This window comes from Luedemannella helvata (assembly GCF_039528415.1).
Classification (GTDB): Bacteria; Actinomycetota; Actinomycetes; order Mycobacteriales; family Micromonosporaceae; genus Luedemannella; species Luedemannella helvata.
This window is the reverse complement of sequence record NZ_BAAALS010000036.1, coordinates 1-46,113: the sequence shown is the minus strand read 5'-3', so window position 1 is coordinate 46,113 and position 46,113 is coordinate 1. Positions and strand designations below refer to the sequence as shown.

At 72.6% G+C, this 46,113-nt stretch carries 43 protein-coding genes; 13 read left to right on the top strand and 30 right to left on the bottom strand.

What is annotated here, in order from left to right; genetic code table 11:
• Positions 1 to 550: 550 nt before the first annotated feature.
• The gene (locus tag ABD191_RS25800; RefSeq protein WP_344087450.1) at positions 551 to 2,566 is read left to right on the top strand and encodes a cellulose binding domain-containing protein; all 2,016 of its coding nucleotides are present in this window, start codon (positions 551 to 553) and stop codon (positions 2,564 to 2,566) included.
• Between the two features lie 67 nt (positions 2,567 to 2,633).
• Here the strand turns inward: ABD191_RS25800 and ABD191_RS25795 are convergent, their stop codons facing one another.
• The 7 genes from ABD191_RS25795 to ABD191_RS25765 form a co-directional block, all read right to left on the bottom strand.
• Positions 2,634 to 3,599: an NAD(P)-dependent alcohol dehydrogenase gene (locus ABD191_RS25795; RefSeq protein ID WP_344087447.1), complete on the bottom strand. Its 966-nt coding sequence runs from the start codon at positions 3,597 to 3,599 to the stop codon at positions 2,634 to 2,636.
• Positions 3,600 to 3,666: 67 nt separating this feature from the next.
• Complete coding sequence (locus ABD191_RS25790) at positions 3,667 to 4,329, bottom strand: response regulator (protein ID WP_344087444.1); 663 nt, start codon at positions 4,327 to 4,329, stop codon at positions 3,667 to 3,669.
• On the bottom strand, positions 4,326 to 5,447 hold the full coding sequence (locus tag ABD191_RS25785) for a sensor histidine kinase (RefSeq protein WP_344087441.1): 1,122 nt from the start codon (positions 5,445 to 5,447) through the stop codon (positions 4,326 to 4,328). Before ABD191_RS25785 ends, ABD191_RS25790 begins: the two co-directional genes overlap by 4 nt.
• A gap of 34 nt (positions 5,448 to 5,481) precedes the next feature.
• Positions 5,482 to 6,138: a hypothetical protein gene (locus ABD191_RS25780; RefSeq protein WP_344087438.1), complete on the bottom strand. Its 657-nt coding sequence runs from the start codon at positions 6,136 to 6,138 to the stop codon at positions 5,482 to 5,484.
• Complete coding sequence (locus tag ABD191_RS25775) at positions 6,135 to 6,974, bottom strand: ATP-binding cassette domain-containing protein (RefSeq protein ID WP_344087435.1); 840 nt, start codon at positions 6,972 to 6,974, stop codon at positions 6,135 to 6,137. The genes ABD191_RS25780 and ABD191_RS25775 overlap by 4 nt, the downstream gene beginning before the upstream one ends.
• Before the next feature lie 120 nt (positions 6,975 to 7,094).
• Entirely contained in the window at positions 7,095 to 7,343 is a 249-nt protein-coding gene (locus tag ABD191_RS25770; RefSeq protein WP_344087432.1) for a hypothetical protein, read from the bottom strand.
• A gap of 155 nt (positions 7,344 to 7,498) precedes the next feature.
• Positions 7,499 to 8,245, bottom strand: coding sequence for a DUF1295 domain-containing protein (locus ABD191_RS25765; protein ID WP_344087429.1), 747 nt, complete (start codon positions 8,243 to 8,245; stop codon positions 7,499 to 7,501).
• Between the two features lie 61 nt (positions 8,246 to 8,306).
• On the opposite strand from ABD191_RS25765, the gene ABD191_RS25760 reads away from it, so the two are divergent.
• From ABD191_RS25760 to ABD191_RS25750, 3 genes are read left to right on the top strand one after another with little or no spacing between them, the layout of a single operon-like run.
• A complete protein-coding gene (locus ABD191_RS25760; protein WP_344087427.1) occupies positions 8,307 to 9,233 on the top strand; it encodes a 1-phosphofructokinase family hexose kinase in 927 nt (308 codons plus the stop codon).
• A gap of 9 nt (positions 9,234 to 9,242) precedes the next feature.
• Positions 9,243 to 10,052, top strand: coding sequence for a 5'/3'-nucleotidase SurE (gene surE / locus ABD191_RS25755; RefSeq protein ID WP_344087424.1), 810 nt, complete (start codon positions 9,243 to 9,245; stop codon positions 10,050 to 10,052).
• Between the two features lie 54 nt (positions 10,053 to 10,106).
• Positions 10,107 to 10,808, top strand: a complete 702-nt coding sequence (locus ABD191_RS25750; RefSeq protein WP_344087422.1) for a maleylpyruvate isomerase family mycothiol-dependent enzyme — start codon at positions 10,107 to 10,109, stop codon at positions 10,806 to 10,808.
• Positions 10,809 to 10,874: 66 nt separating this feature from the next.
• On the opposite strand, the gene ABD191_RS25745 is transcribed toward ABD191_RS25750, so the two are convergent.
• Positions 10,875 to 11,732, bottom strand: coding sequence for a hypothetical protein (locus ABD191_RS25745; RefSeq protein WP_344087419.1), 858 nt, complete (start codon positions 11,730 to 11,732; stop codon positions 10,875 to 10,877).
• Positions 11,729 to 12,580, bottom strand: coding sequence for a hypothetical protein (locus ABD191_RS25740; RefSeq protein ID WP_344087416.1), 852 nt, complete (start codon positions 12,578 to 12,580; stop codon positions 11,729 to 11,731). Before ABD191_RS25740 ends, ABD191_RS25745 begins: the two co-directional genes overlap by 4 nt.
• Before the next feature lie 181 nt (positions 12,581 to 12,761).
• Between ABD191_RS25740 and ABD191_RS25735 the strand changes: the two genes are divergently transcribed.
• Entirely contained in the window at positions 12,762 to 15,761 is a 3,000-nt protein-coding gene (locus ABD191_RS25735) for an AfsR/SARP family transcriptional regulator (RefSeq protein WP_344087414.1), read from the top strand.
• A gap of 32 nt (positions 15,762 to 15,793) precedes the next feature.
• Here the strand turns inward: ABD191_RS25735 and ABD191_RS25730 are convergent, their stop codons facing one another.
• The 8 genes from ABD191_RS25730 to ABD191_RS25690 form a co-directional block, all read right to left on the bottom strand.
• Positions 15,794 to 16,492: a HupE/UreJ family protein gene (locus ABD191_RS25730; protein WP_344087411.1), complete on the bottom strand. Its 699-nt coding sequence runs from the start codon at positions 16,490 to 16,492 to the stop codon at positions 15,794 to 15,796.
• 32 nt (positions 16,493 to 16,524) lie between these two features.
• Positions 16,525 to 20,037, bottom strand: coding sequence for an ExeM/NucH family extracellular endonuclease (locus tag ABD191_RS25725; protein ID WP_344087408.1), 3,513 nt, complete (start codon positions 20,035 to 20,037; stop codon positions 16,525 to 16,527).
• Positions 20,038 to 20,577: 540 nt separating this feature from the next.
• Positions 20,578 to 21,408: a tyrosine-protein phosphatase gene (locus ABD191_RS25720; protein ID WP_344087405.1), complete on the bottom strand. Its 831-nt coding sequence runs from the start codon at positions 21,406 to 21,408 to the stop codon at positions 20,578 to 20,580.
• Positions 21,409 to 21,478: 70 nt separating this feature from the next.
• Positions 21,479 to 23,605: a CotH kinase family protein gene (locus tag ABD191_RS25710; RefSeq protein ID WP_425560868.1), complete on the bottom strand. Its 2,127-nt coding sequence runs from the start codon at positions 23,603 to 23,605 to the stop codon at positions 21,479 to 21,481.
• A 26-nt stretch (positions 23,606 to 23,631) separates the two neighbouring features.
• Positions 23,632 to 24,435: a polyphosphate polymerase domain-containing protein gene (locus ABD191_RS25705; protein ID WP_344087402.1), complete on the bottom strand. Its 804-nt coding sequence runs from the start codon at positions 24,433 to 24,435 to the stop codon at positions 23,632 to 23,634.
• Positions 24,432 to 25,019, bottom strand: a complete 588-nt coding sequence (locus ABD191_RS25700) for a DUF4956 domain-containing protein (protein WP_344087399.1) — start codon at positions 25,017 to 25,019, stop codon at positions 24,432 to 24,434. Before ABD191_RS25700 ends, ABD191_RS25705 begins: the two co-directional genes overlap by 4 nt.
• Before the next feature lie 216 nt (positions 25,020 to 25,235).
• Positions 25,236 to 26,195: a L,D-transpeptidase gene (locus ABD191_RS25695; RefSeq protein ID WP_344087396.1), complete on the bottom strand. Its 960-nt coding sequence runs from the start codon at positions 26,193 to 26,195 to the stop codon at positions 25,236 to 25,238.
• 148 nt (positions 26,196 to 26,343) lie between these two features.
• Positions 26,344 to 28,005 carry a DUF11 domain-containing protein gene (locus tag ABD191_RS25690; RefSeq protein ID WP_344087393.1) on the bottom strand — a complete coding sequence of 554 codons (1,662 nt, stop codon included), beginning with the start codon at positions 28,003 to 28,005 and terminating at the stop codon, positions 26,344 to 26,346.
• A 120-nt stretch (positions 28,006 to 28,125) separates the two neighbouring features.
• Between ABD191_RS25690 and ABD191_RS25685 the strand changes: the two genes are divergently transcribed.
• Genes ABD191_RS25685 through ABD191_RS25675 form a run of 3 tightly spaced genes read left to right on the top strand, consistent with a single transcriptional unit; the run spans position 28,126 to position 29,911 of the window.
• Positions 28,126 to 28,566: a carboxymuconolactone decarboxylase family protein gene (locus tag ABD191_RS25685; protein WP_344087390.1), complete on the top strand. Its 441-nt coding sequence runs from the start codon at positions 28,126 to 28,128 to the stop codon at positions 28,564 to 28,566.
• The gene (gene sigJ, locus ABD191_RS25680) at positions 28,518 to 29,486 is read left to right on the top strand and encodes an RNA polymerase sigma factor SigJ (protein ID WP_344087387.1); all 969 of its coding nucleotides are present in this window, start codon (positions 28,518 to 28,520) and stop codon (positions 29,484 to 29,486) included. The genes ABD191_RS25685 and sigJ overlap by 49 nt, the downstream gene beginning before the upstream one ends.
• An 11-nt stretch (positions 29,487 to 29,497) precedes the next feature.
• Positions 29,498 to 29,911 (top strand): ATP-binding protein, encoded by a 414-nt coding sequence (locus ABD191_RS25675; RefSeq protein WP_344087384.1) that lies wholly within the window; start codon positions 29,498 to 29,500, stop codon positions 29,909 to 29,911.
• Between the two features lie 8 nt (positions 29,912 to 29,919).
• On the opposite strand, the gene ABD191_RS25670 is transcribed toward ABD191_RS25675, so the two are convergent.
• Positions 29,920 to 30,663, bottom strand: a complete 744-nt coding sequence (locus ABD191_RS25670; protein WP_344087381.1) for a FadR/GntR family transcriptional regulator — start codon at positions 30,661 to 30,663, stop codon at positions 29,920 to 29,922.
• An 11-nt stretch (positions 30,664 to 30,674) separates the two neighbouring features.
• Entirely contained in the window at positions 30,675 to 31,079 is a 405-nt protein-coding gene (locus ABD191_RS25665; protein WP_344087377.1) for a hypothetical protein, read from the bottom strand.
• Positions 31,080 to 31,131: 52 nt separating this feature from the next.
• On the opposite strand from ABD191_RS25665, the gene ABD191_RS25660 reads away from it, so the two are divergent.
• Together ABD191_RS25660 and ABD191_RS25655 are read left to right on the top strand one after the other, a co-directional pair.
• The gene (locus ABD191_RS25660; protein WP_344087374.1) at positions 31,132 to 32,055 is read left to right on the top strand and encodes a diacylglycerol/lipid kinase family protein; all 924 of its coding nucleotides are present in this window, start codon (positions 31,132 to 31,134) and stop codon (positions 32,053 to 32,055) included.
• A gap of 343 nt (positions 32,056 to 32,398) precedes the next feature.
• Positions 32,399 to 32,653, top strand: a complete 255-nt coding sequence (locus tag ABD191_RS25655) for a WhiB family transcriptional regulator (RefSeq protein ID WP_344087371.1) — start codon at positions 32,399 to 32,401, stop codon at positions 32,651 to 32,653.
• A gap of 135 nt (positions 32,654 to 32,788) precedes the next feature.
• Here ABD191_RS25655 and ABD191_RS25650 read toward each other — a convergent pair whose 3' ends face one another.
• The 3 genes from ABD191_RS25650 to ABD191_RS25640 form a co-directional block, all read right to left on the bottom strand.
• A complete protein-coding gene (locus tag ABD191_RS25650; RefSeq protein ID WP_425560866.1) occupies positions 32,789 to 33,616 on the bottom strand; it encodes a sirohydrochlorin chelatase in 828 nt (275 codons plus the stop codon).
• Positions 33,598 to 34,341, bottom strand: a complete 744-nt coding sequence (locus ABD191_RS25645; RefSeq protein ID WP_344087366.1) for a phosphoadenylyl-sulfate reductase — start codon at positions 34,339 to 34,341, stop codon at positions 33,598 to 33,600. The genes ABD191_RS25650 and ABD191_RS25645 overlap by 19 nt, the downstream gene beginning before the upstream one ends.
• 139 nt (positions 34,342 to 34,480) lie before the next feature.
• Positions 34,481 to 36,190, bottom strand: coding sequence for a nitrite/sulfite reductase (locus ABD191_RS25640; RefSeq protein WP_344087363.1), 1,710 nt, complete (start codon positions 36,188 to 36,190; stop codon positions 34,481 to 34,483).
• A gap of 486 nt (positions 36,191 to 36,676) precedes the next feature.
• Between ABD191_RS25640 and ABD191_RS25635 the strand changes: the two genes are divergently transcribed.
• Positions 36,677 to 38,299: a glycosyltransferase family 39 protein gene (locus ABD191_RS25635; RefSeq protein ID WP_344087360.1), complete on the top strand. Its 1,623-nt coding sequence runs from the start codon at positions 36,677 to 36,679 to the stop codon at positions 38,297 to 38,299.
• On the opposite strand, the gene ABD191_RS25630 is transcribed toward ABD191_RS25635, so the two are convergent.
• The 3 genes from ABD191_RS25630 to ABD191_RS25620 all read right to left on the bottom strand — a co-directional run bounded on the left by ABD191_RS25630 (position 38,283) and on the right by ABD191_RS25620 (position 41,322).
• Positions 38,283 to 39,773 carry a sensor histidine kinase gene (locus tag ABD191_RS25630; protein ID WP_344087357.1) on the bottom strand — a complete coding sequence of 497 codons (1,491 nt, stop codon included), beginning with the start codon at positions 39,771 to 39,773 and terminating at the stop codon, positions 38,283 to 38,285. The genes ABD191_RS25635 and ABD191_RS25630 overlap by 17 nt on opposite strands.
• A gap of 44 nt (positions 39,774 to 39,817) precedes the next feature.
• Positions 39,818 to 40,837: an SIS domain-containing protein gene (locus tag ABD191_RS25625; protein WP_344087459.1), complete on the bottom strand. Its 1,020-nt coding sequence runs from the start codon at positions 40,835 to 40,837 to the stop codon at positions 39,818 to 39,820.
• Positions 40,838 to 41,106: 269 nt separating this feature from the next.
• Entirely contained in the window at positions 41,107 to 41,322 is a 216-nt protein-coding gene (locus ABD191_RS25620) for a biotin/lipoyl-binding carrier protein (RefSeq protein ID WP_344087354.1), read from the bottom strand.
• 142 nt (positions 41,323 to 41,464) lie between these two features.
• On the opposite strand from ABD191_RS25620, the gene ABD191_RS29340 reads away from it, so the two are divergent.
• Positions 41,465 to 41,539, top strand: coding sequence for a 50S ribosomal protein bL37 (locus ABD191_RS29340; RefSeq protein WP_369814844.1), 75 nt, complete (start codon positions 41,465 to 41,467; stop codon positions 41,537 to 41,539).
• A gap of 64 nt (positions 41,540 to 41,603) precedes the next feature.
• Here ABD191_RS29340 and rsrA read toward each other — a convergent pair whose 3' ends face one another.
• From rsrA to ABD191_RS25595, 5 genes are all read right to left on the bottom strand, one after another.
• Complete coding sequence (gene rsrA / locus ABD191_RS25615) at positions 41,604 to 41,879, bottom strand: mycothiol system anti-sigma-R factor (protein ID WP_344087351.1); 276 nt, start codon at positions 41,877 to 41,879, stop codon at positions 41,604 to 41,606.
• 4 nt (positions 41,880 to 41,883) lie between these two features.
• On the bottom strand, positions 41,884 to 42,663 hold the full coding sequence (locus tag ABD191_RS25610; RefSeq protein ID WP_425560865.1) for a sigma-70 family RNA polymerase sigma factor: 780 nt from the start codon (positions 42,661 to 42,663) through the stop codon (positions 41,884 to 41,886).
• 222 nt (positions 42,664 to 42,885) lie between these two features.
• On the bottom strand, positions 42,886 to 43,479 hold the full coding sequence (locus tag ABD191_RS25605) for an alpha/beta hydrolase family protein (protein WP_425560863.1): 594 nt from the start codon (positions 43,477 to 43,479) through the stop codon (positions 42,886 to 42,888).
• 31 nt (positions 43,480 to 43,510) lie between these two features.
• Entirely contained in the window at positions 43,511 to 43,918 is a 408-nt protein-coding gene (locus ABD191_RS25600) for a WhiB family transcriptional regulator (protein ID WP_344087344.1), read from the bottom strand.
• Positions 43,919 to 44,161: 243 nt separating this feature from the next.
• Positions 44,162 to 44,866, bottom strand: a complete 705-nt coding sequence (locus ABD191_RS25595; protein WP_344087341.1) for an SOS response-associated peptidase — start codon at positions 44,864 to 44,866, stop codon at positions 44,162 to 44,164.
• Positions 44,867 to 45,008: 142 nt separating this feature from the next.
• Between ABD191_RS25595 and rsgA the strand changes: the two genes are divergently transcribed.
• Positions 45,009 to 45,938 carry a ribosome small subunit-dependent GTPase A gene (rsgA, locus tag ABD191_RS25590; protein WP_344087453.1) on the top strand — a complete coding sequence of 310 codons (930 nt, stop codon included), beginning with the start codon at positions 45,009 to 45,011 and terminating at the stop codon, positions 45,936 to 45,938.
• The last annotated feature ends 175 nt before the right edge of the window (positions 45,939 to 46,113 follow it).

Genomic DNA, 46,113 nt, shown 5'->3' with positions numbered 1-46,113 from the left:
GACGGCACTCACACCGGCGATCAGCATTCTGAGCCGGCGACGTTTGCCGCGAGGCGGGTGGACGGGGGCGTCGGTCATGGGTGCGCTTCCTCCTTGTGAAGCTGGCAGTGCGACAGGGCGGCGTCATGCGAGCCGGAGGGACGGCACGGTGACCAGGGGCCGGGCCACCGTGATGCCTTCGCATGACGCCGCGCGGACGTACCCGGGTCCATGTGACCCGGATCGTCAGGTTCGCACCTGTCGATGGAGAGAGCGTCGTTGCACGACGGCATGTTGTCAACGAGTTTCGTAAATGTTTCGACAGCATTTTTTCGACCAGCCGTCTACAGGCGTACGCATCGAGACAGTTCGACGGATCGCAACTATTCACAGTCCTTTCAGGACGCCTCAACGCGCAGGTCCGGCGTGACCACTGACGCCGCGGGCAGCCCGATACTTTCGGAATCTTTCGGGTCGCCGGCGATGCGCGCGGACCATTGACAGCACAGCGGTCGACGTCAATTCTGGGAGCGCTTCCATCCATGTCCTCCGATAGGAGCCTCGACCCCCCATGAGACCGACTGTTGTCGCGCTGGCCGCGCTCGCCCTCACCGCGAGTGCTCTCGCCACCCCCGCCTACGCCGCCGAGCCCGACGCCCGCGTCACTGTCAACGCGCGGGCCGGACTGGCCACGGTCAGCGACGCCGCCGTGGGCGTCAACCACGCCGTCTGGGACTCCCAGCTCGGCACCGACGCGGTCGCCGACCTGCTCAAGGATGCCGGCGTCCAGCTCATGCGCTACCCCGGCGGCTCGTACGCCGACATCTACCACTGGCGCGACAACACCGCCCCCGGCGGGTACGTCGCGCCGAACACCGACTTCGACCACTTCATGAGTGGCGTCAACCGGGCCGGCGCGCAGGCCATGATCATTGCCAACTACGGGGGTGGCACCCCGCAGGAGGCCGCCGACTGGGTGCGCTACGCCAACGTCGAGAAGAACTACGGCGTGAAGTACTGGGAGATCGGCAACGAGATCTACGGCAACGGCCACTACGGCAGCGCGTGGGAGAACGACGAGCACGCGGACAAGAGCCCGGCGGCGTACGCCACCAACGTCAAGGCGTACGCCGAGGCGATGAAGGCCGTCGACCCGACCATCAAGATCGGCCTGGTGCTCACCACGCCGGGCAACTGGCCCGACGGCATCGTGGCGGGCGGCGACGACGGCAGTTGGAACAAGGTGGTGCTGTCCATCGCCGGCCCGTCGGTCGACTTCGCCATCCTGCACTGGTACCCCGGCGGGTCCAACGGCCCCGACCTGTTCACCAAGACCGAACACATCACCGACATGGCGTGGCTGGTCCGCAAGCAGATCGACCAGTACGCGGGCGGGCGCAAGCTCGGCATCGCGATGACCGAACTCAACACCGACTTCGGGCGCAACACCCAGCCGGGCGCGCTCTTCGCCGCCGACGCGTACGCGAGCCTGATGGCGGCCGGCGTGTTCAGCATCGACTGGTGGAACGTGCACAACGGCATGGGGACCGTGTCCACGGTCGCCGGACACACCGACTACAACGACTTCGGCCTGCTGTCGAGCGCCAACTGCACCGAGGACAACTCCGTCTGCCAGCCGCCGCTCAACACCCCGTTCGCGCCGTACTTCGGGCTGTCGATGACGGCGAAGTTCGCCCGGCCCGGCGACCAGCTCATCCGGGCGGGCAGCACCGACCCGCTCGTCAAGGCGCACGCCGCCCGCCGGGCCAACGGCGACCTCGCGGTCATGCTCATCAACCAGGACCCGGCCGCCGCCCGGACCGTATCGCTCAGCTACGCCGGGTACTCCCCCGCATCGGCCGCGCAGGTGCTCACGTTCGGCAACGGTGACACGGCCATCGCCACGACCACGGGTACGGCCACGTCGGCGACCCTGCCGCCGTACTCCCTGACCACGCTGATCCTGCACCCGTCCGGGTCGGTCGCCGGGCCGGCCGCGCCCGGCCAGCCCACCGCCTCGGCCGTCACCGACCGGGCCGCCACAATCTCCTGGCCCGCGTCGTCGGGTGCCGTGAAGTACGAGCTGTACCGGCAGAACGGCACCACCAGCGAGCAGTGGGGCGAGACGACCGGCACGTCGTTCGCGGTCGGCAACCTCACGCCGGGCACCCGGTACACGGCCAATGTCGTCGCCCGCGACGGCGCCGGCCGCGTCTCCTGGGCCTCGCCGCCGATCACGTTCCAGACCGGCACGCCGGCCTCGTCGGACTGCGCGGTGACGCTCACCGACGCGAGCAACTGGGGCAACGGCTTCGTCGGCAGCGTCGACATCACCAACAACGACACCAACGCGATCGACAGCTGGACGCTGACCTTCAGCTGGCCCACGACCTGGCAGCAGCTCAGCAGCGGCTGGAACGGCACCTGGAGCCAGACCGGCCGGACGGTGAAGGTCAGCAACGTCGACTGGAACCAGAAGATCGCACCCGGCGCCACCATCAACGTCGGCTTCGTCGGCTCCTACTCGGGCCCGAACGTCGCCCCCACCCTCTTCACCCTCAACGGCAAACCCTGCACGACCCGCTGACTCCGCCACCGGATCGGCCTTACGTACCGGACTCCGCGCGGAGTCCGGTACGTAAGGCGCACCGGGGTCACACCGTGAGCACGACCTTGCCGGTCGCGTGTTCCGTCTCCAGGTAGCGGATCGCGGCCGCGGCGTCGGACAGCGGGTACGTGCGGTCGATCACCGGAGTGACCCGGCCCGACTCGATGAGCTCGCGCATCGTCGCGAGATGCGCCCGGCTCGGCTTGTAGTGCGGCAGCAGGATCCGGTGGCTCGCGAAGCGGGACGCCAGGGTGCCCCGCAGGATCAGGCCCATCGGCCCGAACATGCTGCCGCCCTTCGACACGCCGCCGCCGGACAGCACCAGCGTGCCCGCCGGGGCGAGCGCGCGCCGCAGGTCGCCCAGCGACCGGTTGCCCACCAGGTCGAGCACGAGGTCGTAGTGTGCGTCGCCGCGGGCGAAGTCCTCGCGGGCGTAGTCCACGACCCGGTCGGCGCCGAGGGCGAGCGCCTGGCGGGCGTTGCGGGCGCTGCACACGGCGGTCACGAACGCGCCCCGCGCCTTGGCGATCTGGATCGCGAACGTGCCCACGCCGCCGGACGCCCCGTTGATGAGGACGCGCTGTCCCCCGGCCACGTCCGGCAGGCAGTCCAGGGCCGTACCGGCGGCGAGCGGCACGGCGGCCGCCTGCTCGAACGTCAGGTTGGCCGGCTTGCGGTCGACCTCCTCGGGGCCCGCGCACACGTACTCGGCGAACGCGCCGTTCGTCTCGCCGTACACCTCGTCACCGGGGCGCAGCGAGGTCACGTTCGCACCGACCGCCTCGACCACGCCCGCGAAGTCCGTGCCCTGCACCGGCCACTTCGGACGCCTCAGCCCGATCGACAGCCGGGCCAGGTACGGGTCGCCGCGCATGACGTGCCAGTCGCGGGCGTTGAGCGAGGCCGCGCGCACCCGCACGAGCACGTCGTCCGCGCCGGGCACCGGAATGTCGATGTCGTCGAAGCGCAGCACGTCGGGTGCGCCGTACCTGTCCTGAACAATCGCCTTCATGTCATCGATGGTGGCCGCGCGGGCGGCGCGAAACCTCGGTCCGGGGACGGGAAATTCGGGCGTACTTTCAGCCACCCGGCCGCACGCGCTGCGTCTCGTACGCCCACATGGCGACCTCGACGCGGTTGCGGGCGCCGAGCTTGGCCATGAGGCTCGCGATGTGCGTCTTGACCGTGCTGAGGCTGATGAAGAAGTCGTGCGCGATCTCGCCGTTGGTCCGCCCGCGCGCGACCGCGTGCAGCACCTGCTCCTCGCGTTCGGTCAGTGGCTCGACCGGCTGGCGCGGCGCGGCGGCCGGCGCGGCGTCGGCGAAGGCGCTGAGCAGCCGGGTGGTGACGCTCGGCGCGATGAGCGCGTCGCCGTTCGCGGCCGCGTGCACGGCCTGCGCCAGCAGCGCGGGGCCGGCGTCCTTGAGCAGGAACCCGCGCGCTCCGGCGCGTAGCGCCGCGTAGACGTACTCGTCGAGGTCGAAGGTCGTGATGACGACCACCGCGAGCGGGTCCGCGACGGCCGGGCCCGCGAGACGGCGGGTCGCCTCGATGCCGTCCATCACGGGCATCCGCACGTCGAACAGGCAGACGTCCGGCCGCAGCCGCTCGGCCACCTCGACGGCCTGACGCCCGTCGGCGGCCTCGCCGATGACCTCGATGCCCGGCTGCGCGTCGAGGATCATCGACAACCCGGTGCGGACGATCTCCTGGTCGTCCGCGACAACGACCCGCACGCTCACGCGGTCGCTACCCGCGGCAGGATCGCCGTGACCGTCCAGCCGCGGTCCGGGTTCGGGCCCGCCTCGCAGGTGCCGCCCAGCAGGCCGGCGCGCTCCATCATGCCGACCAGGCCGTACCCGGGACTGGCCGGGCGGCCCAGGCCCGCGTCGCCGTCGTCGCTGACCCGCAGGCGCACCGCCCGGGCGTCGGCGGCCACCCGCACCTCGATGCGCGTGGCGTGCCGGGCGTGCCGGCGGGCGTTCGTGACGGACTCCTGGGCGAGGCGGTAGATCGCCGCGCCGACCGGCGGCGGCAGGTCGTCGAGGTCGCCGACGAGCTCCACGTCGACGAGCGGCCCGCCGGTCGGCGCCCCCGCGAGCTGGGCCAGGTCGTGCACACGCGGGCCGGGCGCGCGCTCGGCCGGGTCGGTGCCCCGCAAGGCGCGGACCATGCCGCGCATCTCGGCGAGCGTGCGCGACGCCTCGGCCTCGATGACGCGCAGCGCCTCGACGGCCGCCTCGGGCCGGGCCGGCGCCGTCGCGAGACCGGCTTGTGCCCGGATCGCGATGGCCGACACGTGATGGGCGACCGTGTCGTGCAGGTCGCGGGCGATGCGCTCCCGTTCGAGCAGCTTGACCTGGTCGAGTTCGCGTCCCCGGGCCCGGGCGCGGTAGCGCAGCGCGGCGGCCGACGCCCCCGCTGCCGTCAGTACGACCAGGCCGCCGATCGTGTCCGTCACCGTCAGTTGGCCGAGCGCGAAGGAGACCGTCAGCTTGGTGAGGACGGCGGCCGACCCGATGACAAGCTCGCGCCCCGAACCCCACCGGACCAGCGCGTACAACAGGATGAGCAGGAAGGCGAGCGCGTTGAGCTGCGGGTCGCCGCCGATGACGAGCCCGACCGCCTCGCACGCGCCGAAGGCGATCGCCGCCATGAGCAGCGGGCTGGTCCGCCGCCACAGCAGGGTCGGCGCGATCGCGACCGCCAGGCCCACGACGAGCGGCCGCCACGGCAGGTCGGGCCGCAGGGCCCCCTCGACCAGGGCGCCCGCCACGACGGCGGCGACGAGCACCCAGTCGCGCCACACCCGCGCCGGCGCGCCGGGCGCGCGGGGCTCCTCCCACAGTGAGCGCAGCATGGCGTCGATGGTACGGCGCACCGCCGCCGACCGGTCAGTCCTGACGCCGGGCGACCTGCTCCGCGATCAGCACGCTCGCGACCAGCATCGCCACGGCGAACGCGCCGAACGCGGCGATGGGCGCGAGCATGCGCCCGGCCGGCTCGGGGCCCGACAGCAGCGTCATGACCGGGCTCACCGGCGGCACCGGCGGGATCATCGTCAGCGCCCCGATGGCCGCGAGGCTCGCGAACACCGCGTACCCGGCCTTGGGAATGACGACGCGCGAGCAGAGCAGCCCCACCGCGACGCCGGCCACCCCGCACACCAGCTGCGCGAGCGCGCCGACCGCCAGGTCGGCGGCCGTGACCGTGTGCGTGCCCGAGAAGGCCGGGTAGGCGACGCCGATCGCGGTCAGCCCGCCGGCGACAACCGTGGCGGCGAGGGCGTTCGCCGCCAGGACGCGGCGCTGGCCGCCCGCCGCGACGACCGTCATCGACCGCTGCGCACGGTCCTCGGTGTTGACGATCGCGACCGTGAACCACAGTCCGCACACGAACTGGGTGAGCGCGCACGCCGAGTAGGTGCCCGTGATGGGGCCCAGGTCGTTGGTGGTCAGCACCACGATGGCCGTGCCGAACAGCACGAACGGCGCGATGTAGGCCTGGCCGCGCACCAGCATCGACAGCGAGTACCGGGTCAGCGCGATCATCGGCGCACCGCCGCGACGGACCAGCCGTTGCGGATCGCGTGGAAGAGCAGCTCATCGCAGTACGGGTCGAGCACGGCCAGGGCGACCGACCCTTCGCCGACGGCCACGTCGACCACGCCGGGCAGCGTGGGCCAGTGCGGCGCCTCGGCACCGGCGCCGGCCGGCGTCAGCTCGACGTGCGCCACCCGGGCGCCCGCGTCGCCGGGGCCGGGTCGCGCGTGCAGGCGCCCGTCCACGACGCGGTAGACCGCGGAGGCGTTCGCGGCGACGACGGCCTCCCGATGGTCGGTGAAGACGACCGCGCCGCCCGCCCGGGCGGTCTCCTTGATCAGCTCGGCGAGCGCCTGGTGCGCGGTCGCGTCAAGGCCCGACCACGGTTCGTCGAGCACCAGCAGGCCCGGCGCCACCAGGAGCGCCTGGGCCAGCGCGACCTTCTGTGCGTTGCCCTTCGACAGCCGGCGAAGGCCGGTGCCGGGTCCGCCCACCAGGTCGAGCCGGTCGAGCAGCTCGCCCGCCCGCCGCGCGGCGGCGGCCCGGCCCAGTCCCCGGATGCGGCCCATGTGGGTCAGGTAGGCCCGCGCCGAGATCCGGCCGTGCGCCGGGAAGCGCTCCGGCACGTACCCGACGACGTCCGGGCGACCGGCGACCGTCCCGCTGGTGGGCAGCGAGAGCCCCACAAGGATCTTCAGCAGGGTGGACTTGCCACAACCGTTGGCGCCCGCGATCCCGACGACCTCGCCGGGACGAACGGCGAGGCTGACGCCCGCCAGCACCGGGGCGGACGCGGCGTAGCGCTTCGTGACCTCCCGCAGTTCGGTGCCGCTGTCCTCCCCCATGGCGGGCATGGTAGCGGCGAAGCCGGGCGCGCATCACCCGCCGCAGCCGTGGCCGGCGAACGTTGAGCCTCGCGGGGAAGCGCGCCCGGCCGGGCGCGCTTCCTCATCGGTTAGGGATGACTACCGCCACCAGTAGCCGCCCCACGGGTACCAGTAGCCGTGTCCGTAGCCGTACCAGGGCCGCCAGTAGCCGCCCCAGCCCCAGCCCCATCCCCAGCCCCAGCCGTCGTGCGTGGTGACCGAGACGTTCTGGGTCTCCTGCACGGGCTGGGTCGCGCTGGGCGCGGCCGCTGCCGAGCCCGCGCCCAGACCGAGCGCGAACAGGGCACCAACAAGAACAGTGAAGAGTCGGATCCGAAGGCGTGACATGGTCCTCCCCCTTCGTGACGAACACCAGTCCTAATCGGATCAGTCGTGAATACCTGTCACATGTGAATGGCATCCGGGTGGGATGCCACCTCTAACGCTACGCAGTTTTTGAACTACGTTCAGCAGTACGCGCACATCGCGTGCCGAGCCGCTTCCTAGACGAGGAACGGGATGAGCGCCCGACGCTGCGGCGGATAGTCCGGGAACCGGTCGTGGTACCAGCGGTGGTTGGACACGGCGCGCGGCGCCAGGTTGGCGGTCGTGTAGAGCGCGAACGCGAGCCCGGCCGGCGACCAGGTGGCCAGCGCCCAGCCGAACCATTCCACGATCTCGCCGAGGTAGTTCGGGCACGACACCCAACGGTAGAGCCCACCGCGCGGGATCCGGTAGCCGCCGCCGGCCGCGCGCAGGCCGCGCAGCTTCCGGTCGGCCCACAGGTTGACCGACAGGCCGGCGAGGAACACCGGCGCGCCCAGCAGGAAGCGGGGGTCGGTGAGCCAGCCGACGGGATAGTCGCCGAGCGACGAGATCCACTTCGCGTTGAGGTACGCGTTGAGCACGTTGAACGCGATCGCCATGGCCATAATGCTCAACGGCATCCGTGCACCGCCGCGCAGCAGGAACGGGTACACGAAGCTGCGCTGCACGTAGTGCAGTTGCCACAGGCCCAACAGGATCAGCGGCACCAGCTCGGCCCGCCGCTCGCCGGCGAGGTAGACGCCGAGGAACAGCAGCGACGCCGGCGCCTCCATGACCAGCCACCCGACGCGCGCCGGGACGGTCGGGCCCCAGCCGACGCGGCCGTGGCGGCCGTACGGGGCGGTGATGAACAGCAGCCCGACCGCCGTGGCCACGGCCAGCCCGATCTCGACCAGCACCAGAAGGGCATACGAGCCGGACATAGCGGGAGTCTAGCGGCGCGGCGGGGCGCCGGAAACGGCGTGATCACCGGAAACTGGTCCCATGGGCGACCACGTCATGGTCTTCGCGCCGGCGCCGCTGCTCACGGTGACCATCGAGCAGCCGAGCGGCGACCCGGAGCTGCACGTGCATCCCGGCGGGCAGGGCGTCTGGCAGTCCCGCATGATCGCGGCCCTGGGCGGGTCCGTCGTGCTGTGCGCGGCCGTGGGCGGTGAGATCGGCAGCGTGCTGCACAACCTGTTGGCCGGCGAGAACGTGACCGTGCGGGCGGTCGTCCGCGAGGTCGGCAGCGGGTGGTACGTGCACGACCGCCGCGAGGGCGCCCGCACGACCCTGGCCGAGCACCCGGGCGCGCCGATGAGCCGGCACGATATGGACGAGCTCTACAGCGTCACGCTCGCCGAAGGGCTACGCGCGGGGGTGAGCGTGCTCAGCGGCCCGGCCGACCAGGCGGTCATCGACGCGGACGTCTACCGGCGCCTGGCGGCGGACCTCACCGCGAACAGCGCCCGCGTCGTCGCCGACCTGTCCGGCGACCTGCTGACCGCCGTCCTCGCCGGCGGCGTGACGTTCCTCAAGGTCAGCCACGAGGAGCTGCTGCGCGACGGGCGGTCCCGCGACGACTCCGCGGCGGCGCTCGGCGAGGCGGCCCGTCGCCTGCGCGCCGAGGGCGCCGGGTCCGTGCTCATCAGCCGGGCCGACCAGCCGGCGCTCGCGCTGCTCGACGACGAGCTGGTGGAAGTGACCACGCCGCCGTTGCAGGTGGTCGACCATCGGGGCGCCGGGGACTCGATGACCGCCGGGGTCGCCGCGGTGCTGGCCCGGGGCGGCGACCTGCGCGAGGCCGTACGTACGGGCGCGGCTGCCGGCGGGGTCAACGTCACCCGGCACGGGCTGGGCACCGGGCGGGCCGAGGCGGTGGCGGAGCTCGCGGGCCGGGTCACGCTGACGCCGGCCGGCGAGGGGTAGGGACCGGTGATGACCCGCGTACTCGTCACCAACGACGACGGCATCGCCGCGCCCGGCATCCGCTGGCTCGCGCAGGCCGTGGCAGACCAGGGCTTCGACGTGACCGTGGCGGCACCCCAGAGCGAGTCCAGCGGCACGAGCGCCGCCCTGACCGCCGTGACCGTCGAGGGCCGGGTGGCCGTCGAACGCACCACGCTGGGCGACGTACGGGCGCTCGCGGTGGCCGCCTCGCCCAGCTACATCACGCTGCTGGCCACCCTGGGGGCGTTCGGTCCGGTGCCCGACGTGGTGCTGTCGGGCGTCAACCGGGGCGCCAACGCCGGGCACGGCATCCTGCACTCCGGCACGGTCGGCGCCGCCCTGACGGCCGCCATGAACGGCATCCGGAGCATGGCCGTGTCGCTGGACGTCCTCTCCCCCGCCGCCGGCAGCGCGGCGAGCGGCGGGGCGGCCATCGCGGCGCTCGACACGGTCGACGACGAGACCCGGCACTGGGGCACGGCCGCCGACGTGGCGTGCCGCCTGCTGCCCTGGCTGCTGTCCGCGCCCGAGCGCACCGTGCTCAATGTCAACGTGCCCGACGTGCCGGCCGGCGAGCTGCCCGGGCTACGCCAGGCGACCCTCGCCCCGTTCGGGCAGGTGCAGATGGCGGTCGCGGAGTCCGGCCACGACTACGTGCGGGTGGCCATGGAGGAGTCGGGCGCCCGGCAGATCCCGGGCAGCGACCTGGCCTTGCTGGCGGAGGGGTACGCGGTGGTCACGCCCGTGCGGCTGCTGGGGGCACAGGCGGATGTCACCGTGGACACCGCCGTGACGTGACCGGCTCGGGACGGGTGCCGTGCGACCCCTATGATCCGTCCGGAGGTGGGGAGGATGGACACGCGGGACCACGAGGCCACGCTGCCCTGGATGCGCAAGGGAACCACGGTCTTCGAGGACGCGGTCGCCCGCCTCGACGATGCCGGGTTCGCCGCGCCCAGCCTGCTGCCGGGGTGGACGCGTGCCCACGTCATCGGGCATATCGCCCGCAACGCCGACGGGCTCGCGCGCCTGGCCGCCTGGGCGGAGACCGGCGTCGAGACACCCATGTACGCCAGCCCGGAGAGCCGCGACACGGAGATCGAGGCCTCGGCCGCCGTGGCGCCGGCCGCGCTGCGCGCCGACCTCGTCGCGTCCGGGGCCCGGCTGGACGCGGCGCTCGACGGGCTCGCCGGGGACGCCTGGGACGCGCCCGTGCGCACGCTCCGGGGCGAGCTGACCGCCGCGGAGATCCCGTGGCTGCGGGTGCGCGAGGTGTGGCTGCACGCGGTCGACCTGGCCACCGGCGTCGGCCTGGACGACCTGCCGGCGCCGCTGATCGACGCGCTGATCACGGACGTCGCCGACCGGCTGTCCGAGAGCCCGGACTGCCCGGCCGTGCTGCTCGTACCGCTCGATCGTGGTGAGACGGTCCGCTTCGGACCGGGTGCCACGGAGCCCGTCGAGGTCACGGCTACCGCCGCGGACCTGCTCGGCTGGGTTACGGGCCGCAAGCCCATCCCCGACCTGCCGGTAACGCTGCCCCGCTGGATCTGAGAAGGTTGTGGATTCAGGAGGTCGCGATGGCGGCCAACGAATCCACAACCCTCCCCGCGAGCGTGGTCAGGCCGCCACACAGACGGCGAACGCGTGCACCAACCAGCTACTACTGGTGCCCGTGTCGTCCTCGGTGGCGCGCACGGCGACGAACTCGCTGCCCTGGTAGGACCCGGGCCTCACGTGGTGGATCGACACCGCGCCGTAGTCCGGATACAGGCTCGCCCCGCCGCTCAGCACCCGCTTGCCCGCCGGGCAGGCGGTGGTGAGCTGCTTGTCGGCCGACGTGGACGTGGTCTGCTCCGAGACGATCTCATGGCCGGGCAACGGCTCGGCGCACACGGCGTACACCGTGAGGCTCCAGATGGTCGTGGTGCCCCAACGGTTCTCGTCGGCCGACGCGAGGATCGCGCCGGACGCCGGAATCACGGAGGTGAGCAGCACCTCGCCACCACCACCGCTGATCTCGGCGCCGCCGCCCAGCAGCTGCTTGCCGGCCGGGCACGCCGCCTCCTCGACGCGCCAACCGGTGCTCGACGCGTCGCCGCTGACGACGACCAGCTCCCACCCGGGCGGCGCAGTCGCGCAGACCGCTTCCGTCCGGACGTACCAGTCGCCCGTGAAGCCGGTCACCGCCTCGTACGCGACGACCCGGACCGAGTTGTCCGTGAGCCGCACCTCGGCCACGTGAACCTCGCCGCCGGGCACGCCGCCCAGCGACCAGCCGGACCCGATGACCTTCTTGCCCGACGGACAGATGACCGTCGCCCATTTCACCGCCGCCGACGACTCGCCGCTGTTCGCGCTCACCATCGTCAGGCCGGGAATGGCGGCCTGTGCGGGCGGGGCGCCGACGAGCACCGCGGCGAGGACGATGACCGCGGTCGCGGCGGCCATCCGCCGCGACCGGAACCAGGTCGTCATGTCGTCGCGCAGATCGCGTACGTGTCGATGCGCCAGAAGGCGGACCAGCCCAGGTCGTCCTCCTGGCCGGACGCCGTGACGAAGTTGCTGCCGGCGTAGATGGTCGGGGTCATCGCCTCGATCGACACCCTGCCGTCGTTCGGGACGACGACCGCGCCGCCGCCCAGCACGCTGGTGCCCGCCGGGCACGACGCCGTGTTGCTCTTGTTGGCCGACGTGGTGCTGCCGATGTCCGCCACGATCTGGTGCCCGGCCACCGGGTCGGCGCAGATGGCGTGGGCCCGCAGGTTCCAGATGTTCGTCGAGCCCCAGCCGTCCGTGTGCCCGGAGACCGCGACGAAGTTGGTCCCCGGCAGCACGCCGTCGAGCAGCACCTGCCCGCCGCCGCCGACGACCTCGCCCGCCGCGCCGAGCAGGTCCTTGCCCGCCGGGCAGACCGCCAGCATCACCCGGTCGGCGGCGGTGGTCGTCGACGTCGTCGTCGTCGAGACGATCTCCAGGCCCGGCAGCGGGTCGGCACAGACCGCCCTGGCCGCCACGTACCAGCTGCCGGCGAACCCGTCCTGATCCTCGTAGGCGACGACCTCCACGGTCGTGGCGGTCGGCCGCACCTCGGCCACGTGCACCCCGCCCGTCGCCACGTACCCGAGTGACCAGCCCGTACCGATCACACGCTTGCCCGCCGGGCACGTGGCGACCACGGACTTGATCGAGGAGCTGCTCGCCCCGCTCTGGCTGATGATGATCTCCAGTCCGGGGACGGCCGCCTGCGCGGGCGCGGCCGAGGCCAGCACCACCCCTGTCGTACTGATCATCACGACCGCGACCGCGCTGATCACTTTCTTCATCTCGTGTCCTCACTGCCGTCGCCCGGCGCCTGCCGCCGGGACGAGAGCCAGTCTCGGAACGGGCCTCACGGTGGTGTCACGGTCGGCTCATGGACGCGCCACTATCCGCTTCCCGTCGCCGCGTTGCCCGACGCCCGGCGACTGCCCATCGTGGACGGTGTCACCGGGCGGAAGGGGATCCGTGCGCACGCCACCCGAGTCGCTGGGCCGCTGGCGGTGCCTGCTGCTCGTCGCCGGGCCCGGGTACGGCAAGAGCACGGCGCTGCGATCCTGGCTGCCGGCGGGTACGGCGTACTGGCTGACGGGGTGGAGCCTGGCCGACGCGGTGCCGGCGGCGCCCCACCGCGGCGAGCAGGGCGGACCTCGCTGGCTGGTCCTCGACGACGTGCCGCAGCTGACCGATGAGCAGTCGGCGCGGCTGCTGAGCCGGGCGGGCGAACTGCCGGGCGCGGCCGGCCTGGCGATCGCGTCGCGCTGGCCGCTGGGCGGGGCGGTGTCGCGGCTGCGCGGGCGCGGGCTGCTCGGCCGGATCGGCCCCGACCGGCTGGCGATGAGCGCGGATGACGTGGCCGCCCTGCTGCGCGACGAGCACGACGTGTGGGACACCGCACTGGCGGAGCGGCTGCACGAGGCGACGGGCGGCTGGCCCGCCCTCGTCCGCCTGGCCGCGGAGAACGACGAGGACCTGGTGGAGGCGCTCGCCGAGCCGGGCAGCCCGGTGGCCGAATTCCTGATCGAGGAGGTGCTCGCGGCGCTGCCCGGGCCGGCCCTGGGCCTGCTGCGCGACGCGGCCGCGATCGGGCCGGTGAGCGCGGACCTGTGCCGGGCGCTCGGTCACCGGCGGGCCGAGCCCACCCTGCGGCTGCTCGCGGACACCGGGCTGGTGGTCCCGGCCGGTGGCGGGCGGCACCGGGTCGTGCCCGTCGTGGCGGCTGTGGCCCGTCGTGGCCGGACGCTGCCGCCCGCCCGCGCCGACGCGGCGGCCGCCTGGTTCACGGCGCATGGTCCGCCGTTGGCAGCCGCCCGCGCCCTGCTCGCGGCCGGCGACGAGGCCGCCTGCGCACGCATGCTGACCGGGCACGGCGAGCGGATCCTCGCCGAGGGCGGCGCGGCCGGGTACGTGGCGCTGGTGACCGCGCTGCCCGAGCGGCTGCGCGACGACCGGATCCGGCTGTTCTGGGGCGACGCGCTGCGCGCGACCGGCGACCCGGTCGGGGCGCTCGCGGTGTTCAGCAGCCTGACCACGGACGACACCTGGGACCCGGGGCTGGCGTGGCGGGTCGGGATGGTCCACTACCTGCGCGCCGAGCCGATCGCCGCGCTGGCTGCCTTCGAGCGCGGTGACCTCGACGCCGGCAGCCCGCTCGACCGGGCGCTGCTGCTCGCGTGGGCCGCGTCCGCCCACTGGATGCTCGGCCGGCCGGAGGCGGCCGACTACGCCGCCCGCGCGCACGAGCAGGCGCTCGCGGCCGGCGACGACCGGGCGCTCGCCGCCGCGCACGTGGCTCTGGCCCTGGCCAGCAAGCTGGCCGGCGACCCGGCCGCGGTGATCCACCATTACGACCTGGGGCTGCGGGCCGCCCGTCAGGCCGGCGACGAGGTCACCGCCGCCCGGATCCTGATCAACCAGACGCACGAGCAGCTCGCCCGGGCCCGCTACCCGCAGGCGCGCGACCTGGCCGCCCGCGCCGTGCGGGCCGCCGCGCGGGGCGGCGCGGCCGGCATGCGGGTCGTGTCACTGTGCAACGAGGCGGAGGCGCTGGCCCGGCTGGGTCGCTTCGACGAGGCCGTCGACCGGTACGAGCGGGTGGTGCCCATGTGCCGCCGGATGGGCTCCCGCCGGGGCGCCACCGCCCTGCTCGCGCTCGGCGACGTGCACCGGCGGCGTGGCTGGCGGGAGCAGGCCATCGCGGCGTACCAGGAGGCCGTGCGCGACGCCCGCGACGGCGGCGAGCGCCAGGCCCTCGTACCGGCGCTGGCCGGGCTGGCCCGAACGCTGGCCACTGTGGACGGTGCCGAGGCGGTCGCGCTGGCCGACGAGGCGGTGTCGCTGGCATCCGGCGCGGAGCTGATCGCGGCGCTCGTCGCGCGGGGCTGGGTGGCCCACCACGCCGGCGACCACGCCGAGGCGGTCCGCCTGGCCCACCGCGCGGCCCGCGATGCGCGCGGCCGGGGCGAGCGGGCGTGGCTGGCCGAGACGCTGGAGCTGCGGGCGGCGGGCGAGCCCCGGCCCGGCGACGCCCGCGACGCCCTGCGGGAGGCCGGCGACATCTGGCGCGCGGCCGGCGCGGTCATCGACGCCGACCGGGTCGCCGCGTCGCTGGCCGCCGTGCCCGGTGCCGGGCCGGAGGCGCGGATGGAGGGGGCGCGGGCCCGCGCCCGGCTGGCCGCCGCGGGCGTCGCCCCGACCGCGCACGCGCTGCCGCTGGCGTGCGCGCAGTGCCCCGGGCCGGCCGTGCGGGTGCGGGTGCTGGGCCGGTTCGAGGTGCACGTGGACGACCGGCCCGTACCGGCCTCGGCGTGGCAGTCGCGCAAGGCCCGGGATCTGGTGCGCGCCCTGGTCGCGCGGCGGGGCCGCAGCGTGTCCCGCGAGGAGCTGGTGGACCTACTGTGGCCGGGCGACGACCTGGAGCGCGCGGCGCACCGGCTGTCCGTGCTGCTGTCCATCGCCCGCACGGTGCTCGGCGAGCGGGCCCTGCTGGCCGGCGAGGGCGGCGTGGCGCTGGACCTCACCCAGGTCAGCGTGGACGTGGAGGAGTTCCTCACCGATGTCGGCCACGGCTGCCGGCTCTACGAACGCGGCGCGCCGGACGACGCCCGGGCGGTGCTGAGCGCGGCCGTGGCCGGGTACGCCGGTGACCCGTTCGACGACGAGCCGTACGCCGACTGGGCGGCGCCGCTGCGCGACCAGGCCCGCGAGGCGTACCTGCGGGCCCGGCGCACCCTGGCGAGGATCGGTCGTCGCACGGGCGCGGCCCTGGACCACCTGCTGGCGATCCTGGAACGCGACCCGTACGACGAGGGCGCGCACCGGGCGCTCGTCGACACGCTCGTGGCGGCCGGCCGGCACGGCGAGGCGCGCCGGGCGTTCGACCGCTACGCGTCGGCCATGCGGACGATCGGCGTGCCGGGCCCCGATCCGGCGCTGCTGGCATCCGTCACGCAGATGACCTACCGGTGACGGCGGCCCGGCACACCCACCACGCAGCGCTGTCAGACGGCGTTCGCCAACGCGTTCGTGACCGGTTCGGTCCACCGCTGCGCGACGAGCAGGCCGGCGAGCACGAGGCCGGCGAGCACCAGCCCCACGTTGCCGAGCCGGCGCGCCATCCGCCCGGGCACCTTGCCGGGAGCCACATAGGCGACCAACCTGCCGACCAGGACGCAGGCCGCGATCACGGCCAGCTGGCCGAGCTCGATGCCCACGTTGAAGGCCAGGATGCCGCTGACCGAGCTGACGTCGGCCTGCTGCAACCGGGTGGACAGGCCCAGCCCGTGGATGAGGCCGAACACGAGCACCGCCGCGCCGAACCACCGCCAGTGGGCCGGCGTGCGCGGCCGGGCGAACAGGCCCACGACGCCGACGAACGCCACGCTCAGCGCGATGATGATGTCGACGCGGCGCGGGCTCACGCTGACCTCGGCCAGGGTGGCCGCGATCAGCGTGACGCTGTGGCCCAGCGCGAACAACGAGATCAGGCCAGCCGCGCGGCGGACCTGCCCGGCCAGCAGCACCACGCCGAGGGCGAAGAGCAGATGGTCGAAGCCGAGCACCATGTGCTCGACCCCCATCCAGAGGAACTCCGGGATGCTGTCGCCGGTACCGGTGATGTCATGCGCGGCGGCCGGCGTCGCCGCGCCGAGCAGCAACGCGCCGATGACGAAGAAGAACGCGAGGAATCGGGCTGACACGCCTGATCCTTCCTGTGAAATGCGGGTCGGTGTCAGGACAGCGTGACCGTCGCCGTCACCCGCTGGGTCGGCGCACCCGGATAGGCCACGTCGACCGCGATCGTGACCGTGCCGGTCGGCTTCCTCGCCGTCTTCCACGGCACCAGGTACGCGCGCGAGATCGGATCGTACAGCGGAGTGACCGGGGGCAGGGCCTGCGCGCCGGAGGCGGAGACCTTGACCTGGGTGAGGCCCGCGAGCAGCGCCTCGGCGAACGGGAGCGGGTCGCCCGCGGCGTCGGTCAGCCGGACGGTGACCGGCACGACCGAGCCGGCCCGCACCGTCGCGCCGGCGGCCGGCGACGCGATCGTCACCGCGTACCGGACGAGCTGGTTGACGGACGCGGAGCTGGCCAGCAGTGCGGAGCTGCCCGAGTAGACGGCGCTCACCGTACGGTTGCCGGCGGTGAGCGCGCTCGTCTCCAGGGTGGCCACCCCGTCCCTGACCGCGACCGGGGCGGCGAGCGGTCGGCCGTCCACGCTGAACCGCACGGTGCCTGCCACCGGTACGCCGGCCGGACCGCGGACCGTGGCCGTGAACCGCACCGGCGCGCCCCGCACCGACGGGGTCCCCGAGGTGGTCAGCGTCGTGACCGTCGCCGCCCGGGTCACGGTCGGCTCGAAACCCACCACGACCGGATCGTGGTCGCTCGTGCGGAACCGGTCCGGGGCGTACAGGGAGACGATCTGGCCGGCGCTCTTGAAGTCGGTCAGGTAGTCGAGCACGGACGGCTCGTCGGCGTTGTGGTGCGCGTCGGCGGCGCCGGTCACCTGCGGCACGGCGGTCGCGGACGCCAGCGCGTAGTCCAGGTAACCCCACTGCCCGTCGAACACATACGAGTACGCGTCGCCGCCGTGGTACTTCCTGATCAGGTTCGTGTAGCCGGCGGCCTCCAGAGCGGCGATCGGGTCCTCGCCGGCGTAGGAGTTCAGGTCGCCCACGATGAACACGTCCGGGTCGCCCACGCCCGGCACCACGGTCTCGGCCAGCCAGCGGGCCAGCTCGGTGGCCTGTGCCGTGCGGCGGGCGTTCCAGCAGCTCTGCCCGTCGCCCTGGTCGGCGTCCGGGCCGCTGGACGGGCAGGAGCCCTTGGACTTGAAGTGGTTCGCCACGACCGTGAACCGGCCGCCGCCCGGCGTGGTGAAGCCCTGGGCCACCGGCCGGCGCTCGTACAACGGGTCCTGGTTGACGAAGGTCGCGTTCCCCAGCGGGGTCACCGCCGCCGTGCGGTAGATGAGGCCCGCCTTGATGGCGTCGGTGCCCGCCGCGTCGGCCACGCCGGTGGCCGCGTCCGGGTCGACGAACGCCCACGTGCCGGCACCGTCGGCCGCGTTGAGGGCGTCGACCAGTGCCCGGACCGCGCTCGTCGGGCCGTACCCGTTGTTCTGCATCTCCATGTAGCCGATGACGTCGGCGTCGAGGAAGCGCAGCGAGGCGACCTCCTTCGCGAGCTGGCGCTCGTACTCGGCGGTGTCGCTCGCGCCCCGGCAGTCGGTGACCTCGCCCTGCGTGCCCAGCCGGCAGCCGCTGAACTCGGTGAAAAAGTTGAGCAGGTTGGCGCTGGCCACGCGCACCGACCCGGCGCCCGTCGCCGGCGGGGCCGCCGGGCGGTCGTTGGCCGCGACGAACGTGGCCGTGCCGCCGAGCGCGCCGACCGGCCGCAGCCGGAACGCGTTGCCGCTGGCGGCGTTGCCGGCCCAGGTGTAGGTGAGCACGCCCACCGGACCGGTCACCGTGTCGCCGCCGCGCAGCGTGTTGGCCGCCGACAGCGGCTGCCCGCCGCGGCCGAAGGCGATCGGATCAGGGTTCTGCGCGTTGGTCGCGTCGTCGATGATGAGACGGTTGCGGTTGTTGGCGGCCTGCGCCGCCGCGACCGCCGCCGTGTCGCTGGCGCGGAGGTCGGCCGTGGGTTGGCGCAGCCGCCCGCCCGAGGAGACCACGACCTGACCGAACCGGCCCAGCTGGAAGTGCTCGGTGACCGTCAGGGTCTGGGGGACCCGCACGAGCATCCCCTCGTACGGTTCCAGGTCCGTGACGGGCAGCGTGATGTCGGTCGGGCTCACGGTCGCGGTGGTGCCGCACGCCGCCACCCCACCGGTCACCGGCGTGAGCTGGGTCTGGCCCTGGAACTCCGACACCGCTCCCGTCACCTGGACCACGTCGCCGACCGCCACCGTGTCGGCGTTGGCGTTGAAAACGAAGACGCCGTCGGAGGTCGTCGCGTCGCCGTCGCCGGAGTCCTGCAGGTAGAAGCCGCGCAGCGCGGGGCTCGCGCCCTCGTAGTCGCCGACGACGGTCCCCCGGACGGTGACCGTACTGCCGACCATCGGGCTGGCCGCCCCGCCGCCCTGCACCACGCCGACGGCGACCGCGGCGTCCGTGCACGGCACGGGCGGCTGCGAAGGGCTGGCGCTGACCGTCGGCCCGACGGAAGTCGGCGCGGCGGACGTCGTCGGCGTCTGCGTCGTCGGCTCGGACGTCGTGGGCGGCGTCGTTGCTGTCGTTGGTGTCGGGGCGAACGCGACGCCGCGCAGCGCGGTGTTCGCACCCGGCGTGGCCAGGACGGTCGTCGTGGCCGCGAGCGGTGCGTCGAAGGCGGCCGAATCCGCCACTCTGACCAGCTGGCCGCCGCTCGCCGTCGTCGTGGCGAACAGCGTCGCGCCCGACCCCGTCACCGCACCGGTGATGCCCCGCGCACCCGCGCCGGCCGGCCGCACCGCACCACGCGCCGTCCAGGTGGTGCCGTCGAACGAGAACTTGAGGATGCCGCCGGCCGTGCTGTCGTCGGCGACGTACAGGGTGTCCACACCCGCGACCGTCGGGTCGCGGTCGAGCGCCGTGAACGCGTACGGGCTGGGGGCGGCCGCCGCCAACGCGGGCGTCTGGCCGCCGGTCGTCGGCAGGCCGGCCCCCACCTGGTAGACGCCGGTCGGCGCGCTGCCGGTCGAGACGTACAGCTGCCCCGCCACGATGCCGGCGACCCGCAGGTTCGTCGGCGCCGCGCTGTTGATCTGCGTCGACGCGGTGGCCCCGAACGGCGCGACGCGCACGCCGCCGGCCGACCCGACCGTCCATAACCGGCTGCCGTCGTCGGTCACCGCGCCGCGAAGGTTGCCCCCGCTGTACGCGTCGGCGAGCGCGGTCGACGTGTCCACCGCGCCGGCTCCATCGACCCGCGCGACGACGCGCGCGACCGTGGCCGCGTTCGTGCCCGCCACGGCCGGGGTACCCGGCTCGGCGTCGTAGCCGCCGAGCGTCAGGTAACGCCCGTCCACCGAGCGCGCGAGCGCGCCCTCAGTGGTCGCCGACCCGCTCATCGTCAGCGGCCGGTTGTCGCCACTGACCGCCGTGGGCAACGGCACGGACCGCACGAGCGACCCGGCCGGCGTGTACTCGTCAAGGAACGCCTCCGTGGCCGCCGAGCTGAGCGCGGCGTCTCCCGCGCCGACGCGCACCACGACCAGGTTGACTTCGACAAATTGCGCCGACGCAGCGGAGGCATTCACAACGATGACAGCGGTGGGAAGGGCGAGCACTGCGGAGACTGCGCCCACGAACCGACGACGACCCCAACGACCCACGGCACGAACCTCCACAGTGGGAGTGCTATTCCGGCACCGCCAACGTACGTGCTTTATGACCGCCCCGGAACCCTTCCGATCAGGATTCGCTCAGTGTTCAGAGACCCGGGATCAGCAGGTGGTCTCTCGAAGCAGCGGCAACGGTGACGTGAGCACGTCTACGACATGGCACATGCTCTGCTGGTTCTGCGCCCGTGAGTCATTGACCGGAAGAAAGCGTTAGAGTTCGGCAGTACCAGGAGAATTATTATGACCAGAGAAGCACCGCCAATTGCCGGCGAGAGCAGCCCCAGAGCGATATCGACGACAACCGGATACGGGGGGCGGCGACGCCTGCGAGGAAACGCCGAATGACATAGCGACGCCAGGAACGGCCGCGCGCTCCGCGAGAACGCCGGATCCGGCGGACTCCTGAAGGACTACCGTCCCGAACTTCGGCCTGCGGCTTCGGCGAAGAACGCTGCGTCAGCGGTGAATGAACGCCTCGCGTAGGCCGGCGATCGTGTCGTCGGCCAGGCCGAGCCCGTCGGTGAAGTAGCCCTCGACCGTGCCGTACCGCTGGCTCATCTCCTCGCGCGCCGCGTGCAGGTACCGCTCGCGGACACCGAACACCGGCATGAGCAGCTCCGGGTCACCGCCGCGCGCCGCGAACGCGTCGAACTTCGGTTGCAGGGCCGGCAGGAGCTGGGCGTTCGTGAGCAGGTAGTCGGCCATCACCAGGTCGTCGGGCACGCCCAGCAGCCACAGGAGCGCGGCGGCCGCCCAGCCTGTGCGGTCCTTGCCGGTCAGGCAGTGCACGAGCGCGGGCCGGCGGGCCGGGTCGGCGAGGTCGAGATACAGCGCCCGGTACGCGGCCCGTGCGCTGTCGGACGAGACGATCTGGCGGTAGGCACCCTCGAACATGGTCACCGCGCGGCCGTTGCTGAGCAGCTTGGCGGCCAACTGCGGGTCGGCGAGCACGTCGGACAGGGTGGCGGGCGCCGAGCGGACCGCGTCGGCGAGCACGTCGAGCGACACGTACGCCGCGCCGTCCGGCAACCGGTCGGGCGCCTGCTTCCGCTCGGCGGTCGTCCGCAGGTCGTAGATGGTCCGGATGCCGAGCGCCGCGAACGCGGCAAGGTCGGCGTCGGCCAGCCTGCTCAGGTCGACGGAGCGGTAGAACAGGCCGGCGCGCACGCGACCGCCGTCAGCGGTGGGCCAGCCGCCCAGGTCACGCAGGTTGGGGACGGACGAGATACCGATGGGATAACCGGGCTCCCCCACGCCGGGCGCCCCGGCGGTCACGGCGTTCTCCATGGGCGCAGCCTAACGGCTCATATCCCGACGCCAGCCCCGCCCGGGATCGGGCGGGGCCAACGTCGAGTGCTCACAGCGCGGTACAGGTTACCGACGGTGCCGTGTTCGTGCCATTCCAGGAGCCGAGGAATCCGAACGTGGTGCTCGCCCCGGCGCCCAGGGCGCCGTTGTACGACACGTTCGTCGCCGTGACGGCCGATCCGCTGCTCGTGATGGTGGCGCTCCAGAACTGCGTGACGGTCTGGCCGTTGGCGTACGTCCAGGTCACCCGCCAGCCCGTGATCGCCGCCGACCCGGCGGTCACCTTGACCTCACCCTGGAAGCCGCCCTGCCACTGGTTGACGACGGTGTACGCGGCGGAGCAACCACCCCCACCGGCGGGGCCTGAGGTCGGCGGCCGGGAGGTCACCGGCGCGGAGGTCGGCGGGCGCGTGCTGACCGGCGCGGACGTCGGCGGGCTCGTGCTGACCGGCGCCGAGGTCGGCGGGCGCGTGCTCACCGGCGCCGAGGTCGTCGCGGCCGCCGAGGTGGGCACGACGGTCGTCAGCCACGCGCCGCCGCTCGGCGAGTCCAGCCACGACATCCGCTGCTGCGCCCAGGTTTTGAGCTGCTGGACCTGCCCCTGCCAGGTGTTCGCGGTCGGCGTGTTGAAGGGCCCGATCATCTGGGTGGTCAGGTTCGGCCACCGGGTGAAGTTGCGCTGCGCGGCGGCCGTCAGCGGCGCGGTGATCTGGTTGACCCGCGCCTCGAACTGCGCGTTGGACAGGATGCCCTGGCGCAGCTGCGACCAGCGCTGCTTGATCAGGTTGACGAACGCCGGGTCCTGCATGAGCCGTTGGACCCAGTCGTTGGCGACCGGGGTGCGGGTCTGCTGGTACTGCCAACCGGATGTCTGGTTGTTCTGGAAGTACCCGCCGATGCCGAAGGTGAGGTCGTTGTCCCACACCGGCCCGGCGAACATCTTCTGGTCGCGGTCCTTGTAGAGGTAGAAGCTGCGCAGGTAGGCGTCCATGTCGCGGCCGAGCTCGTACAGGATGACCTGGTCGACGAACGAGTTCACGTCGATGTACGCGGCGTACCCGGTGACAGGGTCCGTGAAGGACGAGCTGTGCAGGGCGTCGGAGAAGCGCTTGATGTAGTTGGCGATCCACGTCCGCTGCTCGGGCATCACCGGGTCGGGGTCGCGCAGTTCGAGGTACTGCCAGCAGTTGGCGCCGCTGCACGGCACGGTCGGCTCCTCGGCCGCCTGCCACTCGAAGCTCATGAGGTACCCGCCGCTGATCTTCGGCTCGGTGAGGTCGTCCTCGTCGAGGCTCTTGAGGTCGAGGCGGTTCTTGTCGTTCTTGATGGTCTCCATGGCGACGTAGACGCCCTGGTAGTCGGCGGCGCTGACGGGCTGCGCGTCCGTGTTGAGGTACAGCTCCACGAACCGGTACCGGGGCGCCGGACGGCCCATGGCCCGGCTCAGGTCGAACATCAGCGCGTCGCGGATGAGCGACTTGTCGGCGAACGGCCCGCGCAGCACCCAGTCGCCGTCGGCGGGCATGCCCAGCAGCGGGTAGTTGGCGTCGTCGTCGGTGTTGTCGCGCAGCTCGACGCGCCACTGCTTCTTGTCGTACATCTGGCTGGAGTTGCCGCGCACGTGCACCGCGGCCCGGGTGGCGAGCACCGGCGCCCCGGCCAGCGTCGCCGACCCGCTGGTCGCCGGCAGCTCGATCAGCGCGGTGTCGACATAGTTCGCGCCCGGCACGCCCTTGCTGTATGTGTCGAGGATCAGCACCGGCAGGTCGTGCGATGTCGACACGTTCTGCGCGACGTAGAGCTGCGACCCGCCGGTGCCGCTCGCGGCCCCGTTCACGAACGCCTGCGCGCGCACCTGCGTGGTCCGGGTGATCTGGATCGGCGAACTGTAGACCGGCGAACTGGCCGACGGCAGCGACCCGTCGGTCGTGTAGCGGACCTGCGCGCCGGCCACCGCCGTGCTCAGCGACACGGACACGCTGCCCGTGAACGTGCCGCTCGGCGTGGAGAACACGATGTCGCCGGCCTGGTCAGCGGCGACGTTGGCCAGGGCGGGCGCGGCCAGCGGGGCGGCTTGCGGCGCGTCGGCCGCGATCGCCTGGGTCGTGGCGAAGCCAGCCACGAGTACAACGACGAGCCCGGCGGGCACGACCGTTTTCAGCAGGGATCTTCTCATGGGCGGATCACGTCCTTTGTGGTCGCTCAGAGCCAGCTGGTGGAGTGGGTGGCGACGGTGCGTCCGGCGGGCACGAAGTGCCGGCGCAGGGTCTGCCGCCACCGCGGGGCGGGCAGGTCGGGACGCAGGGCGGCCAGGCCCGTGGCGTACTTGGAGATGCGGGCGGGGCGGTGGCCCCGCCGCCAGAGGAGGCGGTCGGCCCACGACGCCGACGAGCCGGTCTTGGTCTCGATGATGGCCACGCCCGGCAGGAGAAGACGCCTGTTCGCGTCCTCCCAGGTGAGGTGGGTGTCGACCGTGACCCGGCTGCCCGAGTCCGGCAGGTACAGCGTGCTGCGCCGGTACCGGGTAATGAGGGTGGGGACGAACAGGGAGTCCGGGTCGACGGGCACGGCGCCGTCGGTGAGCGCGCCGCGCACGAAGGGCCGGCCGGGGTGCAGGGTGACCCGGTCGTCCCAGGCGTACGGGCACCGGTTCTTGACCGTGCTCCCGCGCTGCCCGGCGGTCTTGACCTCGAGCCAGCACTCGGCCGAGTCGAGGTACGCCCGCGTTCGGATCTTGAACCTACGGCGCCGCCGGTAGGCCGTCATCCGGTAGCTCGCGAGGTCCGGTGTGTCGAAATAGAGCGACTCGTACGCGAACGACCGCGCCCCGTCGATCTCCAGCACCCGAGCCCCGGTGGCCGCCTCGGCGAGCAGGGCCTCGACCTCGCTCAGCGGCACGACGTACTTGCGGTCGACCCGGGTCTGCAGCGCGGCGACCCGCAGCAGCTCGTCCAGCCCGATGGCCGACGGGTACCACAGTGGCTCGCGCACCGCCGTCGTGGTCACCGCGGGGCCCCGACGGATACCGGCACCCGTACGTTCGAGGGCGACTGCGAGTAGCGCACGTCCACCGTCGTCGTGTCGTTGACGAGGTCGAGGCGCTGTACGGTCGCCGCCCGCACCCGGGCGCCGAGGACCTGTTCGAGGTGGGCGATGAGGGCGACCCGGTCGGTGATGGCCGAGTCGAGCACGATGATCTGCTGGTGGTACCCGCGCAGCAGCCGCGGGTGGTCGCCGACGAACAGCACGACGAGCAGCAACACGGTGAGCCCGCCGGTGAGCCAGTTCGGCCCGCTGATGGCGCAGAGGATGCCCAGCGCGAGTGAGGCGAAGAAGTAGGCCACCTCGTGCTGGTCCAGCTCGGTGGAGCGCAGCCGGATGATGGACAGCACGCCCAGCAACGCGAGTCCCAGCCCCAGCCCGGCACCGCTGGAGCTCTGGCTGATGGCGCTCGCCACGGCCAGGACGCCGACGTTGACGCCCAGGTACGCGACGACGAGGTCCCGCCGGCGGTGTCGCGGGAAGTAGATGCCGAATACAAGCAGGCCGACCGCCACGATGTCGATCACGAAGGACCAGATCTGCGACAAGTCCGTCTCCCCCAGGCGAAGCGCGGGTATCGGTCAGGCATCCGTCAGGTGAACGGAAGCTTGCCCAGAGACTGTCATAGATCTATCGACATCTATCGCAAGAACGGAGTCGGACTATCGGCCGTTCGGTGGAGGACAGCCTGCGAGCGGCCCATAAATAGAACGGCGTTTCGAGTAACGATGAAAGTTCCCGACCAGGACGAACTCGCGAAGCGACTACGCGGTGGGCACCGCGCCGCCGGCCTGCCAGGTCGTCCACGGCAGGTTCCAGTCGCCGAACCCGTCCCAGCTCGGCATCGTCTTTCCGCCGGTGTTCGTGTAAACCGTTACGTCGCCGATGCGCACGAAGTCGAAGTACTTCTTGGCGTCGGACACCGTGAGGTTGGTGCACCCGTGGGAGGTGCTGCGCCGGCCGATGTTGCCGCCGTTCCAGCTCGCGGAGTGGATGAACTCACCCGAGTTCGTCACGCGCACCGACCAGGGCACCTTGATGTCGTAGTCGTCGCCGACCATCCGCTCCAGCTTGGACTTCTCCATCACGATCTTCGTACCGTTGAAGGTCGGCGTCTTGGCCGCGCCCAGCGAGACCGGGAAGGTGAACTTCTGCTTGCCGTCGGAGGTCACCACCATCCGCTTGGTCTTCCCGTCGATCTTGGCGATGTTCGCGGCGCCGGTCGACATGTCCAGCGTCAGGCTGTTGTCGAACACCCAGCCGGGGCCGCCCGACAGGCCCTCGACCGGCAGGTCCATCCGGATGTCGGCGTGCGCCGGCCAGTAGTCCTCCAGCCGGTAGTGCGCCTCCAGCGGGTATCCCTTGTAGATCGCGGACCTCTGGAAGTGCCAGGCGCCCTTGACCTCGCTGCCGTTGACGGTCACCTTCGTGGCCTCGGCGAACGGGCGCGCGTCCGTGATGGACGCCGACAGGTACGCGATGATCGGCATGCCGACGCCCCAGGTCGACCCGTCGCCCTGGAAGAGCCGCACGTGCACCGGCTTGCCCGACGGCGTGGGGGATTCGGTCGGCGCCGCGGACGGCGCGACGGAACCGGACGCGCCCGGCGAGGGCGACGACCCCTGTGTCCACTGGGCACCGGCACCGCCCCCACCGCACGCGGTGAGCAGGGTCTGCACGACGGCCAAGGCGACGAGCCCGGGCAGCACACGCTTCCACGTCACAGTCGACCCCTCCCCACGGTTGGCCTGCGACCAGCAACCCGATGCTACCCCCGCCCGCGCGGATCCAATCCGGTCGTCATGGCCGCCCATACCGCGTTGAGCTGCGGCGATACGCCGCCTGCCAGGTGGGCGTCGAATTTACGCGGGGTCACCCACGGGCGGTACGCCGCACCGTGATGACGGCCTCGCTGGCGTCGTCCGTCACGTCGACGTTGGCGTCCGCGGCGTGCCGGCTGACGGACGCGTCCCGCCGCGACCCGGCTGCCTCGATGGTCGCCCGGTTGCGGATCGTGCCCGGTCCGGCGACGCGCGCCAGCAGGGTGAGCCGCGCGGTGACACCGGTCGGCAGGTCCCCGATGGACCACCGTTGCCGGCCCGCGTCGAAGCGGCCGACGTTCGGCCGCGCCGACACGAAGACCAGGCTGGGCGGCAGCTGGTCGTGGACGGAGACCTCCGTGGCCGTGTCCGGGCCGTCGTTGGTCGCGACCAGGGTGTACCGGACGATGTCGCCGATCCGGTAGTCCCGCCGGTCGGCCCGCTTGACCAGGCGCGGGTTCGACAACGGCGCCGTGCCGACGTCGACCCGGTCGGTGTCGTTGGCCGGGTTGGTGTTGAAGTCCGGCACGCCGTTCGCGCCGCGCAGCCGGGTCGTACCCACCCCGTCCGTGGCCGCGTCCGCCGAGATGGTCGCCGGCAGGGCCCGCGGCCCGTGCGCCAGGACCCGCGCCGCGATCGTGAGCCGCTGCCGCTGGCCGGCGGCGAGGTCGCCCATGCCCGTCCAGGTGCCGGTCGCGGGGTCGTAGGTGCCCGCGGTCGCCGACGACGACTCGTGGCGCACGCCCGCCGGCAGCGCGCTCGTCACCCGTACCCCGGACGCGGTGTCGAGGCCCAGGTTGAGAGCGGTCACCGTGTAGTGGACGACCGCGCCGACGCGCGGCGTGGTGTTGTCGACCTCGACGAGAACGGCCGGGTCGGCCGTGAGGACCCGGGTGGTGACGGGTGCGCTCACCTGGTCCGCCAGCCCCTGCGAGGTCAGGCCCGGGTAGGCGGGGTTGCGGGCGCCGGAGCCCCGCTGTGATACCCGCACGGTCGTGGCGCCGTGGGTGAAGTCCGCCGCCGCGCACGTCCACCGGCCGTCGGCCGAGGCGGTCGCCTCGCACATGACGCGCAGGGCGGGATCGATCACGCGTACGGCGTCCCCCGGCCACGCCGTGCCGGACAGGCGGGTGCCCTTGTTGTCGTGCGGCAGCACGGCGGGCAGCGGGTCGATCGTGGGCGGGGTCCGCACGACGATGCGGGTCATGAGCAGCGGGCCCTGGCTCACGGGCAGGCCCAACCGGGCCGCCGCGTCCGCCAACCGGAAGCGCACGCCCACCCAGGTGTCGCCGGATGCGGGCACGTCGGCCGCGAACCACGACGAGGTCGTGCCGGACGCCTGTTCCCGGACGGCCGACGCGCGGCCCTCGGGCACCGGGCTGGCCCCCAGCTGCCGGGCCGTGGCCGCCTGGAACCAGATCGGGTCGGCGGACCACATGCGCAGGGTGCGGTCCGGCGCGCGACCGCACGTGCCCGTGCTCCGGGCCCGGATGGCGTGGGTCGCCGTGCCGGCGTTGACGAGCTGCCCCGGCAGGCCGGGCACGAGATATCCCTCGTCGACGCGGGGCGTCGGGCAGGTCGGCGAGGTGGCATCGGCGTGGCCGGCCGGCGTGGCCGCCCCGACGGCGCCGACGACCGCGCAGACGAGGATGACCGCCGCGACGGCCCGCCGCCGCGGCGCGGACGCGGGCGCGAGCCCGTGCGACGGGATCATGTTTGTCACGCTATACAATGAAATGCGTTCAAAAGCATTCTTTGTACGAACAGCAAGCGCCGTGTTCCGTGTCACACCTCTGGCTGTCACATCCGGCCGGCCCCCACACGTCGTGTGCGCATGAGCGAACGAATGAACCTCTTCGCCGTCGTTCCCGAGGGGTACGCGGCCGTCCGGACCCTGGAGACCTACGTGCGGTCGCGGGTCGAGCACCGGGTGCTCGAACTGATCAAGATCCGCGCGTCCATCCTCAACGGCTGCTCCTTCTGCCTCGACATGCACGCGCGCGACGCGCTCGCCGCCGGCGAGACACCGTTGCGGCTCATGGCCGTCGCGGCCTGGTCGGAGAGCCCGCTCTTCGACGAGCGGGAACGCGCGGCGCTGGCGCTCACGGACGCGGTGACCCGCCTCGGCGAGCACGGCGTGCCGGACGACGTCTGGGCCGCGACGCGCAAGGAATGGTCCGAGGAGGAGACCGCCGATCTCATCCTCGCCATTGCGATTATCAACACGTGGAACCGCATCGCCGTGACGACGCGCAAGCGCCCGCCGGCCACGTGAGCGGCCCGTCGCTGGACGCTGCCGACGACCTGAGCGCGCACCGGACGATGCTGTTCGGGCTGGCCTACCGGTTGACCGGCAGCGCCCACGACGCCGAGGACGTGCTGCAGGACGCCTACCTGCGGATGCGCCAGGTGGACCGCGCGGTGGTGCTGGAGCCGCAGCGGTACCTGACCCGGGTGGTGACCAGGCTCGCCCTCGACGTGCTGCGCGCCCGGCAGGCCCGGCGCGAGACCTACGTGGGCCCCTGGCTGCCGGAGCCGCTGCCCACCGGGCACGCCCCGGCGCCCGTGGGCCTGCCCGAGGAGATCGCGGTCCGCGACGACACCCTGTCCATCGCCGTGCTGCACCTCATGGAGCGGCTCAGCGCCCCGGAACGCGCCGTCTACGTCCTGCGTACGGCGTTCGGGCTCCCGTACGCGGAGATCGCGGAGGTCCTGGACCGCGAGCCCGCGCACTGCCGCCAGCTGCACCACCGGGCGGCGGCCGCGCTCGCGGCCGACCGCCGCCGCTACCCCGCCGACCGGCGCGAGCACGCCCGGCTGCTGGACGCGTTCGTCGCGGCGGCCCGCGACGCCGACCTCGACACGCTGCGTCGGCTGCTGCGCGCGGACGTGAGCGCGTGGTCGGACGGGGGCGGCCGGGTCAACTCGGCCCGCCGGGAGATCCGGGGCGCGGACAAGGTGGCCCGGTTCTTCGCGGCGATCTACAGCCGCGACCGCGGCGCGCTGGACGCCCGGCCGGTGGCGATCAACGGCGGCGCGGGCGTGATCGTGTCCCGCCCGCGGGGCGCCCACGCGCTCACCCTCGCGGTCACCGACGGCTCCGTGAGCGGCATCTACCTCATCAGCAACCCGGTCAAGCTGACCCGCCTGATGACCCCCCTACGCGGTACACGACAGGATGCGGGCACCGCCTAGAGTCAGGCATCATGGCGTGGCGTGAGGAAGACACAGCGGCGACGGTCGAAGGTGACGTCGTCGAGCTCACTGTTCCCGCCGAGCCGGCCTACCTCGCGGTCGTGCGCACCGCCACGGCTGGCCTCGCCGCCCGGCTGCGCTTCTCCACGGACGAGATCGAGGACCTGCGGGCCGCCGTCGACGAGGCGTGCGCCCTGCTGCTCGGCCTGCCGCCGGCCGCCGACGAGCCGTCCCTGACCTGCCGCTTCGACATGCACGACGACGGGCTCACCGTGGTCGTCGCGGCGCCGGCCGCCGCGGGCGCGCAGCTGCCGTCGACGTCGTTCGCCTGGCAGGTGCTCACGGCGTACGCGTCGGACGTGGCCGGCACGGCGCGCGACGGCACCGCCACCATCGCGCTGACCAAGTACCGCGCGCGGCGCTGACCCCACCGTCAGGCGGCCGAGACCGCGCAGACGGCGTCCGCGCTGTCCGGCAGGGGTCGCACCCGCTCGATGGCCTCCCGCAGGTGCGCCACGTGCCGGGCGGCGGCCCGCTGCGCCGACGAAGCGTCGCCCGCCGCCATCGCGTCGACGATCTCGTGGTGCTCCATGTCGACCCGGTCCCAGAAGGTCTCGCTGATCACCCCGGACAGCGAGTCCTCCGTCAGCGTCGGATAGAGCGGGTGGGCCATCAGCCGGGCGAGCGCGTTGCCCGAGGCCCGGATGACCGCGAGATGGAAGCGACGGTGCCGGTCGATGATCTGGGACAGCCCGTCCGGACGCGGCGCGAGCAGCAGGGCGCGGATGGCCTCCAGGTCGGCGTCCGTGCGGCGCACGGCGGCGTAACCGGTCGCCGGCACCTCCATCATGCCGCGCATCTCCAGCACGTCGCGCTGGTGCAGCGTGCCCGACGACAGCATCAGGGACACGCCCGTGGCCAGGCCCGTGGCGAGCTGCTCAGTGCTCGGATGCGCGACGAAACTGCCCCCGGTCACCCCCCGCGTGGTCGTGATCAGATGCTGGCTGGCGAGCAGCCGCAGGGCCTCCCGCACCGTGCTGCGGCTCACCCCGGAACTCGCGCACAGCTGCGGCTCGGTGGGCAGCCGGTCGCCGGGGCGCAACTCCCCCGAGGTGATCTGCCCCCGGATGGTGTCGGCGAGAACCTGGTACGCCGGCAGTCGTACCGCAACGCTCACAGTTGAGGAGCCTACGCCTCCGGGCGCCAGCTGATGCCCAGCGCCGCGCGGGTCGCGGGCGCCAGCAGCAGACCGGCCGTGACCAGGCCGATGAGCAGCAGCGGCAAGCCCAGCCAGGGCCACCCGCCGCTGACCATGTACCACCCGATCGGCACCAGGAGCAGCTCCAGCACGATCGCCGGGCCCCGGGCCCATGGGCGGCGCCGGTGCAGCGACCAGGCCAGCAGCCCGAAGATCGCGGCCATCATCAGCACGTAGCCCGTGACGGTCAGCGCGGCCCGCAGGCTGCTCGACTCGGCCGTCAGGTCGGCGTAGATCGTCAGCGCCGCGACCGCCGCCACGATGACGGTCTGGGCCGCGAGGACGCGGACCGCCCATGTCAGCGTGGTGGACGTCGGTTCGGGCGTGTCGGCCATGCTCGCAGCGTACCGGCGCGGGTGGCGACCGCCGACTCGGTACTCTCGCCGCATGCGCGCGCTTCTCGTGGTCAATCCCAAGGCGACCACCACGTCGGCACGGGGTCGGGACCTCCTCGTCCGGGCGCTGCGCAGCGAGGCCGACCTGACGGTCGAGTACACGAGCCGGCGCGGCCACGCGATCGAATTCGCCCGCCGGGCGCTCACGGAGCGTTACGACGTCGTCGTCACTCTCGGTGGTGACGGGACGGTGAACGAGGCGGTGAACGGCCTCCTGTCCGAGGGCCCCGGCCCGCACGTGCCCGCCCTGGCCGTGGTGCCCGGGGGGTCGACGAACGTGTTCGCGAGGGCCCTTGGCCTGCCCCGGGACTGGGCCGAGGGCACCTCCGTGATCCTCGACGCACTGCAGCACAAGCGCTTCCGCACGATCGGGCTGGGAACGGCGAACGGCCGGTATTTCACCTTCTGCGCCGGATTCGGGCTGGATGCCGAGGTCGTCCGCAAGGTCGAGCGCGCCCGACTGCGCGGGCGCACCGCGTCTCCCCTGCTGTACCTCCAGTCGACGGTCGCCCAGTTCTTCCTGGAGACCGACCGCACCGATCCGCTGATCACCCTGTCGCGCCCGGGCGAGGAGCCCGACCCGCACCTCGCCATGGTCATCGTGCAGAACACCGCCCCCTGGACCTACCTGGGCGAGCGGGCGCTGCACGTCAACCGGGAGGCCAGCTTCGACACCGGCCTCGACGTCCTCGCGCTGCGGGCCCTGAGCCTGCCGGCGACCGTGCGGGCCGCGAGCCGGATTCTGACCGGGCGCGAGATCCCGGAAGGACCACATATCGCGACCTTGCATGACGTGGCGGAATTCACTCTTAAAGCAGCGCATCCCTTGGCGTACCAACTGGATGGCGACTACCTGGGCGAGCGGGACGAGCTGAAATTTACCGCCGTGAGGGATGCACTCCGCGTAGTCTGCTGATGGAAACAATCGCTACGTCGACACGCTCACATGTCGGAAATGCTGGTCTCTACCGGCGCTGCGTACTAGATTGACTACTCAGTGTTGCCACCGGGGCTAGTGTAAACCGGGTCATAGCGGACAAAGAGCTCGTGATGTCCATCACCCGTTCGGTCTTTTGTCCCATGCCCCCTTGACAATGCGTGAGTTCGTGAAAGTATTCACAAGCGAGCCGAGTGAAGGTGACTCTGCCTGCGCTGCGGATCCTGCCGAATAGCCATCCCGGCTCTGATGTTCGGCACCGCGGACAAAGGGACATACGCAATACCGCTACCGAATCCACGAATCAAGGAGTGTTGCCGCCATGGACTGGCGCCACCGTGCTGTCTGCCGCGACGAGGACCCGGAGCTGTTCTTCCCGATCGGGACGTCCGGCCCCGCCGTCTTGCAAGTCGAGCAGGCCAAGGCAGTCTGCCGGCGCTGTCCCGTGACCGATCAGTGCCTGCAGTGGGCGCTTGAGAGCGGTCAGGACGCCGGTGTCTGGGGCGGAATGAGCGAAGAAGAGCGGCGCGCCGTCAAGCGTCGCGGCGGCCTGCGGGTCCGCGCTCACTCCCTCTAGACCGACCAGTTACGCACCACCGATCGGCTCCATCGCACAGCCCGACGCAGGCGCCCCGGCCACCCGGCCCGGGGCGCTACTGCGTCTCCACACCGTGCCGGCGCCCGGCCGGAGTCACGCTTGCGGGCGAGCCGGTCATGCCGGCGGGGTGGCGGCCTTCGCGCGCTTGACGATCAGGTCCGCCAGCTCGGGAGCGTCGGCGAGCGGCGCGGCCACCGCCACCGCGCCGGCCTCCCGTGCCGAGGTGGCGGCGATGTCGTGCAGCTTGCCGGCCGCCAGGAAGTACGACGACGCCACGATCCGCGTGGCGCCCCGACGGCGCAGCGCGCGGACGGCGTCGGCGCCGCTGGGCGGGGTGGCCGAGGCGAAACCGACCTCGCAGGGGACGCCGAGGCTGGCGCCGAGGGCGCGGGCGGTCGCCCGTACGGTGTCGCGGGCGGCCTCCACCCGGGTGCCCGCGGCGATCAGCGCGAGCCCGTCGAAGGTGGTGTAGAGCTCGGACAGGCGCCGGCGCAGCGCCGCGAGCAGCAGCGGATCGGGCTCCTCGCCCGGGCCGGCGGGTCCGAGGACGGACGCCACCAGGGCCGGCACGCCCGCCGCGCGCAGGACGGCCGGAATGTCCACCCGGCCGTGGTACGCCCGGGTCAGCAGGGCCGGCACCAGCACGGGCGCGGGCTCGCGCGCGTAGGTGGGAGCGTCGAGCAGCCGGGCGGGGCGCCGGGCGGACGAGGCCGGCTCGTACTCCCGAGCCTCGCGCGGGCCGGGGACGATCGGCGCCGGACTCGCCAGGCCGCGCAGCACCCCCGGCACCGCCGGCAGGTTGAACTCCAGGAACGCGGTCACCACCGGCCCGGGCCAGCGCTGCCCGACCGCGCCCGCCAGCCGCCGCATGGTGGCCGGCGAGCGCAGGTCAGGACTGCCGTGGGCGGTGATGACCAGCGGTGTCACGCGTGCAGGCCACACTCGGTCTTGTCGAACATGGCCCAGCGGCCCGCACGGACATCCTCGCCGGGCTTGGTGCGGCGGGTGCACGGCCAGCAGCCCACCGACGCGTACCCCTGGGACAGCAGCGGGTTCACCGGCACGTCGTAGCGCTCGATGTACGCCTGCACGTCCTCGTCGGACCAGCGCACCAGCGGGGCCACCTTGACCTTGCCGCGCGCCGCCTCGAAGGAGACCTCGCGGACGTTGGCGCGGCTGGGGCCGTCGGCGCGGCGCAGGCCGGCGGCCCACGCGTCGTACTTGGCCAGCTGCCGCTCCAGCGGCTCCACCTTGCGGATGGCGCAGCACTCGTCGGGGTTGCGGGCGAACAGGCGCGGCCCGTACTCGCCGTCCTGCTGTCCGACGGTCAGGTCGGGCCGCACGGACACGACCGTGACCGGGATGGTCGCCTGGACCTGGTCGCGCACCCGCAGGGTCTCGTCGAAGTGCAGGCCGGTGTCGAGGAAGACGACCTCGATGCCGGGGGCGACGCGGCCGGCCACGTGGGCGAGCACGGCGTCGGCGAACGAGCTGGTCACACAGAACCGCTCGCCGAACGTGCCGACGGCCCACTCGATAACGGCCTCGGCGCTGGCGCCGTCGAGGGCCGCCTGGCCCTCGGCCGCGATCTCGGCCAGCTCCTCCCGGGAGCGTCCGTCACCAGCAGACAGGGCCGGCAGGAGGCCGACCGCGGACAGCAGGGTCATCGCTTCACCACCAATCCGATGAACTTGACCGAAAACACCCGGGTGCACTCCCTGCACTCCCAGGCGCCATGCTGATCTTCGTGGGGACGCAGGTCCTCGCCCCCGCAGTACGGGCAGTAGTAGGGAACCATCCGCTCGCTCATACGAGCTGGTCCTCCGGGGCGCGGATCACCCACTGGGCGAAGGATTCGCCCTCCGTCCGGCCGGCGAGGTAGCTGCGGGCCACCCGCTCCACGTACGCCGGAAGCTCCTCCGCTGTCGTCTTGAGGCCACGGACCTTGCGGCCGAAGCCGCCCTCCTGCCCCTTGGCCATGGCCAGCCCGCCGCCGAGGTGGACCTGGAAGCCCTCCACCATGTCGCCATCCGGGCCGGGCACGAGCTGGCCCTTGAGGCCGATGTCGGCGACCTGCGTGCGGGCGCACGCGTTCGGGCAGCCGTTGACGTTGATCGTGAAGCTCGTGTCGAGGTCGCCGAGGGTGCGCTCCAGGTGCGCCACGAGGTCGGCGGCGCGGGCCTTGGTCTCGACGATCGCGAGCTTGCAGTACTCGATGCCGGTGCAGGCCATCGTGCCGCGGCGCCACTGCGACGGCTCGGCCTGCAGGTCGATCTCGCGCAGGCCGTTGACGAGGCCGTTGACCTCCTCCTTCGGCACGTCGAGGATCAACAGCTTCTGGTACGGGGTGAGGCGCACGCGCCCGCTGCCGTGGGCGTCCGCAAGCTCGGCGACCCGGGTGAGCACGCTGCCGGAGACGCGGCCCGCCACGGCCGCGACACCCACGTAGTACCGCCCGTCGCGCTGCTCATGCACGCCGATGTGGTCCAGCGGTTCGGCCGGCAGCTCCGGCGCGGGTCCGTCGATCAGCTTGCGCTGCAGGTACTCGCCTTCGAGCACCTCGCGGAAGCGCTCGACGCCCCAGTCGGCGACCAGGAACTTCAGGCGGGCGCGGTGGCGCAGGCGGCGGTAGCCGTAGTCGCGGAAGATGCCGACCACGCCGGCCCACACCTCGGGGACCTCGTCGAGCGGCACCCAGACGCCCAGCCGCTTGGCCAGCATCGGGTTGGTCGACAGGCCGCCGCCGACCCACAGGTCGAAACCGGGGCCGTGCTCGGGGTGGTCGACGCCCAGGAAGGCGACGTCGTTGGCCTCGTACGGCACGTCGGGCAGCCAGGAGATCGTCGTCTTGAACTTGCGCGGCAGGTTCGAGTACGCCTTGTCGCCGATGTAGCGCGCGACGATCGCGTCGATCGCCGGGGAGGCGTCGAGCACCTCGTCCTTGCTGATCCCGGCGACCGGGCTGCCGAGCACGACGCGCGGGGTGTCGCCGCACGCCTCCGTGGTCTGCAGGCCGACGGACTCGAGCGCCTGCCAGATCGCCGGCACGTCCTCGATGCGGATCCAGTGGTACTGGATGTTCTGCCGGTCGGTGATGTCGGCCGTGTCGCGGGCGTACCGGGTGGAGATGTCGGCGACCACGCGCAGCTGCTCGGGGCTCAGCTGGCCGCCGTCGACCCGGACGCGGAGCATGAAGTACTCGTCGTCCAGCTCGTGCGGCTCCAGGATCGCCGTGCGGCCGCCGTCGATGCCGGGCTTGCGCTGGGTGTAGAGCCCGTACCAGCGCATGCGGCCGCGCAGGTCGGCCGGGTCGATGCTGGCGAAGCCCCCGTGGGCGTAGATCGTCTCGATCCGGGCCCGGACGTTGAGGCCGTCGTCGTCCTTCTTGGTGCGCTCGTTGGGGTTGAGCGGCTCGCGGTGGCCCAGCGCCCACTGGCCCTCACCGCGTGGGCGGCGGGCCTGGCCGGCACCCGCGCGGGCGGGGCGGGGGGCGGACTGGCTGGGTGTTGCCGACATCGGCGCGATCCTCCTGACGGCGCTGGCGGAAGGGCGCGCAGGCCGGTGCCCCAGCGTGGCTGGTGGCAGGCGATGACGTCGGTGTCAGGCCGCCGGCAGAGTGCGCGCCCGCTGAGCAGATTGAGGCGGGCAGCCGCTAGCCGGCCGGACAGATGGCGCTGCGGACGCGGCCGTAGTCAACGTGGCGGCGGGCCACGAAGCGGCGTACGACAGCGTTCATCACCCGGACATAATCCCATGCTCATCGGACTGCGCGCCAGCAGATGGGCTTCGCGTCCCATTTCGCGAGAGTGACCGCTACCACTCCCGGTGATCGGCATCGACCGGGTTCCCAGCGGGTTGTCAGCGGATCGACACCGGTCCGGTACGTCCGGCAAACCGGACGACGATACGCTGAACAGAAGATCGTTGGCCCACGGGAGCCGACCGGGCCGCCACGGACGCCGGACCGGGGTGCGGGCCGCAGACGACCCGGAGGGTGGATCGGTGCTCCACACGAGTCCCGCACCCGGCGCCGATCGCTCCGATCCCGCCGGCGCGGACGGCACACCCACCCCGGACACTGTGGTCACGGCCCCCGAGGAGCCGCCGGCGGATCGCGTGGAGGCCGGGCGCCACGCCCGTCACAGCCCGCTCATCCGGCTGGTCGGCCGCACGCTCGCCTGGTCGGTGCCCGCCGCGGCGATGCTGATCGTGGGCCTCGTCGGCATCACCCAGCCGGTGCTGGGCTGGGACGAGATGGCCACCTGGAGCGCCACCCAGCGCCCCGTTTCCAAGATCCTGTCCTTCGTCGCCAACTTCGACGGCGTGCTCGCCCCGTACTACCTGTTCATGCACTGGTGGACGGGCATCTTCGGCACCTCGCACCTGGCTCTGCGCGCCCCGTCGCTGATCGCCATGGCGGTCTCGGCGGCGCTCGTCGCCCGGCTGGGCACCCGCTTGATCGACCCGTTCGGGGGCCTCATCGCGGGCCTGCTCTTCGTCGCCGTCCCGGCGGTCAGCCGGTACGCCCAGGACGCGCGCCCGTACGGCTTCGCGGTCCTCTTCGCCACCCTGGCGACCCTGCTGCTGTTGCGGGCCATCGAGCGCCCCACGCCGCTGCGCTGGCTCCCGTACGCCCTGAGCGTCGCCCTGCTCGGGCTGGCCAACATCCTGGCCCTGCTGCTGCTCGTCGGGCACGCCGTCGCGGTGGTCTGGCGGTTCGCGGTGACCCGCGACCGGCGCCTGCTGTGGTGGGCGGCGGCTGTCGCGCTGGGCCTCGTCCCGGCCGTTCCGCTCATCGTGCTGGCGATGCCGCAGCACGACGCGATGCTGGCGTGGATCCACGTCTACGACTGGCGGGTCGCGGCCGCCGCCCCGGGCGACATCTTCGGCGCCACGGTCGCCGGCCTGCTCATCATCGGGGTGGCCCTGGCCGCCCGGCCCGCGCAGCGGTGGGTGCTCGCGACCCTGCTGACGATCGCGATCGCCCCGACGGCCGCGCTGCTGCTCGCCTCGATCGGCTCGCACGTGTGGGTGCCCCGGTACGTGCTGTTCACGGTCGTCGCGTGGGTCCTGCTCGCCGCGTTCACGCTGCGCGGCATGCCGGTGCGCGCGGTGTTCGCGGTCGTCGTGGTGACGTGCGTGGCGCTGCCGGCCCAGTTCGACATGCGCGGCGATGACACCCACGTCGGGCCGGACAACCGCCTGACCGCCGAGTTCCTGCGCACGCACGCCGAGCCGGGCGACGCCATCATCTACGCCGTGGAGGACCTGTGGTCCACCCGCAACGGCATCGAGTACTACATGGGCGACAAGGCGCCCCGCGACGTGCTGCTGTTCCGCTCGCGCGTGGAGAACGACAGCCTCAAGGACACGGAGTGCCCGGACGCCGCCGCGTGCATCGGCGACACGAAGCGGCTGTGGGTCTACCGCTGCGCCAACAGCGGGCAGGGGCTCGCGCACCTCGGCTCGGCGGAGCACTTCCTGCGCCAGCGCACGGTCCTCACCGAGAGGTACAGCCTGAGCACCTGCACCCTGCGCCTGTACGTGCAGGGCGGGTCGCCGTCGTGGCCGTCGGAGCCCATGTCGCTGCGCGACCCGGACGCCGACGCTACCGGTGGGGACTGAGCGGCACCACGAGCACGGCCTCGGTGCCGCCCTCCAGGCGGGTCCGCATCTCGATCGAGCCGCGCAGCTCGCCGCGCGCGAGCGTACGCACGATCTGCAGCCCGAGCCGGTCGCCGGCGTCCAGGTCGAACCCGTCGGGCAGGCCTCGTCCGGTGTCGGCGACGCTGACGTGCAACTGGCGCCGGAACCGGTGCGCCGAGATGGTCACCTCTCCCCCGCTGCCGGGAGCGAAGCCGTGCTCCACGGCGTTGAGCAGCAGTTCGTTGAGGACCATCACGAGCGGGGTGGCGATGTCGGCGGGCAGCACCCCGAAGGAGCCCTCCCGGTGCAGGCGCACCTTCGACTCCGGCGAGGCGACCTCGGCGGCGGCCGAGGCGACCCGGTCGATGATGCCGTCCAGCTCGACGGCCTCGTTCGGCGAGATCGACAAGGTCTCGTGCACCAGGGCGATCGACGCCACCCGGCGCACGGACTCCTCCAGCGCCGCCCGGGCGTCCGGGGTCTCCACCCGCCGTGCCTGCAGCCGCAGCAGGGCCGCGACCGTCTGCAGGTTGTTCTTGACCCGGTGGTGGATCTCCCGGATGGTCGCGTCCTTCGTGATCAGCTCGCGGTCGCGGCGGCGCACCTCGGTGATGTCGCGGACGAGCACGAGCGCGCCGATGGGCACCCCGGCGGGGATGAGCGGCAACGCCCGCATCAGGACGGTCGCGCCGCGCGCCTCGATCTCCTTGCGGGCCGGTGCGTCGCCGCGCAGCGCGGCGTGCACCCGGTTGCTCGCGTCGTTGCCCTCCAGCGGGTCGTTGGCCAGGCGGGAGGTCAGGGCCGCGAGATCCTCACCCACGAGGTGGGCGGCGAGGCCCAGCCTGCGGTACGCGGACTGGGCGTTCGGGCTCGCGTAGGTGACCTTGCCGCTGGCGTCGAGGCGGACGAGCCCGTCGCCGACGCGCGGCGCGCTGGTCGTCTCGCCCGGGTGCCGGGGCGGCGGGAACGTGCCGTCGGCGACCATCTGGGCGAGGTCGTCGGCCGTGGTCAGGTAGTTCATCTCCAGCTGGCTGGGCGTGCGCGCGGTGGTGAGGTTGGTGTCGCGGCCGACCACGCCGATGACGTCCGAGCCGTCGCGGCGGCGCACCGGGATGGCCTCGTGCCGCGCGGGGGTGTCGCCGTACCAGACCGGATCGCCCTCCCGCCAGATCCGGCCCTGGTGCAGCGCGATCGACAGGTGTGACACCTCGGGCCCGGTCATGACGCGTCCGACGTGGTCGTCCTGGTAGGCCGTCGGGGCGGTGGTGGGGCGCACCTGCGCCACGCAGACGAACTCGGGCGTGCCTTGCGCCGCCGTGGGAACCCACAGCAGCAGGTCGGCGAACGAAAGGTCGGAGATCAGTTGCCAGTCGCCGGCAAGCCGGTGTAGATGATCAACCTCAATCGGGCCGAGGCTCGTGTGCTCCTCGACAAGATCGCGCAGCGTGGACACACCGAAAGCCTGTCAAACGAACGTGTCGGCGAGATGACCGGGGGTCACCGCGTCGCGGTGACTTTCTTCAGGCCACGCGGACGGTCTGGATTCTCCCCCCGGGCGAGCGCGAGGGACAGGGCCAGCCGCTGCAACGGCAGGATGTCCAGCAGCGGGGCGTACCGCTCGTCGACGTCGGGCGTCGCGAGGTGGTGCGCCGAGCCCTTCGGCCGGGAGCCGATCGTGACCACGTCGGCGCGCCGGTCGGCCAGCCGGGCGAGCACCTCGCGCATGGACTCCCCGGCCGGACCGCCGCCCACCACGGCGAGCACGGGCACGTCCGGGTCCGCCATGGCCAGCGGGCCGTGCAGCAGGTCGGCGCCCGAGAAGGCCAGCGCCGGCAGGTACGAGGTCTCCATGAGCTTGAGCGCCGCCTCCCGCGCGGTCGGGTACGCGTACCCCCGGCCCGTGGTGATCATCCGGCCAGCGAAGCGGTACCGGCCCGCGAGGTCCTCCGGCGCGTCACCGGCCAGCGTGTCGGCGGCCAGCCGCGGGAGCGCGCCGATCCCGCTCGTGTCCACGGTGCCGTCGCCGGACCGGATGCCCTCGATCAGCATGAGCAGGGCCAGCAGCTCGGCCGTGTAGGTCTTCGTGGCGGCCACGGCCCGCTCGTGCCCGGCGCGGATGTCGATCGAGCGCTCGGCCGCCTCCGCCAGCGGGGAGTCGGGGGCATTGGTGATCGCCAGGGTGAGGGCGCCCTGCTCCCGGGCGACCCGGACGACCTCGCGCAGGTCGGGCGACCCGCCGCTTTGCGACACCCCGATGACGAGCGAGTCGCGCAGGTCGGGCCGGGCGCCGTAGACGGTGACCGCGGACGGCGAGGCCAGGGCGGCGGGCAGGCCCAGGCGGATCTCCGCCAGGTACGCCCCGTAGAGGGCCGCGTGGTCCGACGTGCCGCGCGCGGTGAACACGATGTGCCGTGGCCGGCGGCGCGCGATCTCGGCGGCGACGGCCGCGATCGGGCCGGCCGCCTCGTCGAGGACGCGCGCGTAGACCTCCGGCTGCTCCGCGATGTCGGCCGCCATGCCGGCCCCGGGTCGCTCGTCAACCACCACAACCCCCTGGTACCCACTCCACCACTGCGCGAACCTGCGCGTTCGGTGCGCAGTCTTGCACGGTAGAGGCGTTATTCGCAACGCAATGAGCAACCAACGATCGGGCCGCACAGCGATGAACCGGACTCGTACCTGGAGGTACCAGCCCGGTTCACAGCGTCGGATCGTCAGGTCGAGGCGCCCGGCGAGGAGCCGCACGCCGGGCAGGATGGGGCCCGGTCAGCGCGGTGTCGGCGTGATCACTCCACGATGGCGATGAGGTCGCCCTCCTGGACGACGTCGCCCTCGGCCACCGCCAGCTCGGTGATCGTGCCGTCGGACTCGGCGACCACCGGGATCTCCATCTTCATGGACTCCAGGATGACCAGCGTGTCGCCCTCGGCGACCTCGTCACCGGCGGCCTTGACGACCTTCCACACGTTGGCGACCATCTCGGCGCGGATCTCGTCGGCCATTGTCGGTCCCTTTCTGGGCGTGACGATGCTTCGCGTTCCCACGGACGGGACCGCTGACGTATCCAATCACGTCCGGGCCGGTCGGCAACCACGCGCCCGACCGCGCGCCGTAGAATTCGCCGACACCTGCATGGAGGTACCGATGGCCAAGAAGTCCCGCAAGAAGAAGGCTCGGAAGAAGAGCGCCGCCAACCACGGCAAGCGCCCCAACTCCTGAGTGCCAGCGCGGGGGCCCGTCGCCACGGCGGTCGGGCCCCCGCGGCGTACCCCTCAAAGATCTTTCAGCCGCGCTCGTAGGTCGTCTCGACGACGAGGGCGGCCAGCCTGGCGCGCAGCCGCTCGCGCAGCTCGTCGGGCGCCTGGTCGCCCCCGCAACACCGGTTGACGAGGGCCTTCACTTCCTGCTCAATGCCGTACTCGCGCAGGCACGGCGAGCACTCGTCGAGGTGTTCGCTGATCACCGTCCGGCGGTCGTCGGTGCATTCCAGGTCGAGGAAGAGGTAGACCTCGCCCAGGACCTGTCGGCAGTCGACGTCATGGGGATCGCCGCAGCTCACTGGTTCACACCTCCTGCCGGCCGGGGTCAGCCGGATCGTCCGACGGGGTCCGCGCGAGGCCCCGTTCCGCAGCGTAGTTCTCCAACAGCCGGCGCAGGTTGCGCCGACCGCGGTGCAGCCGAGACATCACGGTGCCGATCGGCGTACCCATGATGTCCGCGATCTCCTTGTACGAGAAGCCCTCGACGTCGGCGAGATAGACGGCAAGCCGGAAGTCCTCCGGCAGGCTCTGCAACGCGTCCTTGACGTCGCTGTCGGGCAGCCGGTCGAGCGCCTCGGTCTCGGCGGACCGCAGGCCGCTCGAGGTGTGCGACTCCGCCTCGGCGAGCTGCCAGTCAGTGATCTCGTCCGTGGGCGCCTGCACGGGCTGGCGCTGCCGCCGCCGGTACGAGTTGATGTAGGTGTTCGTGAGGATGCGGTAGAGCCAGGCCTTGAGGTTCGTGCCCTGCTCGAACTGATGGAAGGCCGCGTACGCCTTGAGGAACGTCTCCTGGACGAGATCCTCGGCGTCGGCCGGATTGCGGGTCATCCGCATGGCGGCCGCGTACAGCTGATCGAGGAAGGGCAAGGCCTCCCGCTCAAACCGGGCCCGCTGCTCTCCTACCTCGGCGCTGGATGTCACGCGTTCGCTCCTCTTCAAGGCTCGCGCAGAGGATACGACGCCGCGACCCGGCGATCCCGCGGAAGGCGGCCTAACAGGCGTAGGACGTGGTTCCCGGGTCGCCCGGGCCTCAGCGGTCCCACTGCGCACCAGCGTGCTCACCCTTACCCCACTTCCTCGCACCGATCGCGTCCGGTGGGTGCAACAAGGAAGCAGCCCGCGAGCATTCCGGGCAGCGGCGAATGTCACGAGACCTCGCCCTTCCTGGTCCGCACCGGTTGGGCGCCGGACCAGGAAGGGCCTGGGAGGTTGGGTACGGACTGGGTGTCCGCGATTATGGAGATGCCCCATATACCTGGTTCGTACTGTTCAACGATGTCCGGGTGGCCCAGGACACGCTCCGCGCTACCGGGCGCGCAGCCACGCGCGGGCGGCCGCGCCCACGAGGGCCGGATCGCGCTTGAGGTCGTGCCTCTCCCCGGCGAGGACGACGACCTCCACAGCCCCACCCGCCTCCGGCACGCCGAACGGGTCCCTGTCCCCATTGATCACCAGCGTGGGCATGGTCGGATCGAGTTCCCCGGCCCGGGTCACCTCGGGCCGACCCGGCGGGTGCAGCGGAAACGCGAGCGCGAGTACGCCCACCGCGCCGAGCGCCCGCGCGGTGCGGCAGGCCACCCGCGCCCCGGACGAGCGGCCGCCCACGATGAGCTTCCGCTTGACCCCGGTGAGGCCGGGCAGCGCCGCGACGACCGTCGTCCACGCCTCGTCCAGCGTCGAGGCGGCGGGCGGCGCGCGCCGGCCCGCCACCCGGTACGGCTGGGTGACCCGGGCGACCGCGAACCCCACCGCCTGCGCGGCGTCGCGCACCGCGCACAGGTCGGGAGCGTCCACGCTGCCGCCCGCGCCGTGCCCGAGCACAAGCAGGCCCTTGGCGCGGCCGGCGGGCAGCACCCAGTCGACCTCAGCCGGGCCGCGCGGCGTCTCGACGACCGTCACCCCACGATGATCCCCCGAGCGGGGGCGGCAGCTACGCCGACGCGACGAGTTCGCGGGTCGCGCTGATCGGACCGACCAGGGCGCTCGCCGCGGCCAGGGCGTCGAAGGCCGTGCCGGACTCGCGCATGCCGGCCCGCCAGGCCACCAGCATGGCCCGGCGCTCCCGCGCGGTCGTGCCGCCCCAGACGCCGTGACAGTCGCCCACGTCGAGGGCCCACGCCAGACATGCCCCCTGCACGTCACAGGTGCGACACAGGGCCACCGCCGCGTCCGTCGCCTCGTTGGGCGCCGGGAAGAAGACCTCCGGATCGACGCTGCGGCATACTCCCCGCACGCGCCACGCCTGGCCGTCCTCGCGCTCCTCGAAGGCCCGCCGCAGCCGAGGATCTCGGCTCGCGGCCGCAACCTCATTCGGCCGGGGCATCCGTGCCCGTGTCATGTCGCCACCTCGCTCCGCGAGGCGCCGACATGACTCATCCTGAGCTCAACGATGCCCTCGCCGCGCTCGGTCATACCCACCTCCCCCGTGGGTCGCTGAACGACGCCCGCCCCCCGGCAGACGCCAACGCAGGCCCGTCGATGTGACCGGGCCGGCGCTGTGTTCTATCGCACTATGCGCATGTCGAACAAGAGGAGAGCGCTTTATGCGGCAAAAGTCCCACGGACAAAAGGTGCTTAAGCGTTAAAAGAGGGCCGGAGTTTCGGAGAACAGTGGAGAAGGCGCGGGAATCGCACGGACGAGTTCTGGACCGTCGTTCCGGACATCACCGACAGCGGACCCTACGGGGCGAATCTCCAGCCGGGTCAGCCACTCCACATCCGGCGCCAGCAGGCCGGCCGCGTCGCCGGCCGACAGCCAGTCCGCCCACCGGTCCGGCGGCAGCACCAACGGCATCCGGTCGTGCACCACGGCGAAGTCCCCCACCGCCGCCGTCGTGATCACACTGGTCGTGAGCAGGCGCTCGTCGCCCGAGCCCCACACCGACCACAGGCCGGCGAACGCCAGCGGCCCGCCGTCGGGGCGGGTCATGAAGTACGGCTGCTTGCCGTCCGGCCGCTTGAGCCACTCGTACCAGCCATCGGCCGGCACCAGGCACCGCCGCCGCTCGAACGACGGCGCGAACGCCCGCGACGTCGCCACCGTCTCCGCCCTTGCGTTGATCATGCGGGCGGCGCCCTTCGTGTCCTTGGCCCACGGCGGCACCAGGCCCCAGCGCGCCAGCGACAGCACGCGCCCGTCGACCCGCGAGCTGTGCCGCACCAGCGCGACCGGGTCGGTCGGCGCTACGTTGTAGTCGGGCTCAAGCGCGCCCTCGGTCTCGTCCACAGCCTCGAACAGCGCCGACAGATCGGCCGCGCTGCGCGTCGAGGCATACCGCCCACACATGGCCCCTACGGTAGCGCCGGGCAGAATGTCACACACGCGGCGAAGAGCACCCGACAGGAGCGGTTAACTGCCAAAGAAACGCGAGTACGACGAGGACGACGTGCGGATCCGCCCGGGCCGCTCGACGCGCCCGCGCACCCGCATCCGGCCCACGCACGACGCCGCCCTCGACGGCTTCGTGGTCGCGGTGGACCGCGGCCGCTACACCTGCGCCGTCGACGGCCACCTCGTCACCGCCATGCGCGCCCGCGAACTCGGCCGCCGCGGCGTCGTCGTCGGCGACCGGGTCGCCATCGTCGGCGACACCTCCGGCGCCGACGGCTCCCTGGCCCGCATCGTGCGCATCGACGAGCGCACGTCGGTCCTGCGCCGCAGCGCCGACGACGAGGAGAACACCGTCGAGGGCCGCCAGGAACGCGTCATCGTGGCCAACGTCGACCAACTCGTCATCGTCAGCGCGCTCGTCGACCCGCCGCCCCGCACCGGCTTCATCGACCGCTGCCTCGTCGCCGCGTACGACGCCGACATCGAACCGCTGCTCTGCCTCACCAAAGCCGACCTCGCCGGACCGGACGAGGTGCTCGCCTACTACGCCGACCTCGACCTGCCGTACGTGCTCTGCCGCCCCGACGCGCCCCTCGACGACCTCGTCGACCGGCTGCGCTCGCGGCTGTCCACCTTCATAGGCCACTCCGGCGTCGGCAAGTCCACGCTCGTCAACCGCCTCAGCCCGGACGCCGACCGGGCCGTGGGCGAGGTCAGCGCCATCGGCAAGGGCCGCCACACGTCCACGTCGGCGGTCGCCCTCGCACTGCCCGGCGGCGGCTGGATCGTGGACACCCCGGGCGTACGGTCGTTCGGCATCGCCCACGTCGACCCGGAAAACGTGCTGCACGGCTTCCCCGACCTGCTGCCCGCGTCGGTCAACTGCGCGCCCAACTGCGACCACCTCAGCACCCCCGGCTGCGGCCTGGACGCCCTGGTCGCGGAGGGTGGCGCGGACCCCCGCCGCCTGGCCTCCTACCGCCGCCTCCTCTCGTCCCGCACCGGCGACACCCGCGCCTACGACTAACCCACCCCACGCCACCCCGCCGCCCCGCGCCACGTCGCCCACCCCGCCGCCCCGCGTCGACCCGTGCCACGTCACCCCGCGCTGCATCGACCCGCGCCGCGTGGGCCCTGTCCAGCCAAAGTGCGCAGTGAGGATGGTGGGGTGACTGGGCGGGTCGGCTGACTCGCAAAAGCGC

Bases quoted from the DNA above. Each gene is read 5' to 3' on its own strand.
- ABD191_RS25800 (WP_344087450.1), top strand. From the start codon at position 551: ATGAGACCGACTGTTGTCGCGCTGGCCGCGCTCGCCCTCACCGCGAGT.
- ABD191_RS25795 (WP_344087447.1), bottom strand. From the start codon at position 3,599: ATGAAGGCGATTGTTCAGGACAGGTACGGCGCACCCGACGTGCTGCGC.
- ABD191_RS25785 (WP_344087441.1), bottom strand. From the start codon at position 5,447: ATGCTGCGCTCACTGTGGGAGGAGCCCCGCGCGCCCGGCGCGCCGGCG.
- ABD191_RS25780 (WP_344087438.1), bottom strand. From the start codon at position 6,138: ATGATCGCGCTGACCCGGTACTCGCTGTCGATGCTGGTGCGCGGCCAG.
- ABD191_RS25775 (WP_344087435.1), bottom strand. From the start codon at position 6,974: ATGGGGGAGGACAGCGGCACCGAACTGCGGGAGGTCACGAAGCGCTAC.
- ABD191_RS25770 (WP_344087432.1), bottom strand. From the start codon at position 7,343: ATGTCACGCCTTCGGATCCGACTCTTCACTGTTCTTGTTGGTGCCCTG.
- ABD191_RS25765 (WP_344087429.1), bottom strand. From the start codon at position 8,245: ATGTCCGGCTCGTATGCCCTTCTGGTGCTGGTCGAGATCGGGCTGGCC.
- ABD191_RS25760 (WP_344087427.1), top strand. From the start codon at position 8,307: ATGGGCGACCACGTCATGGTCTTCGCGCCGGCGCCGCTGCTCACGGTG.
- surE (WP_344087424.1), top strand. From the start codon at position 9,243: ATGACCCGCGTACTCGTCACCAACGACGACGGCATCGCCGCGCCCGGC.
- ABD191_RS25750 (WP_344087422.1), top strand. From the start codon at position 10,107: ATGGACACGCGGGACCACGAGGCCACGCTGCCCTGGATGCGCAAGGGA.
- ABD191_RS25745 (WP_344087419.1), bottom strand. From the start codon at position 11,732: ATGACGACCTGGTTCCGGTCGCGGCGGATGGCCGCCGCGACCGCGGTC.
- ABD191_RS25740 (WP_344087416.1), bottom strand. From the start codon at position 12,580: ATGAAGAAAGTGATCAGCGCGGTCGCGGTCGTGATGATCAGTACGACA.
- ABD191_RS25720 (WP_344087405.1), bottom strand. From the start codon at position 21,408: ATGGAGAACGCCGTGACCGCCGGGGCGCCCGGCGTGGGGGAGCCCGGT.
- ABD191_RS25710 (WP_425560868.1), bottom strand. From the start codon at position 23,605: ATGAGAAGATCCCTGCTGAAAACGGTCGTGCCCGCCGGGCTCGTCGTT.
- ABD191_RS25690 (WP_344087393.1), bottom strand. From the start codon at position 28,005: ATGATCCCGTCGCACGGGCTCGCGCCCGCGTCCGCGCCGCGGCGGCGG.
- ABD191_RS25685 (WP_344087390.1), top strand. From the start codon at position 28,126: ATGAGCGAACGAATGAACCTCTTCGCCGTCGTTCCCGAGGGGTACGCG.
- ABD191_RS25675 (WP_344087384.1), top strand. From the start codon at position 29,498: ATGGCGTGGCGTGAGGAAGACACAGCGGCGACGGTCGAAGGTGACGTC.
- ABD191_RS25665 (WP_344087377.1), bottom strand. From the start codon at position 31,079: ATGGCCGACACGCCCGAACCGACGTCCACCACGCTGACATGGGCGGTC.
- ABD191_RS25660 (WP_344087374.1), top strand. From the start codon at position 31,132: ATGCGCGCGCTTCTCGTGGTCAATCCCAAGGCGACCACCACGTCGGCA.
- ABD191_RS25655 (WP_344087371.1), top strand. From the start codon at position 32,399: ATGGACTGGCGCCACCGTGCTGTCTGCCGCGACGAGGACCCGGAGCTG.
- ABD191_RS25645 (WP_344087366.1), bottom strand. From the start codon at position 34,341: ATGACCCTGCTGTCCGCGGTCGGCCTCCTGCCGGCCCTGTCTGCTGGT.
- ABD191_RS25640 (WP_344087363.1), bottom strand. From the start codon at position 36,190: ATGTCGGCAACACCCAGCCAGTCCGCCCCCCGCCCCGCCCGCGCGGGT.
- ABD191_RS25625 (WP_344087459.1), bottom strand. From the start codon at position 40,837: ATGGCGGCCGACATCGCGGAGCAGCCGGAGGTCTACGCGCGCGTCCTC.
- ABD191_RS25620 (WP_344087354.1), bottom strand. From the start codon at position 41,322: ATGGCCGACGAGATCCGCGCCGAGATGGTCGCCAACGTGTGGAAGGTC.
- ABD191_RS25600 (WP_344087344.1), bottom strand. From the start codon at position 43,918: ATGACACGGGCACGGATGCCCCGGCCGAATGAGGTTGCGGCCGCGAGC.
- ABD191_RS25595 (WP_344087341.1), bottom strand. From the start codon at position 44,866: ATGTGTGGGCGGTATGCCTCGACGCGCAGCGCGGCCGATCTGTCGGCG.